Raw genomic sequence first — 57,671 nt, 5'->3', positions numbered from 1 at the left:
GCCTAGCTCATCTCACCGGGCGGTACGGCGAAGTCATGAGAGTTTGCACCGACCGGATCACATCGGTTTTCAGCGATCCGCTGCCGGTATTGCCAAACTCGATAGTCAATCGCCCCGGTCAGACTTGGCCTTTCTCCGGCTTGATCGAGACTCATGACGGCTGGATTGCTGTGGGTCGTGAACGTTACGCCCGTGCGCGAGGAGCGACGGTGACCATGAGTGAAATGCCCCCTCTGAAACCTTGGTCAGGTCTACAGATTTCTGATCCAGTGGACGGGGTAGTTTTTGTCCAATCAGCCTGTTGTTCGAGTTCCGATTCTTCTGTTCGGTACAGTGTTTTGGCGATCTCAGTCGAACCGTGAAGCGAACAAGGATGTCCCCATCCCACCCTTATCGGACGGATAGCGTCTCCGCTAAGGAGGCCGTTGCCTCCAGTCTGATACAAACTGCCGACACCGGCAAACTTGAGCGAACGTAATTATATTGCATTTCCCTGTCATGGGGTTCAGCGTTTGTGGATGAGGTATCAAGGCATCGCATGGTCGGCGGTCAGGGTCCTGTTCGGGCTATACTTCTTGCTGGCCACAGTGATGGTGATGGTGAAATTCGGTGGCAACCATCCGCCGGAAAGTGTCGCGGCGGCGGCACATTTCACACTGGCGCTTGATGCAACGGGGTTCATGACGCCGCTGCTTATCGCCAGTTTCCTGGTGGCGGGTGTGGCGGTCCTGTTTGACCGGACCGCGCCTGTCGGATTGATCATCCTTGGCCCCTCTGTGCTGGTGATTGCCTGCTTCCACTGGTTTTTGACGGGCAAGTATGTGTGGGGCACGATCTGGCCGGTCTGGTATCTGGTTCTGGTCTGGCACTATCGGCATGTGTTTGCCCGCCTGTGGGCGCGCCAGCCGTCCTGACGCTTTCGCTATGGAGCAGTTCGGTCCATACCCGCCCCATGACCGACGCCCTTAAGCCCAAACGCATCAAGATCATCAAACCGCCGTTGACGATGGAGCTCGAAGACCATCTGGCAGCGATGTGGAAGGGCTATGTGTGCGGGGTGGACGAAGCCGGACGCGGGCCATGGGCGGGGCCGGTGACGGCTGCTGCAGTAATCTTGAACCCCGACGACATTCCGGCGGGGCTGAATGACAGTAAGGCCCTTACCGAAAAACGGCGCGAGGCGCTGATGCCGGTCATCAAGGAGAAGGCTCTGGCCTGGGGCATCGGTCACGCCTCGGTCGAGGAAATCGACACAATCAACATCCTGCGCGCGACAGAGCTGGCCATGCAGCGGGCGGTGGCGGCGCTGGCGATACAGCCGGTCGGGGCGCTGATTGACGGCAACTACAAGTTCAAACTGCCCTGCCGTGTCGATACGGCGGTGGGCGGTGACGGACTGTCGCTGTCGGTGGCGGCGGCGTCTATTCTGGCCAAGACCACGCGCGATCATCTGCTGGTCGAACTGGACGGACAGTATCCGCATTATGGCTTTGCCCGCCACAAGGGCTATGGCTCGGCGGCACACCGTGCGGCGCTGGCCGAACACGGGCCGTGCCAGCATCACAGATCAAGCTATGCGCCGATCCGCGCCTTGCTGGCGAATGCGGGCTAGGTAACGAAAAAGGCACCCAGAAGCAGGCACAGGGTCCCGACCGCGACGGCACAGATGAAATAGGCGCTGCGCACCTTGTCGTCTTGCGGTTTGACAACACCGCGCTCTATGACGTCGTTTTCGGCGTCGTCTTCTTCGAAAATGTCCTGAAACGCGTACAGGGACTGGCGGGTTCTGTCGGCGCGGCACAGTTGCCGCCATTCGCTCGAATAGCGCGGAGACCGGCCTAGCCGCTCGGTCATATGATACGCTTTGCTGGCTCGTCGTGCGCGTGCTTCGCTGACCGGGCCAATATGGGATACTGGGAGTGTCATGCGGCTGTAACGATCACACGACAGACCCGTTCCAAACGGTAACGCTATCAATACTTAAGTCAAAATAGCGTGGCTGTAATATTTTACACAATACCCGAAATATCTACTGGCTTTGCTGTCGCCACAAACAGGCGCTCGACATTGCGAAGTCGGCCAACGGCACCGACTTTCTCGCCCTTCAGATTATGAATACCGATGCGCGCACCGACATAGCGCGGCCTCGGTATTTCGATGACCTGAACATGGCCGTGCCCGTCCAGCAGTTTTTCCATGTCATCGCGATCCAGATAGCCTTCGTCATTGAAGCTGACGACCAGATTGGGGGCCGACAGATTGTCGATGACCGATTTGAGAGCGGCCCTGATCCTTGGCTTGGAGTTGAAGTCGCTCTTGCGCTCGCGCACATCCACGCGCTTGCGGGCCACGCCATAGGTTTCCGGCTTGTCCCACAGGACCAGACTTTCCCAGCAGTGATAGTTGGCCAGATAGGAGTGCTGGTTATAGGGCGGGTCCAGATAGACCAGATCGGCCTCGATACGCGGCGCGATCTCCACGGCATCGGCGCGGGTGGCGATGCATGGCCCACCGGCCACCGCGGGCAGGATATCGGGCAGACGAAGTTGCAACGGCTTTAGGGCGCGCGGGGCCCACTGCTTCATATAGGCCATCTGTAGCCCCGCCGTGGAATCCACACGGTCGGCAGCCTCCATCAGCGCCACCAGCACCACCGCCTTCAGTTCCGGCTCGAGGTCCATGCGCTCGATATGCTCGCGCATGGCGTCGATACGGGCACCGTTATCAGGATGGAAGAAGCGGGCCTCTTCGCAGAACATGCGCGTGAACCAGCCCGCCTCGGGCTTTATTTCACGCAGTTCCGCCAGAATGGTCTCGGCCTTGTCGGCCCAGCGTCCGCGGTCGGCCTGCACATAGGCCGTCGCCAGCGTATGGGCATAGGCGTTGTGGTCATTGGACCAGACCTGAAAGCCCTGCTTTTTCAGCGAATGGCCGACACGGGACGATCCTGAAAACAGGTCACAGACGCGCCCGCCGTCAGGCAGGATGCGTTGCACCACGCTTCCGACCTGCCCCAGCAGCGCCCGTTTGGACCCGATATATTTAATCATGCACCGCACCGACTCATGGCGCTATCGTAGCGCGTAACCGATGGCACAGGTCAATTGGGCATTCGCCCTTTAATCCTGCCCTTCAATCCGCGCTTTAACCCGCTCTGGCCAAACGCAGCAGATTGGCCGCGCCCGGTGCGCCAAACGGCGTGCCGGCAAGGATCAGGATACGCTGGCCGGACTTGGCAAAACCGTTCTGCATTGCAGCTTCGACGGCATCGTCGGTCAGGCCTTCCAGCGATTCAGGCTGACGCCCCAGACGCGGCTCCAGACCCCAGACCAGCGCCAGACGACGCGCCGTATCCACATTGGGTGTCAGGGCCAGAACCGGCTGTAGCGGGCGCTCGCGCGACATGCGCCGCGCCGTGCTGCCGGTGGTGGTGTAAACCACCATACAGGCGGTCGAGGCGGCATCCGACGCCTTGCGAGCCGCCGCCACGAGGGCGTCCACATCCTCGATCTCCATGCCTGCATGTTCGGCATCCATCAGACCCGCCCACATCGGATCGCGCTCGACGCGTTCCATGATGCGCCCCATGATCTGCACGCTTTCCAGCGGATAGTCCCCTGCCGCCGTTTCGGCCGACAGCATCAGGGCATCGGCCCCTTCATAGACGGCATTGGCCACGTCGGACGCCTCGGCCCGCGTCGGGGCCGGTGCGGTGGTCATGGATTCCAGCATCTGGGTGGCAACAATGGCGGGCACGCCGCGCTGGCGGGCGGCACGCAGGATTTGCTTTTGCGCCACCGGCACATCCTCGGGATGCATTTCCACACCCAGATCACCGCGCGCCACCATCACGCCGTCGCAATAGTCGAGGATGGCCTCCAGCGATTGCAGGGCCTGCGGCTTTTCGATCTTGGCCAGACAGGCCGCGCGACCATCGACGATGCGGCGCAGTTCGGCCATGTCCTCGGGCTTTTGCACGAAGCTGAGCGCCACCCAGTCCACACCCAGACGCAGGGCAAAGTTCAGGTCGTCGCGATCCTTGGGGGTCAGGGCCGAGACAGGGATGATGCAGTCGGGAACCGCTACGCCCTTGCGGTTCGACAGGCCGCTGCCGCTGATGACCTCGACATCGGCATAGTCCGGCGTGGCGTCCAGCACCTTGAGACGCACGCGGCCATCATCGATCAGCAGGCTCATACCGGGGCGAAGAGCGGCAAAGATTTCGGGATGCGGCATCTGGACCCGCGTGGCGTCACCGGCATCCGGCAACAGGTCAAAGCGCATCTTGTGACCGGCAGAAACGGCAATCGCGCCTTCGGCAAAGGCCCCCAGACGCAGTTTTGGTCCCTGAAGGTCGGCTAGAACACCCAAGGGACGACCTACGGCCTGTTCGGCATTGCGTACCGCCGTCAGGGCCTGTGCATGGTCTTCGTGGCTGCCGTGGCTGAAGTTGAGACGGAATACATCCACGCCTGCCTCCGCCAAGGCCAGCACCTGTTCGGGGGAGCGGCTGGCTGGCCCCAGGGTGGCAACGATGCGGGTGTGGCGGGCACGGTTCATGCAGATGTTTCCTCGGAGACTTTAAAACCACTCTAGCGGTGGTGTTGTTACCTTTGTGCCAACGAAAAGCCGCAGGCGCTATGGCACCTGCGGCTTACGAAACAAGAGTTTATTACGGGTCTATTCGCCAGACTATTCCACCGTGCAGGGCGCGCTCTCGCCCAGACCCAGATCCATGCAGCGGCCATCCAGTTTCGGCGTCTCGACACCGATGATGTTGGCGATGGTCGGGGCGATGTCGATGGTGCGCACCGGCATGAAGCGTTCCTGACCTTCGGCATCCGGCGTCCAGAAGATGATCGGCACGCGGCGGTCATAATCCCACGGCTGGCCATGGCTGGACAGGTTGGAGCCCAGACGGCCACCCGTGGCCTTGCCGGGGGCCAGAACAATCATCAGGTCTGCCGACACGTCCTTGACCGCCGACAGGCGCAAGCGCTCGGGAACGGTCAGGTTTTCAGGGTAAAGGCTGTCCGGCACAGGCTGGGACAGGATGTCGTCGATAAAGCCGACATAGTACAGGTCGCCCTTGCCGTTCAGCATCTCGACGGCGGCCTTGGCAATCTGGGTGCGCATCGGCTCGGCCATGGTGCGCTTTTGGGCGTCGGTAATACGCATACCCGAGGCACCACGGTTCAGCGGATCAAAGTCCAGACCGAACTGTTCGCGCAGCGCGATATTGGCCGCCGGAACGGCCGACAGGTCCGCACGCCCCGCAAACGGGAAGCCGCGCGCGGCGGTGCGCTCATTGGTGTCCGAGCCGCCGTGGTCGGCGGTCAGGGACAGGATTACGCCGCCTTCGACATCGTCCAGTTCGGCAAGGAAGGCACCCAGCGCAGTGTCCAGACGCATGATCTGTTCACACTGTTCGCGACCTTGTGTGCCGAAGGTGTGGCCGATGATGTCGGTGCCCGACAGGGACACGCCCAGCATATCCACCTTGTCGCCCTGCCCCAGACGCTGGGACTGCAACAGATAGGTGGCGGCGCGCAGGGTTTCCTCGTCATATTTCGGCGAGGCCGAGAACGAGACGCGGTAAGGCGGGATGGACGAGACAAAACGGCCATCCACCACATCGACATCGGCCGAAATGGCGTTGCATACCGCATAGGCACCGGTCCACAGACCGTCTTTCTCGACCTCGGGATAGGCGGTATTGAACGCGGCCACCGGTGCCAGACGCTCGGCCGCCGTTTCACCCGGACGCACATAGGTGGTCAGGCCAAAACCGTCGGTGAACCAGAAGGCGCGGCCATGGTGACCCGCCAGATTCATCGCGCCGCGATCCTTGCCCGAAACGGCGAACACGCGGCTGTCAGGGCTTTTGGCAATCAGCCAGTCACCGACCGTATCCACCTTCAACAGTTCGGTGCCGACATTGCCGTTATCGGTGATCTTGCCATGGGCCAGCGTATTGACCTCGGACGCCATGCAATAGCGGCCCTCGCCGGTCGCGCCGTTATAGCTATAGTTCACGCCGATGCCGGTATGGGTCGGGTGCATGCCCGTCAGAACCGTCGAGTGACCGGGGCAGGTTTCGGTGACGCCGTGGGTCTGGAAGCCGTTGGCGTGAACCAGACCTTCGTCCAGCAGGCGTTTAAAGCCGCCGGTAAAATGGCTGCGATACTGGTTGAACAGGTTGGCGCTGAGTTGGTCCACGACCACCGTCACGACCAGATGCGGGCCGCCGTTTGCGCCCTCTTCGACCTCTTGGGCCAGAGCCGGAGACACCGAAGCCAGGGCCAGAGCCGCAGAGGCTGTACCCACCAGAAGACGTTTAAACAGCATAACCCACCGTATCCGCTAAAACGGGAAAACTAATATGCTCGGGCTTATCTGCGCCCGATGACAGAAACACAACAACCGGCGATAGCGAGGCAATCTGCCTCGCCATGACAGGCTGTCGTTTTAAAGAGTGGTGCGAGCGGCGGGGGTCGAACCCGCAAGACCTAAGTCGGCAGATTTTAAGTCTGCTGCGTCTACCAGTTTCGCCACGCTCGCAGCGCTGCTCAGGAACCGATTCAGTTCGACTGGGCAGGCGCAGTGTTTGCCGCAGCTATGGCCCTAAAGTCCACCTCTGAATCAGCAATCAGTTTTACCAGCGCCACCCATGCCGCCACATTCTGGCGCATCTGGACCGGATCGATCTTGTCGAACGTGTCATCGGCGGTGTGGTGCAGGTCGAAATAGCGGGTCGCATCCTGACTGAGACCGAACACCGGAACGCCGTTGCGGGCCAGAGGCGCGATATCCACGCCACCGAAACGTTCTTCGCCACCGGCACCAATGCCTAGTGGTGCCAGAACGGCCAGAGCCTTTTGGGCGAACGCGCTGTTCTGTGTGCCGGGCGGCAGGCCCAGATCATAGATGTTGTCGGCGCCCAGATCGCTTTCACCGGCGATGATGTGCTTTTCGATTTCGCTGCCGATATTGCGGACATAGGCACCGCCGCCATTGCCGTGATTGGTCGGCTGGGCGACTTCTTCGGCACCGTACAGGACCACACGGATGGTACGGGCGGGACGACCGGCATCGGCGATGATTTTAGCAGTCGCCAGCGTGATACCGCCACCGGCGGCATCGTCGATGGCACCGGTGCCCAGATCCCAGCTATCCATATGCGAGCCCAAGACGATCACTTCGTCGGGACGGGTTGCACCACGGATTTCGCCAATGACGTTCTGGCTGTGCGTCTCATAGGTGCTGGCCGTCGAGAACAGCTTCATGCGGATCGGCTGGCCGGTGGCGACCAGACGGGCCACCTGATCGGCATCAGGGGCCGACAGAGCAAAGGACGGCAGCGGCACGACGCCGTCATGATAGCCGGTGGTGCCGGTGTGCGGCATACGGTGGTGGTCGGAGCCCGCCGAGCGCATGACAAAGGCCACGGCTCCGCGATCCTTGGCGGCCTTGGGGCCTTGCGAGCGGACGCGCGACAGCGGGCCATAGCCCGAGCCGTCGCGGGTGCGCGGCATCTGGCCGGCATCGACCACAGCGATCTTGCCGTTCAGCGAACCCGCAGGCGCGGCATTCAGGGCATCAAGGCTCGTGAAATGGACGATCTCGGCCTCGATCCCTTCGGCGGGGGTGGCAATCGAGTGACCAAGGGCGGCGGCGGACAGTTTTTGGGCACCTGTGCCGACAATCTCGACGCTTTCGCTGCCACGGTTCCAGCCGACCAGCGGGAAGGTCTCGACGCGGACATTTTCGAAGCCGTGGGCGCGCATCCAGTCGGCGGCCCATGCGGCAGCGGCGTGATCGGTATCCGCACCCGCCGGACGCGGCCCGAACAAGGTCGTCACGTCGCGGGTATAGTCATAGGCGATTGTGTCAGAGAGGGCTTGGTCTCGCAGGGCCTCTGCGGCGGCGATGGTCGCTGCGTCCTGTGCCAGTGCCGGAGTGGTGAAAAGGCCAAGCGCGAATACGCCCGCCAACAGACCCGATTTATACGACATGGCTTCCCCCTGCGGTCGCTGAAAGCAGGGAACCTAGCGGGCCGAGGGTGCGACAGGAAGTCACAATTCCTCAGCCCGCCAAGAGTTTTTCGTGCGAATTACTCGCCCTTGAGGAAAGGCTCGACTTCGCCTTGCAGCTTGATGGTCAGGGCCTTGCCACGACGGTCAACGCGGTTGCCGATCGCCAGACGCACCCAGCCTTCGGAAACGCAGTATTCCTCGACATTGGTCTTTTCTTCGCCCTTGAAGCGAATGCCGATGCCTTTCATCAGCAGTTCGGCATTGTGGTACGGGCTGTCGGGATCAACCGACAGGCGGTCGGGCATGACGTCGGACATAACGGGCATCCTTGGGGAAGCTTGGAAAAAATGATGGCGCTGAATAGCCGCTGTCGAGGCTTATGCCAACAGATCAGGCCGCCGGTGCGGGGGCAGCCGCAGCAGGGGTAGCAGGGGCCGCAGCAGGCGTGGCCGGACGGACAGGCTCACCCGCCGCTGCCGAGGCCCGTTCGACCAGCGGCTTGGTTTCAAAACGCTTGGCCATTTTCTCGGTCAGTTCGCGGGCGGCGGCAGGCGGCATCTGGGCCATGATGGCGGCCAGTGTGCGCGGGCGCATGGCCTGTGCCACCGGCAGGCGCACGGAATCGTTCAAAGACACAAACACGGCTGCGGCCTCGCGCGGGCGCATGGCCGAATAAACGGCGACCAGACGGTCGTTCTCGGCTTTTTCCTGCTCGTCCACCTGCCCCATCAGGCCGCTGATCTCGCCCTTGAGGGCTTCCAGCGCCTTGAGCTTGGCGTCCAGTTTTTGTTCGGCCGCCACCATCAGCGGCAGGGTGGTGGCGAAATCGGCGTCACGCGCATCCAGCGCTTCGCGGCGCTTGGACAGGGACTGGATGATCCGCAGTTCGGCTGGCGAGATACCGGCCTGCTGGGCCAGCTGTTCCGGTGTCAGAGCGCAGACAGCGGGCGGGGCTGAGGTTGTGGCGGCAGTTTCGGTGGCGCTGTCGGCCGCCGCCGGTGCGCCTTCCTGTGCCCATGCTGCCGCGCCACTGAACAGGTCCGGTGCCACACCCGCCGCGCGCACGGCGACGACACCGCCAATGGCGATGGCAATCAGGGGCAGAAGGCGGGGCAGCTTGCTCATGGCAATGACCGAAACAGAGGACGAAGAAAGTGACGCTTACTCGCTTGAGCTTAGCACCTCAAGCAACCCGACAATCCGTGTCGGACGAAGGCTATCAAGCCTCCCCCAAAAACAACCTAGCACCGCATGCTGACCGCTGGAGAAGAAATCCCCTCAAGTAGCCTGTCACCGCGTGACAGGCGTTAGGGGTACCCTCTCAAGCCATTCGGCTTGAGAGGGTTAAATTTATACCGCAAACAAATCCTCGTCGAGACTACGACGGGCAAGGTTGAGGGACTGTTGAGCAGCTTGGTTAGCGGCCAGGGCCTGCAACATGCCGGTCAGGCCGCTTTCCTTGGGCGCTGCGGCTTTCGGAGCGGGCGGCGGCACGGCGGCACTGGCGGTTTCGATACGCTGCATCAGACCGGCCATGCGGCGCGCGCGCTCGTTCTCGTCATTGATCAGGGCCATGGTCGAGACCAGTTCAAGCGGCTCTTCTTCGGCCGCCGGACGGGCCACAGCGGCGGCCGCAGCCTTTTGGGCTTCAACCTTGGGGGCGCGGATAATCAGCGCTTCGAGTTCCTGCTTGACCTGACGCGCCTTGAGAATGCGGTCATGCAGCAGATCGGTTTCGGCTCCAGAAGCCCGCAATGTCGCCAGCGCCTGTTCGGCACGACCGGCTGCATTGTTCAGTTCCTTGACCGCACCGGCAAAGGCCAGTTGGCCTTCACGCAAGGCTTTCAGCTTGCGCTCCAGTTTCACACCATAAGCGATGGCCGCGATCAGCAGCACCATCAGCGTGCCGTCCAGAATTACACCCGTCACCAGTTCTGCCTCCCGGCGATGCGCATGGCCGCCTCAGTTGAAATCGGTGCTTCGACGCGCACCGCAACGTGTTGTCCGCGACGGCCCATCTTGCCGACCGTCAGATTGACTGTACCCGCCTTGACCGTGACATCGGATTCCGGCGTGGCGTTCAGCATCAGGGTGTCGCCGACCTTGAGATCCAATACCTTGGACAGCGCGATCTGCTGCTCATCCAGAACGCAGCGCACCTCTGTGTCGGTGGTCCAAAGCTCGGTGGCCAGGTGGCCTTCCCAGATATTGTCGCGCCCGAACTTCTCGCCCATGAACTGCTGCAGCAGCATTTTGCGGATCGGTTCGAGGGTCGAGTAAGGCAGCAAAAGCTCGACGCGACCGCCACGGTCTTCCATGTCGATGCGCAGCTTGACCAGAATGGCCGCATTGGCCGGGCGTGCAATCGCGGCAAAGCGCGGATTGGTTTCCAGACGGTCCAGATTGAAATGTACCGGCGTCAGCGGCTCGAAGGCCTGACGCGCATCGTTGAGGATCACCTCGACCATGCGCTGCACCAGTGCGCGCTCGATGGTCGTATAGGGGCGTCCCTCGATCCGCAGCGCCGCCGTGCCACGACGGCCCCCCAGCAGAACGTCCACGATCGAATAGATCAGGTTACTGTCGACCGTCAGCAGACCGTAATTATCCAGCTCCTCGGCACGGAACACCGCAAGGATGGCGGGCAGCGGGATAGAGTTCAGATAGTCGCCGAAGCGGATCGATGAAATGGTGTCCAGCGAGACTTCGACGTTATCGGATGTGAAGTTGCGCAGGCTGGTCGTCATCAAGCGCACAAGGCGGTCAAAGACGATTTCCAGCATCGGCAGGCGTTCATAGGACACCAGCGCCGAGTTGATGATCGCACGGATGCCGCTGCGCTCGTCGCCCGAGCCGTCATCCATGTCGAAGCCCAGCAGGCTGTCGATCTCGTCCTGGTTGAGGACGCGTTCGGACATTCCGGCATCGCTGCCGAACGGGTCTTCATCCACTGTGCCGAACGTATCGCTCATGGCTATTGCACCAGCATTTCTTCGATCAGGACCGCATCCACCTTGCCCGGTGCCGCCACCAGATTGATGCGGCGCAGCAGCTCGGCCCGTAACTGGTACGAACCGGCGGAGCCTGCCAGATCATCGGGGCGCAGTTCACGCAGGAAGCTTTGCAGCATGTCGTTCAGGCGCGGCGCCTCGGCCTGCAGGCGCGAGGCCACAGCTGCGTCCTTCACCTCCAGCGTCAGCTTGAGCTTGAGATAGGTCGTGCGCCCTTCCGGTGACTGGATGTTCACGATCAGGTCGGGCAGCGTGTAGAAGGTCACACCGTCAGGACCGGCGGCGATCGTGCCCGCCACATCACCTGCGGGGGCTTCGCCTTCCTTGCCGTGGGCGTCTGCTTTTTTGTCGTCTTTTTTGGCCGCGTGCGCGTCTGCCGGTTGTTCGGCTTCGGGGCTTTTGGGCTTCATCAGCATAAAGGCCGCGCCGCCACCGATGGCAGCCACCAGCACAGCGGCACCAATAATGATGACCAGCATGGGCGGCTTCTTTTTCGCCGGAGCTTCGGACGCGTCGACGTCCTGCGCGGTCTCGCCTTCGACCACGGCCGGAACGGCGTTCTCGTCCTTCTTCTTGCCCAGCTTCAGTTTCAGCATGCGGAACGACCCCAACCTACAGCACAGCTGTGTGGGGCCATTTTGGTTAACAAGCCATTAACCATGAGGCAAATCCTGCCGGGCGGTTTTGGCTCCAAAAACCTAAAACACTGAAATCATTGAGTTTGGTCATTTGGCACGACTGTTGCGAATACGAAAGGCGAAGGAGCCCATGCTTTGGAAAACGCCGCCTATATCGGATTGTCCCGCCAGATGACGCTGCGCCGCGAACTCGACATCGTGGCCAACAACATCGCCAATTCCGACACGACCGGTTTCAAGGTCGAGCAGATGCTGGTCGGCACCGAGATCGGTCAGCGGGCCCGCAACCACGCCGTGCGCCCCTCGGCCAGCTTCGTGCTGGACAAGGGTGTCGGTCGCGATTTCGGTCAGGCCGCTCTGAAGCAGACGGGCCGCGATCTGGATTTCGGTATCGAGGGCGAAGGCACGTTCTTCACCATCACCACCGCCAATGGCCCCGCCTATACCCGCGACGGCTCGTTCACCATGGACGCCGAAGGCCGCATGACCACGCAGGACGGCCTGCCCGTCCAGACGGATGCGGGCGAGCTGATCGTCAATCCGGAACTTGGCCCGATCACGGTCGCACAGGACGGCACCATCACGCAGGAAGGCGAGATTGTCGGCCGCCTGAGCGTGGTGCGTTTCGGGGACCTGTCGGTGTTGGAAAAGGGCGGTGACAACCTCTACCGCAACATCTCCAACCTGCAGCCCATCGAGGCCGCAGACGCCCGCGTGCGTCAGGGCATGCTGGAAGGCTCCAACGTTAACACCCTGATCGAGATCACCAATCTGGTCGAGATCAACCGCGCTTATGAAAGCGTGACCCGTATGATCGAAAACACCAACGACCTCAGCCGCCGCGCCGTCGAGCGACTGGGCAAGGTTTCCTAAGGAAGGTCTGAGCAATGCGCGCACTTCGTACCGCCGCCTCGGGCATGGCCGCCCAGCAGTTGAACGTCGAGGTCATCTCGAACAACATCGCCAACATGAATACCGTTGGCTACAAGCGCCAACGCGCCGAGTTTCAGGACCTTCTGTACCAGAATGTCGAGCGTATGGGCGCACAGTCCTCGACGCAGGGCACGGTCGTTCCCACCGGCGTCCAGATCGGTATGGGCGTAAAAGCCGGTGCGGTTTATCGCATCACGGCCCAAGGCTCGCCCACCCAGAGCGGCAACGATTACGACATCGCCATCAACGGCAAGGGCTATTTCCAGATCACCCTGCCGTCCGGTGAAACCGCCTATACCCGCGCGGGCAACTTCTCGGTCAATGCCGAGGGCCAGCTGGTGTCCAAGGACGGCTATCTGGTCGAGCCTGCCATCACCATTCCCGAGAATACGGTCGATATCGCCATCTCGCGTTCGGGTCAGGTGCAGGTGGCATTGGATGGCGAACCGGAACCGCAGATCGTCGGCCAGCTGGAAATCGCCAGCTTCATGAACGAAGCGGGCCTCGAAGCCATCGGCGACAACCTGTTGCTGGAAACCGCAGCATCGGGCGCACCCAATGTCGGCATCCCCGACGAGGTCGGTTTCGGCCACCTGTTGCACCGCTATACCGAGGCCTCGAACGTGGATTCCGTATCGGAAATCACCTCGCTGATCGTGGCCCAGCGGGCCTACGAGATGAACTCCAAGGTCATCACCACCGCCGATGAAATGCTGTCGGTCTCGGCCCAGCTGAAGAACTAGGTAAAGGCGCGCAACCATGAAACGCCTATTGAAAACGGTCACGATCCTGATGGGGGCCAGCGCCCTTGCCGTCTCGGCCTTTGCCATGGACGCGCAGGCCCAGACCCGTGCCGTCAATCTGATCCCCTCGCCCACCGATGCGGACGGCCAGATCACGCTTGGCGATCTGTTCGAGGGTGCCGGTACCGCCGCCAATATCGTGGTCGGTCGCCGTTCCGGACCCAGCGCCGTTCTGGATGCCGCACAGGTGCAGATTGCCGCCCGCCGCGCCGGACTGGACTGGGCCAATACCGCAGGTATCCGCCGCATTATCGTGCGCGAGGGTGCCCCCTTAGCTGTACAGTCGGCAATGGCGTCCGCGCCTGCCCGCGCCGGTGCCATGGTCGAGGCCCTGACCTTTACCCGCAGCCTGTCTGCGGGCGAGGTCGTTCAGCCCGAAGACGTGATGTGGACACAGGTTCAGGCGCATCTGGCCCCTGTATCCGGCCCACAGGATGCCGCCGAGATTATCGGTCTGTCGGCCCGTCGCCCCTTGCGCGCCGGTCAGGCGGTCAATGCCCGCGATCTGGCCTCCCCGCAGGTGATTGCCCGCAACGACATGGTCGAGGTCCTTTATCAGGACAACGGCATTGAGCTGACCATCACCGGCCGCGCCCAGCGCAACGCCACCATGGGCGATACGGTCAGCATCCTGAACCTGCAATCCAACCGCACCATCGAGGCCGTGGCCGTGGCCCCCGGCCGCGCCATTGCCGGACCGGCCGCCCGTATGATGCGGTCGCCGTCCACACGTTCCAACCAGTACGCCGCTCGCTGAGCCAGAAAGACGTGATGACCATGCGCAAGATTCTGATCCTCGCCGCCGCCTGCCTGCCTCTCGCTGCCTGCTCGACCGCTTTAGAGGCTGTCAAAGGCCCCGAACTGGCCCCGATGGTCTATCCGTCGGCACTGGTTCCTGCCCAGCAGGCCTATCTGCCGGAACCCACCCCCGCCAGCGCCAACAGCCTGTGGCGCACAGGGGCGCGCTCCTTCTTTGGTGACCAGCGCGCGCGTCGTGTCGGCGACATCCTGACCGTCAATATCGACATCAATGACCGCGCCCAGACCCAGAACACCACCAATCGCCAGCGCACCAACAGCGCCTCTGGCGGGGTCAGCAACTTCTTCGGCTTCGAAAGCAGCCTTGGCAAACTGTTTCCCGGTGGCTTTGATCCAGCCAATATGATCGGCACCGAGGGCGAGGTTTCGGCCAATGGGTCGGGCAGTGTGAACCGTTCCGAGCGCGTCAATCTGACGGTGGCGGCCATCATCACCGCCGTCATGCCCAATGGAAACCTTGTCATTCAGGGCCGACAGGAGGTTCGCACCAACCGCGAGGTGCGCGAACTGACCGTCGCAGGCATCGTCCGCCCCGAGGATATTTCCAGCGCCAATACCATTGCCCACACCCAGATCGCCGAGGCGCGCATCTCGTATGCTGGCCGGGGCGATATCAGCCGCATGCAGTCCACGCCTGCGGCCCAGTCACTGGTGGAGCGTTTCAGCCCGTTCTGATCGGCTGCGCGCCCTCCGGCGCGGCAAAAATCGGCATCTGTGGCGGCAAGCCAGGTCAAACTTGCCGCCCTTTGTCGTGCCTGAAAGATACCGGCATTTTTTGCCGCACCCGCGTTTCACCCCCGCCCTTGAGCGGCCATAGTTGCCAAACAGGCCGCTGATGCGTCAGGATCAGCCTCTTGCACAGTCAAACGGAGCGAGCATGACGCACGACCGGAGACGACAAACGGGACACCGACAGCGCAAACCTGTCACCGTCCTGAATATGATGGCGGGCCCATTGATGCCGGGCCTGTTGATATTGGGCCTCGCCTCTGCGGCACATGCCCAGAACCCCCCTTCCCCCGCACGACAGGATGCCAGACCCGCGACCGTTACAGTCGGCGCGCCATGGGTCTGGACCCTGTATGCCGATGGCGAGCCTGTCGTGCTGGCGCAGGAAATCCCCGACACGCCACAGTTAAAAACCACGCTGGAATGCGAACCCCGCAGCGGGCAGGTGCGCTTGTCGCTGTATGATGCGGCTGATCTGGGCAATGGTCCGGTGATCTTGCGTTCTGGCCCGCACACGGCCACGGGCGAAATGCAGACCGTGCGTTTGCGCCTGTCCACATCCCTGCCCGCCGACCATCCGGTATTCATGGCCTTTGTGAACAATGGCGAGATGAAATTCTCGCGCGAGGAACAGGTCAAGACCGTTAGCGTCGGGCCACAGCACCTGCCTCTGCTGCGCCGTTTTGCCCGCGCCTGTGCCGGATAGAGATGCGGGCATGACAACCCGCCATAACCCTTTTCAAATGAGTATTTTCATTATGATGCGCCAGATTTTTGCTGTTCCTCGCCTGCCTGCCCATCGCCTACCCGCATTGGGGGCCTGTGCCGGTCTGGTCCTGCTAGCCGCCTGTGCCAGCCTGCCATCGACCACGGCCCCGAACATGGCCCTGCCCGCAGCCGCCCCTGCCCCGCAGGATGACTATGACTGGCATTTCGAACGCCAGCCGCAGACGGTGCAACTGGCCTATGGCGTGGCCAATTCGGACGACATCCCGTTTGGTCTCAGCTGCCGCCCCGGATCGGGCCAAATCCAGATGACGACCCCCAGCCTCGACGCCAAGCTCAAGACCATTACCCTTGGCACCAGCGAGGCCAGCCAGACCTATGGGGCCCGTCAGGAAGCAGCGGAAATGTTCGACGGCTATCTGCTGCACGCCCAGACCACGCCCAGCGATCCTGTGCTGCTCAGTTTTGCCAAGCTGGGATGGCTGGTCATTGCCCATGAAGGCAGCTGGGCCGGCCTGTCGCCCCAAACCGCCACCAAGACGCAAGGGCAAGACTTCCTGGCCGCCTGTCGCTAAGACAGGGCCACAGCCCAGCCAGACCCTCGGACAGTTATGTTTTTAAAGCGTATTTTCGGCGCGTTACAGCCGACCTACCTCATCCGCGCCTATGTGATCAGCGCAGCCTTCATGGCGTTTATGGTCTGGTTCGTCAGCTATATGGCCAAGGGCCAGCCGTTGACGGGGGACAAGATTGCGACCCTGCTGGTGTTTGGGATCGGGGCGTTGCTGTTCCCGTTTTCCAAGCTGGTCTGGGACGAGATCAAGCGCGTGATGATGGGCGGTAATGTGTTCTACCTGCCCATCATCTTTGTGCTGCCGCTCAAGCTGGTCGTGAACTATGCGCTGTGGTGCTTCTCGATCTTCATCGCGCCTTTGGGCATCGCCTATCTGTGGCTGCGTTCGCGCCAAAGCGCCTAGAGGCCTAGCTCCAGACGGGCCTTTTTCGTCAGGCCCGCCGCCACCAGTTCGTGCGAGCGGGCGATCAGGTCCGATAGTTCCTGATCGTCCCAGCCCGCCACCGCCTCGCTATAGGCCCACCCCCCGCGCGGCAGGTAGGGCGCACGGCGCATGACGCCCAGTTCCGTTAGCGCCTCATAGGCCACTTCGGACAGCTTGATGGACAGGCCGCCATCGTCGCCAAGTATAGCGAATATCTTGCCGCCGACCTTGAAGGTCTGGCTGTCGGGACCAAAGGGACGCTCAACGCTCACCCCTTTTAGCGACAGACAAAAGGTTTCGACCTGTCCGTGTTGCATTAGGCCTGCACCTGAACGCCGAGGCCGATCGGGCAAACCACGCCGGTGCCGCCAATGCCGCAATAACCGGCAGGGTTCTTGGCCAGATAGCCCTGATGATAGTCCTCGGCATAATAATAGGCGGGCGCTTCCAGAATCTCGGTGGTGATCTCGCCACGGCCCGATTCATTCAGTGCCGCCTGATAGGCCGCCTTGGACGCCAGCGCAGCGTCACGCTGGGCCTCGTCGGCATAATAGATAGCCGAGCGGTACTGGGTGCCGATATCATTGCCCTGACGCATGCCCTGCGTCGGGTCATGGTTTTCCCAGAACACCTTCAACAGTTCGCCATAGGTGATCTTGGCGGGATCAAACACCACCTGCACCACCTCGTTATGGCCGGTGCGGCCCGAGCAGACCTCTTCATAGGTCGGGTTGGGCGTGAACCCGCCCGCATAACCGGCCGAAGTCACCCACACGCCCGGCAACTGCCAGAACACGCGCTCCACACCCCAAAAACAGCCCATGCCAAAGATGGCCGATTCGAATCCCTGCGGATGCGGACCTTTCAGGGCATTTGCGAGCACAAAATGCGTTTCATCCGTCTGCAAAGGCGTGTCGCGCCCCGGCAAAGCCGTCTCTGCGGTCACTAGCTCGTCGGTCTTTTTGGTCAACATCGATAAATTCTCGCAAAAACGGGACTAAATTCAACATAAACCCATATAGGAACACATACATCCCTTGCCGAGAGGCTCATGCTGTTCTATCAGCCACGCCTCCGCCGGATAGACCATCCAGCGGGCGCACGACAAGCTCGTGGAACGGACAGGTGGCGGAGTGGTCGATCGCGCACGCTTGGAAAGCGTGTGTACGTGAAAGCGTACCGAGGGTTCGAATCCCTCTCTGTCCGCCACACTTCCATTATAAATGATTGAATTTGTTTGATTATTTATCAAACATTTCAGTGAGTACCCTTTTCAGTACCCACTTTGCCTGTCGCGCCATTCAATGGCCCGCGCCTATTTCAGCCCGCTTTATCGGCCCCTTGCCCGCCTGATAGCCCATAACGCCGCCTCGCCTCGCGGCCTATATTGTTCGTCGTTCCACACCGCTTGCCAACGACGCGCCCTCCGAATTCTTCGCGCTTAACACCATGCGTTGCTCGCGCGATTTTATCCGCGCCCTTCAAAACATAATCCAGAACACCATCCAGATTGATCTGGTACACTGCACTACCGTTAGAAGCCGCTAACAAATGGCGAGCGATACTCAGCGTTTCACGCACCCCTTTAAGCCTTGCCGCGCCACACGCCTTTAACGTGCGGGAAAATTCAGAGCGCAGCGCAGGGAAATCAGCAGGGCCATGCCAAAGAATATGCAAATGCTCTCCTTTGCCGTCTCCATTCTCGCGCGCCCAAATACAGGCAAACTCGCTACCTGACCGCCTGACCGCCTCACCCATGCCCTTCAGCAGCAGCGAGGTCGCCACCATAGGCTCACTGACACCTGCCGCGCCCCAGTGAATAGTGGTGAAGCGGTTAAAGGGCATACCCACGGCAACCGCGAAATGCGTCGCCTCTATCAACCCTGCAACTTGGCTTTCTGACAGCCCGTCAGTGATACGATTTGCCCTGTTTCTACCTCCCCCTCTGCCGGAAGGAGCGTATAAGCCCGCACCTATATATATGCGCGGCGAATTATCGCTCATGGCCGCAAATCCCCATTTCCAAGGGAATTCAAAGGGCTATTCGGTATTTCAGACTCAAAACGCCCTCCCAAAAACCCGAATTTCCCGCAGGTTTCAAAGCGGGATGCTTTGGGACGGTGGTGGATTGTGAACATTGATAAGTTAGACCCCAAGCCCTCAAAGGCACTAACGACTGACGGGACAGGCATCACAGCCATTTGCATCGCGCGTTAACAGCCCTCTTCATTGCTTTCAGAAACACGGACAGACAGCCCGTAAACGCAATGCGGAGGCCCCAGTCTGCCCAGAGCCTCCGCACCACTTACAACCGACTTGCGCCGCCCTAGCCCGCCTTGCCGTCTAGCAAGCCCATAGAGGCCGCCTGAAGCGCCATCTGGGTCGCGGCCTTAGCCAAGTCAGGAAGAGCCTCTACAGGCAAGGTAACGCCCTTGCGGGGCAATCCATGCGCCAGAGAAGCACCACCACCGCCCAACTGCCGTATATCGACACTGAACGCCTGCCCGTTGGCCGAAAGGGTCAAACGACACTCACCCGCATCAGCCAAGGGCACCACATAGGCACTTAGGGGAAACCCTTCACGCGCGCACGCGCGCTTTGTCGCATCATCACTCGCGCGCGCGATGGCAAGCTTGCCTCCCTGCCGCATAGTTTCGGGTGCAGTACGCGCGCGCGCGCGCGGCGGCAATTTAGGAGGCAGGCTCATTTCGCCCCCTCCTTTATCACCACTACCGGACTCACAAGGATGTAACGCCCCACAAGGGCATCACCCGCGCGCTCGAACTGGGTCAGGATTTGTATGCCCAAGTCTCGCAACTGTTTGATGTAAGCCGATGTGCGCCGCGCCCAGCCCAAAGGCGAAGCCTCGCCAGACGTGAAGCCCGCAGGCCCTTTCTGGATTAGCAGGGCCAGTGTTTGAGCCGCGCGCCCTTTAATCACCACGTCAAACCCGCCAAGGCGAATTATCAAAAATGGCTTTACTGGGTGTGCCAGCATGTTAGGGGAAGGATGCTTGCCACCAAGGAAAGCAATCAATTGGGCCTCATTCACCGTTGCAGCGGTGGTGAGGCCCTTCTCGTTTTCGGGTCCGTTTTGAGGCTTCATCTTCAAGCCTCCGTCGAACGCTGCTCTTGCGTCAGCAAGTACGTTTCCAAAGTTTCACGACGCAGAAGGCGACGGCCACCCACTAAAAGCGATGCTACTTCGCCGCTCTTGATAAGGGCATAAAGCTTAGAGCGAGATATTCCTGCATACTTAGCAGCATCATCCACGCGCAAAGCCGCAGGCTTAAGCACAGGGCTGCCCATACAGTTGTTTTCGTACGTTGGGTTCGTATTCAAGGTTAAGCTTTCATTGGCTCATTGAAGATGTGCATCCACGTTCTTCTGGACACCCCCGTACAATATAGCCTTGACCATTATGTAAAAGCCCTCTCGCGATGCGGATTTGCACTTATTTTGGTTGCAAAACGCAAGCATTTGAAAAGCAGAGAGTTCTTCATACGTTCTGCTTGTATAATAGATTTATGGCAGCGTTTACAAATGCTTGACCATAAGCTTAGCTATACCTCTTTTGGGCAAGATTGACCCCTCGAATCGTCCAGAACGCCCAACAAATCATCTCAACCGCACCACAACAGATTCGGCTTTCTCAGGCTCGCAGTACCTGCCCCACGCTTCCATCATCGCCCGACGTTTCTCTAGCGCGTCACCGCGTCGATAGGCCCTTTCAGTTTCATCTCCGACCACATGAGCCAAAGCCGCCTCCGCCAACTCACGCGGGAATGATGAAACCTCGCCTGCCCAGTCCCTGAAGCTTGAACGGAAGCCATGCGGGGTTATCTCGCCCGCCGCATAGCCCATACGCTTCAGCAGGGCGCTAAAGGCCGCATCCGACAAAGCCTTTCCAGATTGCACCCCCGGAAACACCACCGCCCCCGCCTCGCCTGTCGATAGGGGAGCCGCTTGTTTCAATATCTGCACGGCCCTGTCAGTCAGCGGCACACGGTGGTCACGCCCTGCCTTCATACGAACAGCCGGAACCGTCCAAACCTTCGCCTCTAGGTCAATCTCGCCCCATGTAGCGCCACGCACCTCGCCAGAGCGGGCAGCGGTCAGAATGGTGAATTCCAAGGCCATAGCCGCCACCGCATCGCGTGTCCGCAAGTCTGCGATGAAGTCAGGCACCTTTTCAAAGGTCATGGCCGCATGGTGCCCCCGCGTTAGCTTCTGGCGCTTGGGTAACAGATGATCCAAATGACCACGCCAGCGAGCCGGATTCTCGCCTGTACGGTATCCCTTGGCCTTGGCCGCATCCAAAACCCGCTCAATACGGCCACGAACGCGCGAAGCTGTTTCCGGCTTCTCCAGCCAAATAGGCTTTAGCACCCTTAAAACGTCCGCCGTCTGGACCTCACTCACAAGGACAGGCCGCAGCTTGGCCGCATCCCGCTCTAGCGTCGCTTGCCATTGAGCCGCGTGCTTTTCGTTACGCCATTGCGGAGCCATATCAGCGACTACCCTGTCAGCCATCTCCCCAAATGAAGGAACGGCATTTTGCGCGCGCCTTTCAGAGATAGGGTTTTTGCCGTCCGCCAATAGGGCGCGGGCTTCAGCCGCCCTTTGTCGTGCCTTTGCCAACGGCACATTCAGGACCGCCCCCAAGCCCATATCCGTCGAGCGCCCGCGCAAAGTAAACCGGAACACCCATTTGCGCCCGCCATCCTTCGCAATGACCAGATACAGCCCGCCGCCGTCGCTATAGCGCCCTACTGCCTTCAGCGTCGCCACCTCGCGGGCAGACAGCTTGTTAATCGCACGCGCCATATTCGGTCCCTTAAAGGCAAGAGCCGAAAGCATGGCCCGCCTTTCAGTACCTACTTCAGTACCTACTTTGAGCCAAGATTACAGGGGACGATTTAGGACACGCTGGTACGGATAAATTGAAATTTGCTTTAAAATCAATGCCATTAAAGCACAGAGCCAGACACTCTAGGACAGGGGTACGGCAGCCTCTCTGTCCGCCACGAGCCTGTTCGTCCCAGATCATAGCTGTTCCCTGAAAACCCCGCAGCCCTTATGCTAGACAGGATTTTCGTGTGCGTGTTTTCACCCGCATTCGGGTGTGGTCGCGCCACAAAAGGTGGGTGAAAAGGAGGAAGGCAGCCCCCCCCTAATGCTTTGCTCCACCTGCATTCACGACGCGATCATGGCCTCGCTGCACTCTGCATCAGCAAGTGCCGTTCCTAATCCTCAAGCCTAGTGTGGAGCCCCCGACGGCTGTTCTTTGGGAACAGGTCGGTATGTCGTCGGGGGCAACCGGTTGAGAGGATCAGGCGTTTTCGCCGAAGGGGTCGTCGAGGCTGTGGGAGGGTTCGGTGAACCAGACGGGACCGGTTTCGCTCATGTAGAAATGGTCTTCCAGACGCACGCCGAACTGGCCGGGAATGACCAGCATAGGTTCGTTCGAGAAGCACATACCGGCCTGTAGCGGCGTGGTGTCGCCGCGCACCAGATTGGGGGCTTCGTGGATGTCCAGACCGACACCGTGGCCGGTGCGGTGCGGCAGGCCCGGCAGGATATAGTCGGGGCCATAGCCCAGACCGGTCAGATAATCGCGGGCGGCGGCATCGACGCTCTGGCACTCGGCACCGATACGGGCCGCGTCAAAGGCCAGAGCCTGTGCTTTTTTCTCGTGTTCCCACACGCGGCGGAACTCGTCGCTGGGTTTTCCGAACACAAAGGTACGGGTGATGTCGGAGTGATAGCCGTCGATAAGGGTGCCGGTATCGATCAGCACCACATCGTCAACTTTCAGCGCACGATCGCCCTCGCCGCCATGCGGCAGGCAGGTGTCGTCGCCAAACGAGACGAGGCAGAACCAAGAGCCGCCCTCGCCGCCCAGTTTGCGATGTTCGGCATCGACGAAGCGTTTGACCTCGGAGGTCAGTACGCCTTCCTGCAACCAGTGGCGGGTGCGGCGCAGCACTTCCAGCGTGATCGCCTTGGCGCGAACCAGAAGGGCAATCTCGGTGTCCGATTTGATGCTGCGCTGGGCCACGATCAACGGGCCGCCGTCTTCCAGACGCGCATGGCCCAGAGCCCGCGACAGGCCCAGCCAGATAAAGGCCGCCGACTGGTCATCAACCGCCAGACGCGCATCGGCAGCGAGCGCGCCCGCGACCAGCGCATAGGGGCTGTCTTCTTCTTCCCAAGTCAGGATGTCACCCGCGACGGCATAGTCATTGCCTGTCACCGCGGTGATCTTGTCCAGCTCGAAACGGGGGCAAACATATTGCACACGCCCGTCCGCATGGACCAGAGCCCCGGTCAGACGCTCGGAAGGGTGCCAGTCCAGCCCCGTATAGTAACGCAGCGAATTGGTCGGCCCCAGCAGCATGGCCGCCAGCCCTTCGGCCTTCAGACGGTTCGCCAGTGTGCGAATGCGGGCGTGGCGTTCTGCGACAGAAACGGGTGCGGCGGCGGGGGCTGAAAAGGTCATGTCACTACGTATTATTGTACCGGAATTCTATCTGCGCTTGTTTCACCCTTCGGGGTGGCTCGCAAGTCCGGCCATAGTAGCAGAGCACCTGTTCAGGCCCTTGGATCTCAGCGTTTGTTCACGCGCTCATGGTGCCAGATATGGCCTTCGAGCAAGGATGCGGCCATGGCGTAATCTGCCGCCACGAGGCATTCGTATATGCGGTGGTGGTCGTTGTTAAAGGCGGGCTTCCAGCTGTCCTTGTCGCTGTTTTGCAAGACGTTGCGCGAGAAGGCGATATTCAGGTCGCGCACCACCTCGACCAGACGCGGCATCAGCGACAGCTCGGCCAGCGCCACATGGAAGGCGCGGTTGGATGCTTCCCACGACACCAGATCCGTCGCGGCCTCGCCCGCCAACAGTGCCTCGCGAACCTTGCCCAACTGGCGTGCGGTCAGCTTGCCCGAAAGGGTTCGCAGCCCCATCACTTCCAGAGCGCCGCGCATACGGGCAATCTCCCTGTCGTCACCGCTGGAGATCGGAGCCACACGCACGCCGCGCCTTGGTTCGCTGACCACCAGCTTGCGGGTTTCCAGACGCAGGAAGGCCTCGCGTATCGGCACATGACTCGTATTGAACTCGTGCGCGTATAGTTCCTGACGCAGGCGGGTGCCCGGCTTCAAATCCCCGATAATGATCCGTTGGGCCAATGTGTCGGCGACACGTTCGGCCAATGTGGGTTCTCGCATTATCGATAATCCGGGGCATTTCGATTTAACACTCCCTGCCCCATGCTTCAGAGCCGCCCGACTGTCAAAGTTCTTTCGCCCATTATCGATAATATGCGTGCGAAAAACCCGCCCCAAAGCACCTGAATATCTATGTCAGGTCTTGGCGGATGCTTTGGGAATAGGGCGCATCCGGCGCAAGGCTGCGGGCCTTTTCGGTCACGTGGGCCTTAGCCTTGATGTCGGGCAGCGGACGGTCATTTTTGATGACGCCGAGGTCGTACAGATAATCCTGCGTGTGGCCTGACAGCAGGATGCGCCAGTCCATCGGCAGACGCTTTTCCACCGTTCGGGCCAGCCGCCAGATGACGGTCGTACAGTTGGTGGTGATGGTCTGGTAAAAGCGTGGCTTGACCGCCAGCTCATTGCCGAGCCCGACATAGGACAGGAACAGCGCCTTCTTCTGTTCAGGCGTCATGGTCAGCGGGAAGATCGAGACATCCTCGCCGCGCGCATGGGTGCGCAGCTTGACTATATCCTCTTCGGTGGCCCCGATCAGAACCAGTTCGAACTGTTTGAAGAAGCCGCCAATCTCCGAAAATTTCTCGTGCTTTTCACGGCGGATTTCGGCCGAGAACACCACATACTGGCCGTCGGCAAAGCCGAAGCTGACCATGGTGTGGGCGATATGCGGGCTGGCCCAGACGGTGCTGATGAAGTCCACGGTTTGGAGCTGGTCCAGATTGACCGTCTGGTCGATCCAGCGCGGATCGCCGTCGTCACGGGTGTGCCAGCGGAAGTCGCGCACATTGGACAGATGGACGGTCGAGCCTTGAATATCGGCCACCACACCGCGCGAAAGCTCCGGTGCCCAGTCGCGGTTTTGTAAGGGGCGAACCTGCGCCCAGCCCAGCGCGACGAGCGCGACTATGATGGCCAGCACAGCCCATGCTCGCCCGCGCCCCATGAAGGACACCCAGACCTGAAGCGCCAGCATCACCAGCGGTATGGCATAGACCCACACGCCGAACGGACGCAGTTGGTAATGCACCGCCAGCGCCGTCCATGCCACCAACGGCAGAGCCACAAGCAGGCTGCCCCACGCCCATTTGGTGCCCGCCGCGCGCGCCTTAACAGTCGATGATGTCAAGACATCCCCCTTGGTCCTGAACCTGACTTACGACGAGAACGGCCTGATGCGCCAGAAGTCATGAGTTTGGGCCATAGATCACCTTCGGTGCCGCTGCCCCCCCGATCTGCGCCGCTATGCGGCTTGTCGGAGGATGACGAAAGAGGGCAATCCGGCTGAGGTCCACACTCCATATGATTTCAGCCAAAGAAAAAGGCCGAACCCTTTCAGGTCCGGCCCTTTCCGTCGCGGGGATTTTAAAGCGCGATCAGGCGACGACACTGTTGGCGGCGCTGATAACAGCGCGGGCAGAGGCGGTGGCGACATCGCTATCCATACCGGCCCCGAAGACGGTGCGGCCGTCTCTGGTCTTGCACTGCACATAGGCGGCGGCGCGGGCGTCGGTGCCGGCTCCGATGGCGTGTTCCTGATAGTCGATGATTTCGAAATCGGGCGCACCGGCCTCGCGGATACCGTCCAGCAATGCCGAGATCAGACCGTTACCGCGCCCCGAAATCGGCGTCACCTTGTGGCCGATCTTGACGTCGCCGGTAAAGACGCGCTGGCCATCGCTCTTGGCGCGGCCCTGCTCCATGAAGGACATCAGTTCAAAATACTGCGGACCGTCCAGACGATAGGCTTTCTGGAAGGTGTCCCAGATATCGGCGCTGGTCAGTTCGCGGCTGACCTCATCGGCTTTTTTCTGAACGGCACGACTGAAATCGGCCTGCATGGCCTTGGGCAGCTTCAAACCCTTGTCCTGTTGCAGCACCCACGCCATGCCGCCCTTGCCGGACTGGGAGTTCACGCGGATGACCGCTTCGTAGCTGGCCCCGATATCGGCCGGATCGATCGGCAGATAGGGCACGTTCCAGAACGGGTCGTTGCGTTTTTCCTGCGCCTCGAAGCCCTTTTTGATCGCATCCTGGTGCGAGCCTGAGAAGGCCGTAAAGACCAGCTCACCCGCATAGGGATGGCGCGGATGGACGGGGATCTGGTTGCAGTACTCCACCGTCTTGACGATCTCCTCCATGTTGGAGAAGTCCAGCTCCGGCGAGATGCCTTGGGTGTACATATTCAGGGCCAGCGTCACCAGATCGACATTACCGGTGCGCTCGCCATTGCCGAAGATACAGCCCTCGATACGGTCGGCACCGGCCATCAGACCCAGCTCTGCCGCCGCGACACCCGTGCCACGGTCATTATGCGGGTGCAGCGAGATGATCGCCGCCTCACGACGTGACAGGTTGCGGATCATCCATTCGATCTGATCGGCATAGATGTTGGGGGTCGAGCATTCGACCGTGGCCGGCAGGTTGAAGATAATCGGCTTTTCAACCGTCGGCTCCAGAATATCCTGAACCGCCTCGCAGACCTCGAGGCTGAAATCCAGTTCTGCGGTCGAGAAGGTTTCAGGCGAATATTCAAAGCGCCAGTCCGTGTCGGGGCGCTTTTCGGCCTCTTCACGCAGGATTTTCGCGCCCTCGATGGCCAGTGCCTTGATGCCGGCGCGGTCCATGTTGAACACGACCTCGCGCCATGCAGGGGATACCGCATTATACAGATGGACCGTGGCGGTTCGCGCACCCTCCAAGGCCTCGAATGACTTCTGGATCAGGTCGCGGCGTGACTGGGTCAGCACCTGCACCATCACATCGTCGGGGATGCGATCCTGACGCACCAGACCCGAGATGAAGTCGAACTCGGTCGCGCCCGCAGACGGGAAACCGACCTCGATCTCCTTCACGCCGATCTTCACCAGCATATCGAAGAAGCGCTGCTTCTTGTCGGCGTCCATGGGGTCGGCCAGAGCCTGATTGCCGTCACGCAGGTCCGTGGACAGCCAGCGCGGTGCCTTGGTGATAGTTCTGGACGGCCACTGACGGTTTGGCAGGTCGATTTGAGGGAAGGCACGGTATTTTACCGAGGGGTCGCGCAGCATGGGGTGCGCCTCTCTTGATCAAGCATATTCAATGGGAGATGTGCGGCGAAGACACGTCGCCACCGAGGCAGCCGTTAACCCCGGCGGCCGCCGATAAGTCGCCCTAGGGCGATACGCACATATGCAAGTTTCTCAACCATTGCCGTCCAACTAGGACAGACCGTCGCAAAAATCTACCCCAAATACCAAATACGGCTTCGCTAAATGGGCATATTTATTCGTTCTCTACCGCCAGTTGACAGATCGCAACTGCCACAGCGCCAGGGCCAGCAATAAGGGCAGGCCCAGTTCGCCTGTTTCCTCGACCGCTTTGCTAATCGCCATCAGGTCATTTTGCAGCGCCACACCCATCTTTCTGAGCTGACGTGGCAGGCCATCCATTTCCTTGAGAAAGATGCCAAACCCGCCCACAGCCAGCAGGGTGATCGACGCCGCCGATTGCTGGAGCGAGCGCGAACGCCATGCCGAGCGGATCGCCATCACCAGCAGCGTCAGCAGGATCGCAACCGCAAGTCCGGCCAGCAGTTTTTCGGTCAACGGCACATCCGGACTGACATAGAGCCGCGTTTTGAACAGGCCATAGGTGGTGAAGGTCTTATGGGCATCAAGCTCGCGCAGGCCCATCAGCAAGGCCGCCAGCGCGATCAATCCGGCCGCGACCTCTCCGCGTGCCCGCACGACCAGCGCCACGACAAGCACACCCGCATACAAAAGCACGGTGAGCGTCTCGATCACGCCCCCTTCGCGCGTCAGGGCCAGAGCCTGCTCGCCCAAGACAAGACTGAAGGCGAGCGCCACCAGCAGACACCCAACGATCAAAGCCAGAGCCGGAAGTGCACGGGACATCAGGCCCGACAGCCCCTTTTGCGTTACAGGCGCGGACATAATTGCTCCGCGCTCCACACCACGGCTCAGGGGCGGCCACTCTTCTACAGACATCAAAACTTCTTCTGCACTCGGCACAGTTACAACTATGCCACGAGCCTTAGACCGATAAGCCTTACCTTGGCTATTGATTGAATCGTTCTGCCTGTTGCGATCCGCCCAGCCCGACGCCTTTAGGCTTGCGTCTCGCTCCACATGTCCAGATCGGTTTCCTGTCCGATCAGGGCCAGACCGGAAGCGATGGATTCGAACTCGCTGCCGCTTTCGATACGTTCCTCGCCAAAGCGGTCCACAAACATGCGGCGCACCGCAGGTACAAAGGATGTGCCGCCGGTCAGGAACACACGGTCAATACCGTCAGGTGCCATCCCTGCCCGCTCCAGCGCAAGGTCCACTGCGCCTTCGATCTGGGCCAGTTCGGGGGCGATCCAGCCCTCGAAGGTGTCACGGCTGACGTTATGGCGGATATCGACGTCGCCCTGTGCGAACACGAACTGGGTCTCGTCCTGTGAAGACAGGGCGATCTTGAGGGCCGAGACGGACTGGTAAAGGGCATAGCCGTAGTTCTCGTCCAGAACCTCGACCAGACGTTCCATCTTTTCCGGCTCGTCGGCATTACGCACCAGACCGCGAATATCCTTCATGTCGCGCGAGGCCCGCAGCAGGGCCAGTTGCTCCCATTTGGCAAAGGCAGTGAAGTAACGCTGCGGCACCGGCAGGGTCTTGCCCATGGCCGTATAGGTCGTGCCCTTGCCCAGTTCCGGCGACACCAGATTGTCGATGATGCGATAGTCGAACGCATCGCCCGCAATGCCGACACCGGCGCGGCCCAGTGGCGTCGAGCGCAGGCCCTCGGGGGTCGGCTCGAAACGGATGATGGAAAAGTCGCTGGTACCGCCGCCAAAGTCGGCCACCAGAACGGTCGCGGCCTTTTCCAGCGAGCGGGCAAAATAGAAGGCCGCCCCGACCGGCTCATAGGCATAGCGGATATCGCCAAAGCCCAGCTGCGTGAAGGCCGCCTGATAGCGTTCCAGCGCCAGAGGCTCGTTCGGATTACCGCCCGCAAAGGTGACGGGGCGACCGACGATCACGCGCGGCGGCAGAGTGGCCAGCCCCTCGCCTGCATGCTGGCGCACCTGCTGCATAAACACAGCCAGCAGGTCCTCGAACCTGTAGCGGCGACCGTCGATGACGGTTTCGCTAAAGGCGGCACTGGCGGCGAAATTCTTGAACGACTGGATGAAGCGCGTATCCAGCGGGTCTTCCAGATAGGTTTCGACCGCCCACGGTCCGGCCGAGATGATGCGCTCCGGTGCCGATCCGTCAGCGGCGGGGATCATCTGGAAACCCAGTGCCGAGCGGAAGCCCGACAGCTCTGCGGCGGGGCCTTGTAGCGTCACCACCTGCGCGTCCTGACCCGGCAGGCTGAGCGCCAGCACCGTATTGGTGGTGCCAAAGTCGATACCTAAGGTGGCGATGGGGGCGGCAGCAGAAGAAACAGTCACGCGGCGGACTTTCAGGTCAGGCATTGATCGGGGGGCGCTCCCCCTAGCGCAAATCACGCCGCGATGCGCCCTTTTTCCACATCGGCACGCCAAAAGTCACACGCGAAAAAGGCCGCCCCTTGCGGAGCGGCCTTTCACGTTTTCAGCGGTCAGTCTTTCGACCTACTGCTTGTAGACATTGCCTGCGCGCATGACGAATTTGACGTCACGCAGGGTGGCCACGTCCTGCAACGGATCACCGTCAACGGCGATGATGTCGGCATTATAGCCCGCCGTGATACGGCCGATCTCGTCTTGCAGACCAAAGTGGTCGGCTGCGTTGATGGTGGCGGTACGGATGGCTTCGATCGGGGTCAGACCGGCTTGGACCAGCAGCACGAACTCGCGGGCATTGTCGCCGTGCGGGCCAACGCCGTTGTCGGTGCCAAATGCGATCTTCACACCGGCGGCGTGGGCACGGCGCGCCATGTCCAGCATCAGCGGACCGGCTTCCAGCGACTTCTTGCGCTGGTTGGCGGTGAAGAAGGTGCCCGGACGCTGGGCTTCGCGGGCTACAAAGTCACCGGCCAGCAAGGTCGGGACCAGATAGCCGCCATTGGCCTTCAGCATGCGGATGCCTTCATTGTCGAGGAAGGTGCCGTGCTCGATCGAGTCACCACCGGCGCGCAGGAAGCTGTTGATACCGTCCGTGCCGTGGGCATGGGCGGTGACGCGACGGCCCATGAAGTGGGCGGTCTCGACAATGGCTTCCAGCTCACCTTGCGAGAACTGCTGGTTCAGGCCCGCACCGGTATCGGACAGAACGCCGCCGGTCGCCGTGATCTTGATGACATCAGCGCCCGAACGCACGCGCTCGCGCACAGCACGGCGGCAGTCATCCGGACCCGAGCAGACGCCCGTGGTACGCATCAGCGGCACCATGGATTCCGGCACGCCATTGGCATCGCCGTGGCCGCCATGCGGGGTCACTGTACCGGCCGAGGCCAGAATGCGCGGGCCGACAATACGGCCTTGGGCCACGGCATTACGCAGGCCGACAACCGCGTCGGCATTACCGCCCAGATCGGCCACCGTGGTGAAACCGGCCTCCAGCGTGATCTTGGCATATTGTGCGCCGCGCAGGGCCGCGTCGGCAGAGGTGCTGGTAAAGCGGGTGGCGCGATCGCCATCACCTTGCTGGCCACCCAGATGGACGTGGCTGTCGATAAAGCCCGGCAGGACGAACTTGTCCGACAGGTCCACCACATTGCCTTCGCCCACGAAACCGTCGCGGATTTCCTTGACCTTGCCATCCTCGATCACAAGGGTCTGGCGCTCGGTTACGCGGCCGGTGGCCGGATCGGCCAGCACGCGGCCCGCATGGATATAGGACACGTTCTGAGCCGCAGCACCGCTGGCCGAAGCCATCAGCACAGCCGCCAGACCAACGGCCCAGCTATTCTTCAGGTTCAGTTTCATACTTCCTCCTCCGCGGTGCGAATGGCACCGCCCCCTAAACGGATACTCTAGACTTTCACGGCGGACTTAAAGCCGCCGGAACACTGAAAACAGGCCGGAAACGCTCTGTCTCCGGCCTGAAACGGATCAGAACTTCTTGGTCACCGCCAGCGAATAATAGCGGCCCAAGGTGTCATAGTTCTGCGCATCATAGGTGCCGCGAATATCGCCAACCTGAGGCGGAGCCTCGTTGAACAGGTTGGTCACGGTAAAGCGTACAGACGTTTCCCACGGCAGATCGACACGGGCATTCAGGTCAAAGACATCATACGCATCCACACCGCGCGTCGTACTGTTGGGCGACGTGACGCGGGCAGAGTTCATCATCTCCGACATGTGTCTCCAGCGCAGGCCGACATTCCAGCTGTCACGCGAATAGGTGACGCTGGTGGACGCCTTCCATTCGGGGTGGGCCTGACCGGCATTGGCCTCGATGGCCGTGCCCCATGTACCGGCATAGTCAAAGGTCGGCGCACCCGGCAGGGCCTGGATTTCGAAGCTGTCCAGATAGCTGATGGCCGTACCGATGCTGATGCTGCCCGCCTCGGCCAGACCGACATCCGCCAGATGCACACGCCAGTCCAGTTGCACATCGATACCGGTCACATTGAACTGGCCCAGATTCAGCAGCGGCTGGCTGGGATTGACCATGTAGCCGTCATTGGTATTGCGATCCTGCAACGAGCAATAATAGTTGTTCGGATCGAAGTTCGGGTTGTTGCCGCCGTCATTGAAGCAATAACGGATGCCGTTTCCGACGCCCAGCGTACCGACGGCATCGGCCACCTTGATCTGGTACCAGTCAATCGACGCCGAGATATTGCTCAGCCACGGCGAGTGGAACGACGGCTGAAGGACCGTACCGAACGAATAGGTGTCGGCGGTTTCCTCTTCCAGATCGGGGTTGCCGCCGGTCAGGGCAAACACCTGTGCGGCACCGAACTGATAGCTGTCGATCAAGGCCGCAGGCACACCCAGTGCGACGCACAGATCGGCGACCTTCTGGCCATTAGGGCCCTGACGGAAGCTGGAGCGGACATCGCAGGGATCGCCATTGGTATTGGCGGCCGAGGGGTTGCCGATATCCACGGTCGCCGCCGAGATGGGCGAGTACAGTTCACCGACGCTGGGCGCACGCACGGCACGGTTATAGCCGCCGCGAACACGGACAATGTCGTTGATCTGCCAGTTCAGGTCGGCCTTGTAGGCGTGAACGCCGCCGACAGAACTGTAGTCCGAGAAACGATAGCCCAGATCCATTTCCAGCGACTGGATGAAGGGCAGATCCTTCAGCAGCGGTATGAGAAATTCGGCAAACACCTCGGTACTGTCGACATTGCCCGACGACGCACGCAACTCGCTATAGCCGAGGATGTCGCTGGTGCCGTCCGGCTGGTCCAGTGCGGAATCCGGGCGGAAGTCGAAATGGTTGTAGCGATAGCCGACACCGGCCGCGAAGCGCACCTCGCCTGCCGGAAGCTCGAACAGACCGCCCTGAACCGAGGCCTCGGCCATGCGCTGGGTCAGCTCGTTGGTATTGGTCGTGCCGCGCACCATATAGTTCACGCATTCGGCAGACGGATCATGATTACCGAACGGGTTGAAACCGCCCGCACAGAACTCCGAGCCACCGGTCGGGCTATAGAGCAGACGCGAGATCGCCGAGCGGCTTACGCCACCGGACTGTTTGTTCTCGAAGTCAGCCGAGGACACGCTGGCATAGGCTTCCCACGTCCAGTCCTTATAGCCGACCTGTCCGGTCAGACCGCCGATGAACTGCGAGACGTTATAGGCATAGGATTGCAGGCGCTCCCCCGCAAAATCCAGGTCCTTCCACAGCGCGAAATCAGCCGTAGGATTCGGGCGCGAGGCCAGAATATGGGCGAACTCGTTGCTGATATAGGGGTTGGTCACCGGTGCCGACAACGCATAGGCCAGACCGGCCAGTGTCGGGTTGAAGGTGCCCTCGGACTCATAGCTGGTCAGCGAGCCTTGCAGATAGAAGTCGATGGTCGGGGTCAGTTGATAATCGACGCGCGAGAACAGCGAATAGCGCTCGTTCTCGTTCTGGATCCGGCCCTTGTTCCAGCCCCACAGCATGTTGGTGCCAGCGGCATTCAGGAAGTGGTTGTCGGTTTCCGGATCCTTGAAGTTCATGACCGGCGATGCGCCGCCCAGATTGAACAGGCTGTCGTCACCGGTGTTGAAGCCGATCTGGCCGTTATAAAACCCGCCTGCACCCAGAACGGGGTTCAGGCCATACTCGCCGACAAACACGTCATTGATGGCATCCAGCGTCGGGCGGTTGCTGCCAAACCATGCCGCGCCTTGCGAGATAATCGCCGTATTGGATTGACGGTTGCGGGTGAAATAGTAGTCGCGCTTGTTCTGGTAGGCGACGTCGCGCATCGAATAGTCGAGCGAGATTACGGCACGGCCACGGTCATCGGCAAAGCGGTCGCCCGCCGTGACCGAAACACGGAAGCTTTCGCCGTCGCCATAGTCGCTTATGCCGTATTGCGAGGCGACGGTGACACCTTGAATGTCGCGCTTGAGGATGAAGTTCACCACGCCTGCGGTCGCATCCGAACCATAGGCTGTCGAGGCACCGCCGGTGATGACCTCGACATTGCCGATCAGGGCTTCGGGGATGATGTTCAGGTCCACCGAGCCGTCAGGGTTCGACGGTTGCAGACGCTTGCCGTCCAGCAGCAACAGGGTGCGCTTGGAGCCAAGGCCGCGAAGGCTGGCATAGGCCTGTCCGCCGTTCAGCGAGGTTGAGGACGAACCGGCCGTGCTCTGCCCCTGCGCACCGGAGAATTGCGGCATCTGGGTCAGGGCTTTTTCGACCGTGACCTGGCCGGTGTTCTCGATCGTTTCCGACGAAACCGAGGTCAGCGGGCTGTTCGAGGAATAGTCGCGGCGGGCAATGCGCGAGCCGGTCACGACAATGTCGCTGACCTGCGCCACCTGATCTTCGCCGCTGCTCTCGAGCGGGGCTTCCTGTGCAAAGGCAGCACCCGCCGATAGTGCCGCATAGGCACAGGCCCCTGCCAGCAAGACACGACGGGCCTTGCGACCGGTATGAATTTGTTCCCCGAGGCGCATTCGCGTCTCTCCCCTAAGTCCTACTGACAACAAAAATCCCCCGACGCAGAATCTGTGGAATTTCCACGCCATGATGAAAAATACTTATTCAGAGAACAACGAATGGCAAATGGAATCTGAAAAATGATTTCCTGAAAATTGTCGTTTTGATAAATTTATACTTCCTATTCCCGTATTTAGTTTCATTAGAAACATATTATTTCAATATCTCGCAAAAGTTGTTCTGCGAAGATTATTCCCAAAACGGTCCAAAAATGGCGAGTTCTGGACGAAATATCCAATGGCGACACCCGCCTTTGCGCGTAAATTCGGCAATCGGGTTTTGCCTCGCCCTAGTCCCGTATCGCGCTAGGCCCTTGCGAAGGCGCAGATCAGGGCAGATGATCCGATCCTCTCCCCGAACCTTTTTTCAAAGCGTCCGATGACCGAAATCCCTTCACCGCAAGACCCGTCGTCACCCTCCGCACCGGCGCGCGTGGAGGGTCTGGTTGACCTGCTGACGGTAGAAACTCTGGACACCGACCTTTATCGCGGCATGCCGCTGCCGGGGGGACGGGGCCGCGTCTATGGCGGTCAGGTGGTGGCACAGGCGCTGCAAGCGGCGCAGATGACGGTAGAGGGCCGCCCCTGCCACTCGCTGCACTGCTATTTCATGCGCCCCGGCGAAGAGGGAAAGCCGATCATCTTCCGTGTGGCACGCGACCATGACGGGCGCACCTTTGCCACCCGTCGCGTGATCGCCTCGCAAAGCGGCGAGCCGATCCTGAACATGCTGCTGTCCTTCCAGGTTCCCGAAGACGGCTTCGAACATCAGGACACCATGCCGGTGGTCACCCCGCCCGAAGAACTGGTCAGCGATGCCGACCTGTGGCGGGCCAATGCCGACAAGATCCCTGCGGCCCTGCGCGAATATCTGTTGCGCCCCCGCCCGCTGGAATTCCGCCACGTCTATGCGCGCAACCCGCTGGCTCCGTTCGCCACCGAACCGCGCCATGCATCATGGTTCCGTACAGTTGCGCCGATTGGCGATGACCAGACCCTGCACCGTGCCGTGCTGGCCTATGCCTCGGATATGACGCTGCTCAGCACCTGCGGTCTACCCCACGCCATCAGCTATTTCGACAAACAGTTCCAGATTGCCAGCCTCGACCACGCCATCTGGTTCCACGAAAGCTTCCGTGCCGATGACTGGCTGCTCTATGTCACCGACAGCCCTTCGGCGTCGGGCGGGCGCGGTTTCAATCGCGGGCAGATCTTCAGCCGTGACGGAAAACTGGTTGCCAGCGTGGCGCAGGAAGGCCTGATCCGCAAACGCAGCCTCTAGGGTCAATCGACGCTTCTTCGATAAAGAAGACACAACATGGGGCTCGGCGGCCATCATGGCCGATATTTCACATCCACGCCACGATATAGCCTTGTTCGCATCCGCACATGTCCGCTAGACGGGCCAATGCTGTCTTCCAGCAGACCATTCCGCGCCCTAGCGTCTATTTTTGACTTACATTTTTTCATTTAAATACAGTAACTTATTTATTATTTAATCAATCAATCAGTTTTTTTGACATATCAACGTCAAATCATTTGACAAAAAAACTGACATAACCTCAATCTCCCCTCCAATAACAAGAACACTCGAGGAGGGATCAATGAGGTACTCGAATTGGCTGAAATGCGGGGTCGTTATGGCCACCGTATTGGCGACCCCGGCAATGGCATCCACCGATGCCGTGCAGGACAATACCCAAGAACAGACCGCTGCGGTTGCAGACATCGTCGTCACCGCCCAGCGCCGCGAGCAGCGGCTGCAGGAAGTGCCGCTCGCGGTCAGCGCCTTCAGCATGGAATCCCTTCAGGACAGCAAGGTCGAAAGCCTTGTCAGCCTCGACGGTAAAATCCCCAACGTGGTGCTGGCTCCGGTCGGTGCCTACCCGTTCGCCAGCGCCTTCTACATCCGTGGTCTGGGCTTTGCCGACGTTGAATCCAGCTTCGAGCCGTCGGTCGGCGTAGAGCTGGACGGCGTTTATCTGTCGCGCAACGTCGGCGCGGTTCAGGACTTCTTCGATGTCGGCGGCGTCACCATCCTGCGCGGCCCGCAAGGCACGCTATATGGCCGCAACACCATCGGCGGTGTCGTCAGCGTCCAGTCGCGTCGCCCGTCCTTCGATTTTGGTGCCCGTGGCCAGCTGACCTTCGGCTCGAACGGCCGTCAGGAACTGCGCGCCGGTGTTGAAGGCGCGCTGATCGACGACACGCTGGCAGGCAAGTTCTCGCTGCTGGCCAAGTCCTATGACGGCTATGTCAAGAATTTCGACGGTCGCGACATGGGTGCGCAGGACGTAACGTCCATGCGCGGTGCCCTGTTGTGGACGCCGACAGCTAATTTCGATGCCACCCTGATCGTGGACTACACCAAGGACGAGGGCACCGGCCCCGGCACCGAGAATGCCAGCCTGCCCGGCATGGTCCTGCCCGGCTTTGGCCAGCCTGCCGATGCTGATGGCAAGCCCTACCTGACCCACATTGGCGACGACGTTTTCTCCAATCTGGAAGCCTACGGCCTGGCGCTGAATGCGAACTGGGATCTGGGTGCGGTCAAGCTGACCTCCATCACCGGCTATCGCAAGACCGACACCAATGTCCTGAGCGATTTCGACTCGACGCCGATCAAGTTCATGACGGTCCATCGCGACGAAACCCACGAGCAGTTCAGCCAGGAACTGCGCCTGTCGTCCAATAGCGAAGGCCCGCTGACCTATGTGGTCGGTGCCTATTACATGACGCAGGAGTATGAAATCGGCACCGGCCAGTTTGGTCTGGTGTTCGGGGGTCCGGACGCAGGTGATGTGATCCACACCACCCAGAAGGCCGATTCCTGGGCTCTGTTCGGTCAAGCCGATTACGAGATCATCCCGAACCTGACGCTGACGGCCGGTGGCCGCTACAGCAAGGAAGAGAAGACCTTCACCACCCAGCCGCTGTTCTATCCGAACTCGAAGACCTTTGACGCCAGCTTCGACGATTTCTCGCCGAAATTCGGCATCAGCTACAAGTGGTCCGACACCCTGATGACCTATGCCCAGTATTCGCGCGGCTTCCGTGCGGGCGGGTTCAACGGTCGTGCCGGCTCGTTCGAAGCGGTTGGTCCGTATGATTCCGAGACTGTGGATTCGTTCGAAATCGGTGTGAAGAGCGACCTGTTCAACCGCCGCCTGCGCTTGAACGCCTCGGCCTTCACCAGCGAATACAAGGACATGCAACAAAGTGTCCAGCAGCTGATCCCGGGCACCAATATCAACCAGACCCTGGTGGCCAATGTCGGCAGCGCGTCGATCACCGGCTTTGAAGCCGAAGCGACCGCCCTGCTCACCGACGCCCTCACCCTGACGGCAACGGTAGGCTATCTGGACGCCGCCTTCGACGACTTCACCGCCGATCTGGGTGATGGTCTGGGCCTGATCGACCGCAGCAACCTGCCGATGACCTATGCCCCCGAGTGGAGCAACAGCGTCACCTTGAACTACAAGAAGATGTACGACTTCGGTCAGGTTACGGCGCAAGCCAGCGCCCGCTATGCGAGCGACATGTACACCAGCTTCAATGCTCTGAACGCCGTGTCCGACTTTGCCGTGCGCAAGGCCAACACCATTGTTGACGGCAGCATTGCACTGGAACTGCCCGATGGCCGCTGGCGTGTCAGCCTGTGGGGCAAAAACCTGACGGACGAGGTGATCATCAACAACACCTTCGGCGTCGGGCCGCTGCTGGCAGCCCGTGTGTACCAGCCTCCGCGCGAAGTCGGCGTGGACCTGAGCTTCACCTTCTAAACGGATCCGGACCGGTCCTTTGCAGGGCCGGTCCTTTTCGTTCGGCCAGACCTAAAATCGAGCATACTATGACGACCTCCGCAGAACTTATCGGACGCGCCCGCGACCTCCTGCCCGCCATTCAGGCCCGTGCAGCAGAGACCGAAACTCTTCGCCGCCCGCACGACGACAATATGCGCGACCTGATCGATGCAGGTCTGATCCAGATGCTGGTTCCCAAGCGCTGGGGTGGTGCTGAGTCCGATCTGAAGACCATGTACGAGGTCGTCGATACCATCGCCCAGGGCTGTATCTCGACGGCGTGGATTGCGGCCTTCTATATCGGCCACAACCTCTATGCCGCCAAACTGCACCCCACGGCACAGGACGAACTGTTCGGCGCGCGGGGCTTTGTCATGATGCCTGCCGCCACCGCGCCGACCATGAAGGCCGAACCCGTCGAAGGCGGCTGGAAGATTTCGGGCCGCGCACCGTGGGGTTCGGGCATTATGCATGCCGACTGGGTCATGGTTTCGGGGATGACCCCTGAAAAGAAACCGCGCAGCTTCATCATGCCCGTCTCGTCAGTCACGGTTGACGATGTGTGGCATTTCACCGGCATGGCCGGTACCGGCTCCAATGACATCATCGTCGATGATGTCTTTGTTCCGCACCACATGTCGCTGGACGGCGTGGACCTGCGCAACGGTCGCACCGAAGGCTCGGTCATCCACGCGAACCCGATCTATAGTGTGCCACTGGTGCCGATGGCTTTTGCGACCATTGTGCCGGTTCTGACAGGCGGCCTGAAAGGCGCGCTGAAGTCGTTCGAGAACATTGTTGACCGCCGCGTCCGCAACTTCTCGGGCACCGTCGTCAAGGACCAGCAGCACACCCACATCGTGCTGGGCGAAATGCAGACCGGCACGCAGGCGATCGACATTCTGGGCCGCGCCCATATCGCCCGCACCGAGGCCCTGATCCAGACCGGCTTCGAGATGAGCGACCGGATCGCCCTCAAAGGCTCGGCAGGCTATCTGGCCAATGCCGGTCGTCAGGTCATCCAGAACATGATGGCCAATGCGGGATCGTCGAACTACCACCACGACCAGCCCTTGCAGCGGTACTGGCGCGACTTGTCCACCGTGACATCGCATGCCTTCTGGGACTGGGACATTTCGCGTGAACAGGTGGGCCGCCACCATTTCGGCCTCGCCCCCAACCACCCCATCGTCTGATTTTCCGAGTAGGGCGCTGTGTGATCCACAGCGCCCTGTCCTGGCTCTCTAAACGTCTTTGGCTTTCCCTCAGGAGCATCCTTGATGCCACTCGAAACAGTCACCACCGGCCTGCAATTTCCTGAAGGTCCAATCGCCATGGCCGATGGTTCGGTCATTCTGGTCGAAATCCGTCGCAAGACCCTGAGCCGCGTGGCCCCCGACGGTACGGTCACAGTTATCGCCGAACTGGGCGGTGGCCCGAACGGGGCGGCCATCGGGCCCGATGGCCGCGTCTATGTCTGCAATAATGGCGGGCTGGGCTGGATCGATCTGGAGGGCGGCATCATGGTCCCGCACGGCGCGGCGGCCGACTATGCCGGTGGCTGTATTCAGGCTGTCGATCTGCAAACCGGCACCGTCGAAGTCATCTATACCGAATGCGACGGTCGTCCCTTAAGCGCCCCCAACGACATCGTGTTCGATCGTCAGGGCGGGTTCTGGTTCACCGATCTGGGCAAGGAAAACGACACCACCCGCGACTATGGTGCGCTGTATTACGCCAAGATCGATGGCAGCTTTATCTCGCGCCAGCGCGACCGCCTGTCATGGCCAAACGGCTGTGGCCTGTCGCCCGACGAGAGCGTCCTTTATGTCGCCGAGACTTGGACGGGTCGCCTGTGGGCCTATGACATCAGCGAACCGGGCGTTCTGAAGGCACCGGAAGTCTCCTATATGCCCGGCCGCCTGATCCTGACCCTGCCCGGCTATCAGCCGTTCGACAGTCTGGCGGTTCAGGCCACTGGCGATGTCTGCGTGGCCACCGGCGTCAATGGCCGCATCACCATCATCTCGCCGGGCGGTGCCCAGCAGGAAGTGCCTATTCCGGACTTCATCACCACCAATATCTGTTTTGGCGGTGCCGATATGAAGGATGCATGGGTGACGGCCTCCTCGACCGGCATCCTCTACAAGACGCGCTGGGACACAGCGGGTCTGAAGCTGGCGTTCAACGGATAGGACCATGACAGCAACCGCTTCCGAAGCCGCTATCCTCGCCCTCGCCGACCGTTTCATCGCGGCGATCCAGAAGGGTGACACCGACACGGTCAAGGCCTGCTACCACCCCGATGCGCGCATCTGGCTGAACACACTCGGTCAGGCGGTGGACCGCGACGCCAATATCGAGGTTCTGACCGGCTTTATCGGCCGCACCTCGTCACGCGATTATCAGGACCGCAAGGTGCGTGTGACCGCCGACGGCTATGTGCAGCAGCATGTTTTGCATGCCGTGCATGTAAACGGCCCGCTGCTGGTTTTGCCCGCCGTACTGGTCTGCACCGTCAAGGACGGGCAGATCATTCGTCTGGAAGAATATTTCGATTCTGCCCCTCTTCAGATCTGGCGCGAACAAGCCGTGACCAGCGCCTGATGCGTGGCCCCCTAGTGACCTTTTTCTACACAGGAGACCGCGGATGACCGCTGCCTCGCATACCCCCGAACAAAAGACCGGCACCTCGTCGCGCTATGCGATCTATGTCGTTCTGGTTCTGATGCTGGCCTATATGCTGTCCTTTATGGACCGCGTTTTGATCAGCCTGATGATCGACCCGATCCGTGCCGATCTGGGCCTTGGCGACACACAGGTCGGCCTTCTGGTCGGCTTTGGTTTCGTCTTGCTCTATTCGATAATGGGCATCCCGTTCGGTTCGATGGCCGATAGCGGCAACCGTCGCAACCTGATCGTCTTCGGGGTGCTGGGCTGGAGCGCGGCCACCGCCGTCAGCGGCTTTGCCGCCGGTTTCATGACCCTGTTGGCCGCCCGCGCCATGGTCGGTATCGGCGAGGCGACCTTGTCGCCTGCGGCCTATTCCACCATTGCCGACCGCTTCGAGAAAAAACGGATGGGCTTTGCCGTCAGCCTCTACAATATGGGCGTGTCGCTGGGTGGCGGCGTGGCCATGCTGTTCGGCGGTATGCTGGTGGGCTGGGCGATGAAGACCTCGGTGCCGCTACCCTGGGGTGATCTGACCGGCTGGCGTCTGGCCTTTGTGGCTGTGGGTCTGCTGGGTATTCCTCTGGCGATCCTGATGGTGCTGACCGTACGCGAGGCCCCGCGCCGTCGCGGCAATGTCAAAGCGCCGCCGCTCAGCGCCGTATTCGAGCTGGCCAAGAGCCACAAGCTGGCCTTTGGCGGCGTCATCTTCGGTTATTCGGTTCTGGTGATTGCCGCCTATGGTGCCATGCTGTGGGCACCGGCACACTTTGCCCGCGCCCATGCCATGCCGCCCGCACAACTGGGTCTGGCCTTCGGCATCATTATCGGTGTGTTCGGCACCATCGGTCTGGCGATCGGCGGCGTGCTGTCCGACCGCTCGGCCAAGAAGGGCCACGCCGATGCGCCGGTTCGTATCGTGCTGGCCTCGGCCATTATCCAGCTGCCTCTGCTGCTGGGGGCCTATCTGGTTTCCGATCTGACGATTGCGCTGGTTCTGGTTGCCGCTGGCATGGCGACGGTTTCGACCATCGGCGGCCTGCAAGCCGGTACGCTGCAAATCCTGACGCCCGCCTCGATGCGTGGCCGCATGACTGCCATCTATCTGCTGGTCGCCAATATGGCCGGTATGGGGCTTGGCCCGCTGATCACCGGCTATATCAGCGAGCATTTCTTTGAAGGCCCGACCAGCCTTGGCAAGGCGCTGGCGGTTGTCACAGCAGCTTCGCTGGTGATCGGCGTGGGTGTGATCCTTGTGTCCCGCAAGGCCATCATCGCCGCCGTTCTAGACAATGACCGCAAGGAAGCCGAAGCCGCTGCTCTGGCCCAAGGCTAGCATCTAGCCCTCGCAGTAAAAACCCCCGCCGGAGATATCCGGCGGGGGTTTTCTTTTGGGCCTCAGCTTGCGGCCTGTTCCCAGTATTTGTCGCGGATCAGCCGCTTGTACAGCTTGCCCGTATCGTGACGCGGTAACTCCGCCATGAAGTCATACTGGCGCGGCACCTTGATCCCCGACAGGGCTGTGCGCGCCCATGCTTGAAGCTCGGCGGCGAAATCATCATTGGCATCGGCCCAGTTGGCAGGCTGGATCACCGCCACCACCCGCTCGCCCATTTCGGGGCATGGCGCACCGATGACGGCCACGTCCGCCACCTTGGGGTGGCCGATCAGGTGGTTCTCGATCTCCTGCGGATAGATGTTCACCCCGCCTGAAATGATCATGAAGCTCTTGCGGTCGGTCAGGAACAGATAGCCGTCCTCGTCCAGACGCCCCACATCGCCCAGCGTGGTCCAGCCCTTAGCGTGATAGGCTCCCGCCGTCTTTTCAGGGGCGTTGTGATATTCGAATGGGTGATCGCCCTCGAAATAGATATTGCCGACCTCGCCAGCGGGCAACTCATTGCCGTCATCATCGCAGATATGCACGACACAGAAGTTCGCCTTGCCCACCGAGCCCGGCTTTTTCAGCCATTCGTGCGAATTGATAATGGTCATGCCATTACCCTCGGTGCCTGCATAATATTCGATCAGGACCGGACCGAACCAGTCGATCATCGCCTGTTTGACCGGCACAGGGCACGGGGCCGAGGCATGGATGGCCAGCTTCAGGCTGGACACATCATATTGGGCCCGCACATCGTCCGGCAATTTCAGCATACGGATAAAATGGGTCGGCACCCACTGGCTGTGGGTCACACGATAGCGGTCAATGGCCGCCAGCGCCGCCTCGGCATCGTATTTTTCCATCACTACAACCGTGCCGCCCAGATGCTGGATTGCCATCGACCAGCGCAACGGCGCGGCGTGATACAGCGGGGCCGGACACAGATAGACGCTGTCCTCATTAACGTCGAAACGGGTCTTGGCCACCACGGTTGTCATCGGCATGGCAGTGATGTCGCCATTGGCGGGCAGTTCGGGACGGATGCCCTTGGGGCGGCCTGTCGTTCCCGACGAATATAGCATCTCGCCACCGGCAATCTCGTCGGCGATGCGCTCAGACGGCATGGCCTGTGTCGCTTCTTCCCACGAACGGAACCCCGCGACAGGGCCACCGATGGTGAACAGTGCAAGGCCCGAAAGACGGGCTGGCAGGCTGGCAGTATTTTCCAGTTCTGCTCCGGCCACGATCACCTTCGCGCCACTGTCGCGGGCGATATAGTCGACCTCTTCCAGTGTCAGACGCGAAGACAGGGCCACAAAATACAGGCCCGAACGCTGGGCCGCCCATGCCACCGAGAAGTAGGCTGGAATATTGGGCAGATAGGCCGCCACTGCATCGCCTGGCTTTAAGCCCAAAGAGCGGAACAACTGTGCGGCGCGGTTGCTGTCGGCCTCCATCTGGCCAAAGCTCAGACGCTCGCCGCTGGCTGCCATAATGACCGCAGGTTTATCGGGCGTAAGACGGGCATAATGGCTGGGATGCATGAACAGGCTCTACTTCTAGCAAACGGTGAACAGATCGACCGCGCAAGGAAGAGGCCCAACAAGATCAACCGGTCGGTGCCGTAGCCCGAGAACCGGTGATCCGCCCCTCCCCGAGCGCCCGTATGATATCCGCGCTTGTCAGGCGGATTGTCTCCGGCAAGGTTGATCCCCACTCATGCGACAAAGCTATTTTGTCAATTAATTTGCCAATATCAACAGTTGAATGCGGTTTGGCATTGACGGACCCGCTTAAAATTATTGTAAGATAAATTGACATTCTGGAGTGTTTGATTTGACCAGCACCACGCCGACATCCACGCCAAAAGGCGCACTCGACGGTATCCGCGTCGTTGAAATGGGCCAGCTGATTGCCGGTCCCTTCTGCGGTCAGCTGCTCGGTGACATGGGTGCCGAGGTGGCCAAGCTGGAATCGCCGGATGTTGGCGATCCTATGCGCCACTGGGGTCAGGGCGAAATCCCGACATGGTGGCGCGTGATTGCCCGCAACAAATACTCCGTCGCCGTCGATCTGCGTTCCGAGGACGGTCAGCAGACCGCCCGCGACCTGATCGCCAAGGCCGACATCCTGATCGAGAACTTCCGTCCCGGTACGCTGGAGAAATGGAACCTCAGCCCTGCCGATCTGATGGCCGCCAATCCGGGCCTGATCATTGTGCGCGTCTCGGGCTACGGCCAGACCGGCCCCTATGCGTCGCGGGCAGGCTTTGGCGGTATCGGCGAGGCTATGGGCGGCTGGCGCGCCATTGTCGGCGAACCGGATCGTGCGCCATCGCGCATGGGCGTTTCCATCGGTGATACGCTGGCGGCCACCTATGGCTGCATGGGTGCACTGGCGGCACTGGAAGCGCGCCACAAGACCGGACGTGGCCAGATCGTTGACAGCACCCTTTATGAAAGCGTGCTTCAGGTCATGGAAAGTCTGGTGCCGGAATATGCCATTAACGGCCACAAGCGCACCCGCACCGGCTCGGTCCTGCCCAAGATTGCCCCGTCCAATGTCTATCCCTGTGCGGATGGCGAATATCTGATCGGTGCCAATCAGGACGCCGTTTTTGCACGTCTGGCACAGGCTATGGGTCAGCCGGAACTGGCGACCGATACCCGCTACGCCACCCATCTGGCGCGCGGCGATCACCAGACCGAACTGGACGAGATTGTCGGCAACTGGACCTCCACCCTAAAGGTGCAGGAACTGGAAGACCTGATGGTGGAATATGCCGTGCCTGCGGGCCGCGTTTTCGATGCCGAAGACATGATGAACGACCCGCATTTTGCAGCGCGTGAAGCCATCGTGCGCGTGCCCGATGCGGTGCTGGGCGAAGTGCCGATGCAGAATACTTTCCCGCGCCTGTCCGACACGCCCGGCTCGATCCGCCGCCCTGCCCCGCTGAAAGTGGGCCAGGACACGGATGAAATCCTCCAGCGCTGGCTGTCGGCTTAACTGTTTCTCCCGAAACGCCCTGTCTCAAGGCGGTTCCCCCTGCCCCGCCGGACCCCATCCGGCGGGGCTTTTTTTCGTATTTTCAGAGCGTTGGTTCTACGCAAATCAAAATAAAACCTTGTGTTGACAGAACGGCTATCGACCGGAATATTGTCAATAGATTTGACGTTATTCCGATAGTGAATCGGCCGGAGTTTCCACCTTATGCGTATTACCCAAGGCCTTGTTCGCGCCGTCGTCTCCGCGCCCGACCGGATGGCCACCATCGACGGTGACCGCAAGCGCACATGGCGCGAGGTCGGCGACCGCGTGGCCCGTTTTGCCGGCGGTCTGCAAACGCGGGCGGGTATGCAGACGGGCGACCGCATTGGTGTTCTGGCCCACAATTGCGACCTGTATTTCGAAGCCTATTTCGCCATCCTGTGGGGCGGTGGCGTCCTGACACTGATGAACACGCGTCTCGCCACGGCCGAACTGGCCTTCCAGCTTAGGGATGCCGGTGTCGAAACCCTGCTGTTTGGCGAAGAGTTCACCGCCGTTGCCGAGCAGCTTCTGGCCGAAGGGGCCGTCAAACGCCTGATCGCCATGGACGCCGATGCCGCCGACAGCCGCATGTCGCAAGAAGGCCTGATCGCCACGTCGGAACCAGCCATCGAGCATCTGGCGCAAAACAGCGATCTGGCGGGCATCTTCTATACCGGCGGCACCACCGGACTGCCCAAGGGCGTGATGCTCAGCCACGGCAATATGCACGCCATTGCGTCCAACCTTTTGATGACCATTCCGTTCGATGAAACCGGCGTCAATTTCCACGCCGCGCCGATGTTCCATCTGGCCGATATCGGTATCCTGTTTGCCACCATGTGTGGCGCAACCCACGTCTTCCGCCGCAGCTTCACCGCCGAGAGCATGCTGGAAGCGATTGCCGAACACGGCGTGACCCACTGCTTCAGCGTGCCCGCCGTCATCGACCGCATGGCCAAGTACGAGAAGCTGGGCGAACTGGACCTGTCACGCCTGCAGATGCTGGGCTATGGCGGCTCTTCACTGCCTGCCGCGACCCTGTCACTGGCACGCGCTAAATTCCCCGGCATCAAATTCATTCAGGGCTTTGGCCAGACCGAGATGGCCTCTGTCACCGCCCTGACCCCGCAAGATCACGAATGCGACGACAACCACCCGCGCCTGCGCTCTTGCGGCAAGATGGCTCCCGGCTTTGAAATCCGCATCGTCGACGAGGATGGCGTCGAAGTCCCGCGCGGCCAGATCGGCGAGATCGTCGGTCGCGGCGACAATGTGATGATGGGCTACTGGAACCGTCCCGAAGAAACCGCCGACGTCATGCGTAATGGCTGGCTGCACACCCGCGATGCAGGTTGGATGGACGAAGAAGGCTATGTCTATATCACCGACCGCCTGAAGGACATGATCGTCTCGGGTGCCGAGAACATCTATTCCATCGAGGTCGAGAACGCCCTGTCGTGGCACCCTGCCATCGAGGAAAGCGCCGTCATCGGCGTGCCGGATGCGGTGTGGGGCGAGCGCGTGCACGCCGTTATCGTCTCCAAGGACGGCGCGGCCCAGCCCAGCTTTGAAGAACTGTCGGCCTTCTGCCGCGAACGTATTGCAGGATACAAAACACCCAAGAGCATCAGCTTCAGCGAAACGCGCCTGCCACGCAGTGCGGCGGGCAAGATCCAGAAGGTGCCCGTGCGCGAGGCCCTGCTGGCGCAGTTGGCCAGCGAAAGCACAAAGGGCTAAAACCCTGCGGATACAAGAAAGGCGGGAAGAGCAATCTTCCCGCCTTTTGCTTGTCCGGTGTTAAGCCGCGCTACACGTCATCGGGCGCGCGCGGTGCCGGTGCGGGGGTTCGGGCAAAGCGCGGCGCGGGCGCAGGCTGGACCACGCCGTTCAGCTCGATAAAGGCGTTACGCTGGACATTGTGCGGGTGCTGCGGGGCCTCGGTAAACGACAGAACCGGCGCAAAGCAGGCATCTGTACCTTCCAACAGGGCGCACCATTCGGCGCGTGTTTTCGAGCGGAAAATATCGGTCAGGATCGTGCGGCGCTTGGCGATGCCCTCCACGCCGTCCTGATCCTCGAACAGCGGATCACCCTTCAGACCGGTGACTTCCAGAAGCTTGTTGTAGAACGGCTTTTCGATAGAACCGATGGCCACATGCAGACCATCGGAAGTCTCGTAGGTGTCGTAATAGGGCGCGCCGGTATCGAGATAGTTGACCCCGCGTTCGTCCTTCCACAGACCCTGGCCTCTAAACCCCCAGATCATCCCCATCAGCAGCGATGCGCCATCGACCATGGCACAGTCGATCACCTGCCCCTGTCCCGCGCGCTGGGCTGATAGGATGCCGGCCAGCATACCAAAGGCCATCATCATGCCGCCGCCGCCGAAATCACCGACCATATTGATCGGCGGAGTGGGCTTTTCACCTTCGCGACCAAAGGCGTTCAGGGCACCGGTAATGGCAATATAGTTGATGTCGTGACCGGCCGCCTTGGCCAGCGGGCCTTCCTGCCCCCATCCCGTCATACGGCCGTAAACCAGACGCGGATTATCACCCAGCAACACGTCCGGTCCCAGACCCAGACGCTCCATCACACCGGGGCGGTAGCCTTCGATCAGGCCATCCGAAGTAGCGATCAGTTCGCGGGCCAGTTGGCGGCCCTCCTCGGTTTTCAGGTCCAGTTCCACGCGGCGGCGCGAGCGGGTCAGCACATCGGCGGGATCGGGCTTGGTGCCTTTGCGGGCAATGCGGATCACCTCGGCCCCGTGATCGGCCAGCATCATCCCTGCGAACGGCCCCGGCCCGATGCCTTCCATCTCGATGATCCGAAGACCCTCGAGGGCTCCACCTGAAACCGCGTGCGACATGGCTCTTTCCCCGTTCCCTGAAACTACAGGAACGGTGATCGGACGCGCACTCTATATTGTCAAGAAATTTGACCTAAACAGGCTTTGACTGACGCCCGAGGAAGTTACGCAGACCCGCTTGCAGAGCTTCGAAATCCTTGACGCCCATGGCGCTTCGCAACTCGTCTTCCATACTGCGCAGCACCTTTTTGGCGTCGCCGCGAATGGCTTCGGATTCAGGGGTAAAGCGCACAATGCGCGCCCGTCGGTCATCGGGGTCAACCACCACCTCGATCAGCTTGCCCCGCTCCAGTTCGGTGAGGAACTGGCTCATGGCCTGACGCGAGACACCGAGGTTGTCGGCCATACGCGAAGCGCGGCTTTCGCCATTGGCGATATTGGCCAAAATCAGCGATTGCGACCGTCCTAAACGGCCCCAGCCCAAGGCCTCCAGACGACTCTGTAACTGCTCGTCGAACCAGTAAAGGGTCCGCACTAGGTCAAGCATAAGAAGCTGATTATCCATCCCCCCTTATAGGACCAGCCTTGGCGTATCGGGAATCCTTTAAAGCGACGATGACAGAGTTTTTTAGTCAAGTAACTTGACATATAGCGGCATTGCCTGAAATCCTGTCTCCAGTTGAGGGAGGATTGACTATGACGGGTGAAAAGCTGGCGGATCGCCGCATTCCAAAGGGTGACGATTTTCTGCCGCCTGCAGAGGTTGCCGCGCTGACCCCGCAGGAACTCCTTAACCGGATCAAGGCCTTGCAGCCGCTGATCGCGTCGCAGTCCGCTGAGGCCGAACGTCTTCGCCGCCCGACGGACGAGGTGTGGAACGCCCTGCGCGCCAGTGGCTATTTCTACATGTATGTGCCGCGTATTTTCGGGGGTCTGGAGTTCGATCCGGACACCTATATCGACACCACACTGACCATCTGCGAGGCCTGCCCGTCGGTCGGCTGGACCGCCAGTTTTGCGGCCGAGCACAACTGGCTGCTGGCCCAGTATCCGGAAGCCACCCAGAAGGAAGTCTGGGGCCAGAGCCCCTATATCATCACCCCCAGCGTCGCCGCCCCTCCGGGCAAGGCCGTGCGCGTGGACGGCGGCTATAAGATCACCGGCCGCTGGAAGTTCGGCACTGTCGTTATGCATGCCGACTGGGTGATGCTGAACGCCATGGAAGACATGGGCGAAGGCAAGCCGCCGATGGTGCGTATGATGCTGACGCGCGCCGAAAATGTCGACGTCATCGACACCTGGCACATGAGCGGCATGGCGGCCACCGGCTCCAACGACATCGTCGCCACCGACCTGTTCATTCCCGAAGCCTATGCGTTTGATCTGATCCCCGTGCGGACCGGTCGCGGCAATGGCGGCAAGGTGCACAAGAACCCGCTGTATAGCGCGCCGATGCTGCCGCAACTGTGCGTGACCGCCGCCCTGCCGTCGCTCGGGGCCGCCAAGGCCGCCGTCAAACTGGCCAAGGACCGTCTGAGCCTGCACACCAAGATGGGCGGCCAGTCCTCGCAGGTCGAAAAGCCCGCCGCCCAGATGCGTCTGGCCCGCGCCGATCTGATGGTGCGTTCGGCAGAGCTGCTGATCCGCGACAGCGCCCGCGAGAACCTGACCCTCAACGCTCTAAGCGACGAGGAACAACTGGCCGAGCGTATCCGTATCCGCGCCCAGATCGCCTATGCGGTGCAACAGTGCCGCGATGCCGTGCGCACCTGCTGCGAAGCCTCCGGCTCGGGCATCTACCACCTCGACAACCCGCTTCAGCGTCTGGCCCGCGATGTCGAGGTGATGGCCAGCCACATCGTCTATGACATGGACGTCTCCACCGAACTTCATGGCCGTTCCATGGTGGGCCTCGCCCCCAACTCGGCCCTGACCTGAAATCCCCGAAACGCGACGACGAGTAGCGTACCAGTAAGCGTAGTTTTTGATCCCCAACTTCAGGAGGCTCGCAAGGGCCTCCTTTTTTGTGCCTGAAGCAGAGGTGCGCCAACGCGAAAACTGCATTCACATGAGGGGCTAACGAGGCCTTCTTTAGCGCCGTCATTCTCCGACAAGCCGCATCGCGGCGCAGATCGGGGAACCCAGGGCACCGAAGGTAATCTGATGAACCAGACACGCAGCAGCGGTGGTCGCGCTAACGCGCGCCGCTGGGTCCCCCGGTCAAGCCGGGGGATGACGAGATAGGTTACGCACCACAAAAAAGGGAAGGCAGATGAACCGCCTTCCCTTCAATGTTGCGGTGCGATGCCGCGATCAGTCGATCTGCTGGCCGTCGTCGATTTTGATGACCGCGCCGGTCGTGTAGGCGGCGGCATCCGAGGTCAGGAAGCTGATGGTCGGGTTCAAGGCCTCGATGGGCATCAGGCGTTTGCGCGGCAGTTTGGACACCATCTTCTGGCCGCCCTCAGAGGTGAACCATTCCTCGTTGATGTCGGTCAGCATATAGCCGGGGCAGACCGTATTAACGCTGATACGCGGGCGCACCCATTCATTGGCAAAGGCACGGCCCAGCATCACGGCACCGGCCTTGGAGGCGCAATAGGCCACCAGACCCGTCAGCGCATGAAGACCGCCCATCGAGGCCAGAATGACCACGCGACCACGATCAGGGGCCTCGCTTTTCAGCAGGCGCCGACCACCTTCGCGCACGGTCAGGAACACGCCGCGCGTATTCACCGCTTGAATCTGGTCATACTCTTCGATCGGCAGGTCGGTGGCCCAGCCATCGGCGTTCACACCGGCATTGGCGATGATGGTATCGACGGTGCCAAAACGCGCTTCGGCGGCATCATAACCAGCAATGACCGAGGCTTCCTCGGTCACATCCATCGACACGGCCATGGCCTCGGTGCCCAGAGCTTCACGCTCTTTGACCAGATCGGCCAGACGGTCGGCGCGTCGCGCAGCCACAACCACCTTGGCCCCGCCGCGTGCCAATACGCGGGCAAACTCGGCACCAATCCCCGACGAGGCACCAGTAATCAGGGCCACGCGGCCTTCGTGGGTCTTGATCGTCGACATCAGCGTTTCTCCCTTGCGGACAGCCAGGCGCGCGTCATGGCGCTGGTTCTTGTCCTGTCCAGTTTTTCATTGAGCCAGACCGCTGCCTCGCACAGCGTTCCGATATTCACAGCCATCTTGTCGCCCAGTGCATAGGCCACGTCCTCGGACGCCACATTGCCTGCCGCGCCCGGTGCGAACGGGCACCCGCCCGTGCCGCCAATCGAGGCATCGACCGTGACGGCACCTGCCGCTACAGCGGCGATGGCATTGGCGACACCCGTGCCGCGCGTATCGTGAAAATGCACCCGCACCGGCAGCGGCTTCACCGCCTCAGCGACACGAGTCACCAGCGCCGTTACCTCGTCTGGACGGGCCACGCCGATGGTATCGGCCAGCGCAATCTCCAGCGGATTAAAGGCCGCCAGTTGGCGCGCCATATCCACCACCAGATCGGGATCAACCGGACCCGATAACGGGCATCCGAATGCCACAGAAATCGTCACCTGCGCGTCGCGGCCCTGCTCGCGGGCGAGGTCGATCACGCGGCCCGCCATGGCGAGGCTTTCGGTGACATCCATGCCCTGATTGGCCTTGCCGAACGTGTCGCTGGCGGCGACCACAATGCCCAGTTCGTCCACCGTGGTCTGCAAAGCCCGCCCTGCCCCGCGCTCGTTGAGCACGAGGCCAATCGTGCGCACACCATCGGTCTTGCCGAGGGCTTCGATAACGGCCTCGGCATCAGCCATCTGCGGCACCAGTTTCGGATTGACGAAGCTGGCGACCTCCAGACGTTTGGCCCCTGCGGCAATGGCGCGGCGGATCAGTTCGACCTTGTCGGCGGTCGACAGGATGGTCTTTTCGTTTTGCAGACCGTCGCGGGCGGAAACCTCGACAAGCTCGATCATTGCTCTGCTCCGCTCAGGCTATGGCGATAGCGCGGCTGATCGACAGCCAGCATGTCCAGCGCCGTCTGTTTCAGATGCTCGAAAACCTTGGGATCGGACGCATTGACGACCCCGTTGCGGATCGCACTGGCCAGCGCTTCATTGAGGCTGTCATAGTCGCCCGTCTCGCCCAGAATGGCGCTCATACGGGCGATGGCGCCGGCCTCGCACGCAGGCCACAACGCCAGTTCACGCTCGACAATACCCATGGCATTGGCGGCAACCTTGCGGTGAAAACCGTCCGCCGGTGTCGGCTCACCCGACAGCCAGCCGCTGACCGCCTTGACCAGTTCTTCTTTCGTTGGACCGCGCATCAGTTGTCCCCCTCCATCAGCGCCAGAAGATCGACCTCGCACTCGCTGAGGCGGCGTCCGATCACGGCCCGCTCGACCGAGGCGGAGGCTCCGGTGGCAAAGGTCTGGTACATCATCATGGTGATGACGGCCCATTTGAAGGTGCCGACCACTTCCCAGAAACGGACGCGCTCGACGCTCACCGGCTTGCCGCCAGCAGCCCCGTAACCGGCCAGCAGATCTGCAAGATCGGCAAAGCCGCCGACCCGTTTATCGGTCACGCCAAAGCGCCACGAGTTCACGCACAGCCAGCCGAAATCTTCGGCCGGATCGCCCAGATGCGCCAACTCCCAGTCCAGCACAGCGGCAAGGCCTGTATCGGCCTCGACCATCAGATTGCCATTGCGGAAATCGCCATGAACCAAACGGGGCTCTACGGCTTCAGGTAGGTTGGATTGCATCCATTGCAGCGCCGCCTCCATCACAGGGCGCGGGGCGCTGCTCTTGCGATAGATGTCGGCATAACGGTCGATCACCGTCTGTGCGTCCTGTATTTCAAGGTCCGCCACGGCATCTCGCGGCACGGCGTGGATACGGGCCAATGTCTCGCCGCACTGACGCCCAAGAACCTCGCGTGCCGGTGCAAAGGCCGGACCTGCGGCAATACGGCGACCCAGCGTTTCGCCCGCAATGCGCGTGACGATATAGGCCTCGCCCAGACCGTCATCGGGTCCGCAGTCGCGCACCAGTTCGGCCACAGGTGCCCCTGCGGCCTGTGCCGCCGACAAAATACGAGCCTCGATGGGTAGGGGCAGCGAGGTTTCAAACACCTCGGCCTCTTCGCCCGCGCCGCGACGGCGCAGGATCAGCGCGCGCGCCCCGTCAGGCGTCTGCACATCAAAAGCCCATGTTTCCAGACTGGCCCCGCCGGTCAGGCGTTTCAGCCCGCCAATACCACGACCGCCCTCGGCCAGTTGCGGCGCGAGGGCTTCCAGCCGCTGCGCCACATGCCCTGCTGCATCTTTCGATGTTTCTGATCCGCTCATGACCTATGGATGACCGCAGCAAACAAGGTTTGTCAAATAGATTGACGTTTATCGCATTCGCGGGAAAGGATGCGGCAAACATCATTCTGCAGGATTTCCACCATGAGCGCCCATTCCGGTCCTTCGCCCTACACCACCGAAGACCTCGACATGTTCCGTGACGGGCTGGTCAAATTCCTCGAGGCCGAATGCGCGCCAGAGACCATAGAGCGCTGGAACCACAACAAGATTGTCGACCGCGACATGTGGACCAAGGGCGGCGAGTTCGGCCTGCTGGGCCTTGGCGTTCCCGAGGAATATGGCGGCATGGGCGCGGACTTCCGCCACGAACGCATCCTGATCGAAGAGTTCGGCGCGCGCGGCATGGAGGGCTGGGGCGTGCCGCTGCACAACTCGATTGTCGCCCCCTATCTGATCGCGTTCGGCACCGAAGAGCAAAAGCAAAACTGGCTGCCCAAGGTCGTCACCGGCGAGATCGTGCTGGGCATTGCCATGACCGAACCGGGCACCGGTTCGGACCTGCAAGGCATCCACACCCGTGCGCGTCTGGAAGGCGACGAATGGGTGCTGAACGGCCAGAAGACCTTTATCTCGAATGGCCAGACAGCGGACCTGATCCTTGTCGTATGCCGCACCTCAGATAATGGCTCGCGCGGGATTTCGCTGATTGCCGTCGAAGCCGACCGTGCCGGTTTCACCCGTGGCCGCAACCTCGACAAGATGGGCCGCGCCGCACAGGACACCTCGGAACTGTTCTTTGAAGATGTGCGCGTACCGGCGGGTAATCTGGTCGGCGGCGTCGAGGGCAAGGGATTTGGCCAACTGATGCAGATGCTGCCGCAAGAACGCCTCGGCATTGCGGCCATGGGACTGGCCATTCTGGAACGCGCCCTGAAACTGACCGTGGAATATACTCGCGAGCGTCATGCCTTTGGCAAGCCGCTGATGGAGTTCCAGAACACCCAGTTCACGCTGGCCGACATCAAGGCCAAGGCCGTGATCGCCCGCAGCTTTATCGACACCTGCACCGAGAAGCTGATCCGTGGCGAACTGGATGCCGCCACCGCCTCGATTGCAAAACTGTGGATTACCGAAACCGAGCTTGAAGGCGTCAACAAATGCCTGCAGCTTTTCGGAGGTTATGGTTATATGAACGAGTATCCGATCGCACAGCTCTATAAGGATGCGCGTATCGACACCATTCACGGTGGAACGTCCGAGGTCATGAAGATTCTCATTTCCCGTACGCTCTAAAGCGGCTTACAGCGGGTAAGGCCTCAATGGCCTTGCCCGTGTGATCTCTCCACCCGGGTGACACCCTGCCTACATCGCTATTCAGCCCGGAGCTTCTGCGTGAAAATGCAATCCTACTATCTCATCGTCCCGCTCATGGCTGGCTTTGAATGGTTCGACGAAGGTTTGCAAAACAGCTTGCGCGAAGCGGGCTGGCCGCATCTGACACGCCCTGAATCCATGGTGATGATGCATGTGCAGATGAATATCGTGCGCCCTGCCGATATCGCCCGCAGCCTGCGCCTGACCCGTCAGGCCGTGCATTCCACCATCCAGACCATGGTCAAGCGCGGCATTTTCGAAATGGCCGATGATCCCGAAGATGGCCGCATCCGCATTGTCCAACTGACCGCCATGGGCGACGCCATGCGCCGCGATGCCCGAACCATTGTCGAGCGCCTGACGGAATCGCTTGTCCCGCGCATCGGCGAAGAAGGCGTGGCTGCCCTTCGCAAAGCTCTGGATGCGGACTGGGGCACTCCGCCGCTGATCCAACTGGATCAAAAAGGTCAGGGCCCCGAAGAATTCCAACGCTCTGCGAACAAAAATCTGTAAAGTTACTTGACGAAGCCGCTCGGTTGTATTGTCTAGTTTCTTGACTAAATGGCTCACCAGAAGCCTCGGTCAGGGAGGATCATACAGCCGGTGCACGCGTGCGTGACCGCACCCTCCCTCTTGCCAACGACCCTGCTTCTCGCAGGCATCACACGGGGAGGTGTGTATGCGTTACCGCTATATGGCGCTGCTGGCTTCGAGCTCAGTTCTCATCAGTTCGGCCGCTCTCGCACAGGAAACCAATGTCGCGCAGGAAGCTGCGCCGACCAGCGTGGCCGACATCATGGTCACCGCCCGCAAACGCACCGAGCGCCTGCAGGATGTGCCGATCTCGGTCAATGTCACCAGCGGCGAAGACCTTGCCAGCGCCGATGTCCGCAACCTCGAAGCCCTGTCGGGCGCGGTGCCGAACCTGCACATCCAGGCCACCCCCGGCAATAACGCCATCTATATTCGCGGTATCGGCTCCTCGCCGGGCAATCTGGCCTTCGAGCAGTCGGTCGGCCTGTTTGTCGACGGCACCTATGCCGGTCGCGGCCGCCAGTTCGCCGCGCCGTTCCTTGATGTCGCCAGCGTAGAGGTTCTGCGCGGAGCCCAAGGCGCGCTGTTCGGCAAGAACACGGCGGCGGGTGCCATCAACATCACCTCCAACGGCCCGCGCTCGACACGCGAGTTCGCCACCACCGTCACCGGCACGATCGATGGCGATAACGGCTTCGAGGTCAGCCAGATCCTGTCCGGCCCGATCACCGACAAGTTTCTGGCCCGTGCTGCCCTGAAATATTCCGACAACGAAGGCTGGCTGGAAAACACCACCACCGGCGACGGCAATCCGGGCCGCGAGGACATGATCGGTCGCATCGTTCTGGACTATCTGGCCAGTGACACCCTGACCTTCCGGCTGAAACTGGAAGGGGCCAGTCAGGACCTGACCGGCCAGCCGATGAGTTCGGTCGGACCGGGCAGTTCCAAGGGCTTTACCCGTCAGGTCAGCCCCAATGTACCCGACTTTGACAATACCGACAGCTTCAACGGCGTGCTGACAATCAACAAGGATTTTGCCAACGGCATTACCCTGACCTCGATCACCGGCTATTCGTCCTTCGAATACGACAAGCGGATCGACAGCGACTTCACGGCTGCGGACCTGCTGCGCTCGACCTTCCAGGAAGAGTTCAGCCAGATTTCGCAAGAGGTGCGCCTGACCTCCTCGAACGACGGCCCGCTGACATGGATTGTCGGGGCCTATGCCCACACCAATGACATGGCCATGTATCAGGCCTCCAGCATCTCTATGGGCCCGCTGAACGGCACCAGCCGTCGCTGGTTCGATCAGGAGAACAACAGCTTCTCGCTGTATGGTCAGGGGACCTATACCTTTAACGACCAGTGGCGCGTCACGGCAGGCCTGCGCCAGACGTGGGAAGACAAGAGCGCCGAGCAGACCCGCGCCACCAACGGTGTCCTGCCACCGACATGGGTCAACACGCCTCTGTCCGGCCAGCGCGACGAGAGCCAGATGGATCCGTCCGTACAGGTCCAGTACACGCACAGCCGCGACGTGATGTTCTATGCCTCCTATGCCAAGGGCTCCAAGGCCGGCGGCTTTGTCGGCGCCCAGTCCACCGGCGGTCAGGATGCCTTCGAGTTCGAGGGCGAAACCTCGCAATCGTTAGAGCTTGGCACCAAGCTGACCCTGTTGGATGGTCAGGCGACGCTGAATATCGCCGCCTATACCTCCAAGTTCGAGGACCTGCAGGTATCGGGCTTCAACGCCGCCACTAACGCCTTCATCACCACCAATGCCGCCTCGGCCAAGAGCCAGGGCGTCGAGGTCGAGGGCAATTGGCGCGTCAACAGCTCGGTCTCGGTCTCCGGCTCGCTGGCCTATAATGATGCCACCTATGACAGCTATCCGACGGCACCGTGCATCTGGAAGAATGGCGTGCCGCCTGCGGCCAACTGCGTCGAGGATATTGGCGGCACCACCCTGCCGCGTGCGCCCAAATGGTCGGGTGCCTTCAACGTCAATATCGACCACCCGCTAGAGAACGGCCTGCGCGTTCTGGCCGACGCCACTGTGCGCGGTCGCAGCGGCACCTATCTAGAAGAAAACTACAGCCCGTCCTCCTATCAGGACAGCTTCAGCAAGGTTGATCTGCGCCTCGGTCTGGCCGCCGCAGACGACAGCTGGACGCTGGCTCTGATCGGTCGCAACCTGACCAATGAATGGACGGCGTCCCACTCGTTTGGAACGCCCTTCATTGCCGGATCACAAACCTATGTGGTGGATCCGGGCCGCGTTGTGTCTATCCAGTTGGGTCTGCGTTACTAAGCGACCACCGTTCCAAGGCCGCCCCTGCACCCCGCATGGGCGGCCTTTCGTTTCTGCACCCTTAGCTTGAGTTTCGAGGGGGATTACATGCCCAGTTTCGACCGTCGCCAGTTGATGACCGCCATGGCCGCCGCCGCTTCCGGTATGGCCCCGCCCATGCGCGCACAGGCGGCGTCCTCGCCTGTCCAAGCGTCCACCCAGACGCCCGTCAGCGATAAACCGCTCAACATCCTGTTCATCTGTACCGATCAGGAATTCGGCCTTCAGTCCTATCCGAAAGGTCTGCTGGAACACCTGCCCGGTCACCGCGCCCTGCTGGAGCGCTCGGTCGAGCTGCGCAACTATCACGTCCAGACCACGCCCTGCACGCCGTCGCGCTCTGTCATCTATACCGGCCAGCACACGCAAAAGACCCGCGTCTTCTCCAATGCCGAACA

General features: G+C 60.9%; 54 protein-coding genes and 2 tRNA genes (1 of these 56 running past the window's edge). 24 read left to right on the top strand and 32 right to left on the bottom strand.

What is annotated here, in order from left to right; genetic code table 11:
• From RSB01_RS01720 to RSB01_RS01710, 3 genes are all read left to right on the top strand, one after another.
• Window positions 1–362, top strand: partial view of a hypothetical protein gene (locus RSB01_RS01720; protein ID WP_332591614.1) — the 3' end only. The gene continues 685 nt to the left of window position 1, outside the view; 362 of the gene's 1,047 nt are visible here — the last part of the coding sequence; its start codon lies beyond the left edge, outside the window; the stop codon is at window positions 360–362.
• Between the two features lie 156 nt (window positions 363–518).
• The gene (locus RSB01_RS01715; protein WP_332625005.1) at window positions 519–914 is read left to right on the top strand and encodes a hypothetical protein; all 396 of its coding nucleotides are present in this window, start codon (window positions 519–521) and stop codon (window positions 912–914) included.
• 92 nt (window positions 915–1,006) lie between these two features.
• Window positions 1,007–1,612, top strand: coding sequence for a ribonuclease HII (locus tag RSB01_RS01710; protein WP_332591617.1), 606 nt, complete (start codon window positions 1,007–1,009; stop codon window positions 1,610–1,612).
• Here RSB01_RS01710 and RSB01_RS01705 read toward each other — a convergent pair.
• The 11 genes from RSB01_RS01705 to RSB01_RS01655 all read right to left on the bottom strand — a co-directional run bounded on the left by RSB01_RS01705 (window position 1,609) and on the right by RSB01_RS01655 (window position 11,643).
• Window positions 1,609–1,854: a hypothetical protein gene (locus RSB01_RS01705; RefSeq protein WP_332591616.1), complete on the bottom strand. Its 246-nt coding sequence runs from the start codon at window positions 1,852–1,854 to the stop codon at window positions 1,609–1,611. The genes RSB01_RS01710 and RSB01_RS01705 overlap by 4 nt on opposite strands.
• A 155-nt stretch (window positions 1,855–2,009) precedes the next feature.
• Window positions 2,010–3,050 carry a DNA adenine methylase gene (locus RSB01_RS01700; RefSeq protein WP_332591395.1) on the bottom strand — a complete coding sequence of 347 codons (1,041 nt, stop codon included), beginning with the start codon at window positions 3,048–3,050 and terminating at the stop codon, window positions 2,010–2,012.
• Between the two features lie 94 nt (window positions 3,051–3,144).
• Window positions 3,145–4,560, bottom strand: a complete 1,416-nt coding sequence (pyk, locus tag RSB01_RS01695; RefSeq protein ID WP_332591394.1) for a pyruvate kinase — start codon at window positions 4,558–4,560, stop codon at window positions 3,145–3,147.
• Window positions 4,561–4,692: 132 nt separating this feature from the next.
• Window positions 4,693–6,348, bottom strand: a complete 1,656-nt coding sequence (locus RSB01_RS01690; protein ID WP_332591393.1) for an alkaline phosphatase family protein — start codon at window positions 6,346–6,348, stop codon at window positions 4,693–4,695.
• A 128-nt stretch (window positions 6,349–6,476) separates the two neighbouring features.
• Window positions 6,477–6,561, bottom strand: a tRNA-Leu gene (locus RSB01_RS01685).
• A 20-nt stretch (window positions 6,562–6,581) separates the two neighbouring features.
• On the bottom strand, window positions 6,582–8,015 hold the full coding sequence (locus tag RSB01_RS01680) for a M28 family peptidase (protein WP_332625004.1): 1,434 nt from the start codon (window positions 8,013–8,015) through the stop codon (window positions 6,582–6,584).
• 98 nt (window positions 8,016–8,113) lie between these two features.
• Window positions 8,114–8,353: a DUF3297 family protein gene (locus RSB01_RS01675; protein ID WP_167173867.1), complete on the bottom strand. Its 240-nt coding sequence runs from the start codon at window positions 8,351–8,353 to the stop codon at window positions 8,114–8,116.
• A gap of 73 nt (window positions 8,354–8,426) precedes the next feature.
• Window positions 8,427–9,161: a hypothetical protein gene (locus tag RSB01_RS01670; RefSeq protein ID WP_332591391.1), complete on the bottom strand. Its 735-nt coding sequence runs from the start codon at window positions 9,159–9,161 to the stop codon at window positions 8,427–8,429.
• Window positions 9,162–9,386: 225 nt separating this feature from the next.
• On the bottom strand, window positions 9,387–9,965 hold the full coding sequence (locus RSB01_RS01665; RefSeq protein WP_332592099.1) for a DUF6468 domain-containing protein: 579 nt from the start codon (window positions 9,963–9,965) through the stop codon (window positions 9,387–9,389).
• Window positions 9,962–11,008: a flagellar motor switch protein FliM gene (gene fliM, locus RSB01_RS01660; RefSeq protein WP_332592100.1), complete on the bottom strand. Its 1,047-nt coding sequence runs from the start codon at window positions 11,006–11,008 to the stop codon at window positions 9,962–9,964. Before fliM ends, RSB01_RS01665 begins: the two co-directional genes overlap by 4 nt.
• 2 nt (window positions 11,009–11,010) lie before the next feature.
• On the bottom strand, window positions 11,011–11,643 hold the full coding sequence (locus RSB01_RS01655; RefSeq protein WP_332592101.1) for a flagellar basal body-associated FliL family protein: 633 nt from the start codon (window positions 11,641–11,643) through the stop codon (window positions 11,011–11,013).
• A 177-nt stretch (window positions 11,644–11,820) separates the two neighbouring features.
• Between RSB01_RS01655 and RSB01_RS01650 the strand changes: the two genes are divergently transcribed.
• The 7 genes from RSB01_RS01650 (at window position 11,821) to RSB01_RS01620 (ending at window position 16,672) form a co-directional block, all read left to right on the top strand.
• Entirely contained in the window at window positions 11,821–12,558 is a 738-nt protein-coding gene (locus RSB01_RS01650; protein WP_332625001.1) for a flagellar hook-basal body complex protein, read from the top strand.
• A gap of 14 nt (window positions 12,559–12,572) precedes the next feature.
• Window positions 12,573–13,361: a flagellar basal-body rod protein FlgG gene (gene flgG, locus RSB01_RS01645; RefSeq protein ID WP_332591764.1), complete on the top strand. Its 789-nt coding sequence runs from the start codon at window positions 12,573–12,575 to the stop codon at window positions 13,359–13,361.
• Window positions 13,362–13,377: 16 nt separating this feature from the next.
• A complete protein-coding gene (flgA, locus tag RSB01_RS01640) occupies window positions 13,378–14,178 on the top strand; it encodes a flagellar basal body P-ring formation chaperone FlgA (RefSeq protein ID WP_332591763.1) in 801 nt (266 codons plus the stop codon).
• A gap of 20 nt (window positions 14,179–14,198) precedes the next feature.
• Window positions 14,199–14,915 (top strand): flagellar basal body L-ring protein FlgH, encoded by a 717-nt coding sequence (gene flgH, locus RSB01_RS01635; RefSeq protein ID WP_332620406.1) that lies wholly within the window; start codon window positions 14,199–14,201, stop codon window positions 14,913–14,915.
• A gap of 283 nt (window positions 14,916–15,198) precedes the next feature.
• Window positions 15,199–15,675: a hypothetical protein gene (locus RSB01_RS01630; RefSeq protein ID WP_332591761.1), complete on the top strand. Its 477-nt coding sequence runs from the start codon at window positions 15,199–15,201 to the stop codon at window positions 15,673–15,675.
• A gap of 37 nt (window positions 15,676–15,712) precedes the next feature.
• Entirely contained in the window at window positions 15,713–16,270 is a 558-nt protein-coding gene (locus tag RSB01_RS01625; protein WP_332591760.1) for a hypothetical protein, read from the top strand.
• Between the two features lie 36 nt (window positions 16,271–16,306).
• A complete protein-coding gene (locus RSB01_RS01620) occupies window positions 16,307–16,672 on the top strand; it encodes a hypothetical protein (protein WP_332591759.1) in 366 nt (121 codons plus the stop codon).
• On the opposite strand, the gene RSB01_RS01615 is transcribed toward RSB01_RS01620, so the two are convergent.
• The gene (locus RSB01_RS01615; RefSeq protein WP_332591758.1) at window positions 16,669–17,010 is read right to left on the bottom strand and encodes an MmcQ/YjbR family DNA-binding protein; all 342 of its coding nucleotides are present in this window, start codon (window positions 17,008–17,010) and stop codon (window positions 16,669–16,671) included. The two genes, RSB01_RS01620 and RSB01_RS01615, sit on opposite strands and share 4 nt — an antisense overlap.
• Window positions 17,010–17,666, bottom strand: coding sequence for a peptide-methionine (S)-S-oxide reductase MsrA (msrA, locus tag RSB01_RS01610; RefSeq protein ID WP_332624999.1), 657 nt, complete (start codon window positions 17,664–17,666; stop codon window positions 17,010–17,012). The genes RSB01_RS01615 and msrA overlap by 1 nt, the downstream gene beginning before the upstream one ends.
• Before the next feature lie 146 nt (window positions 17,667–17,812).
• Between msrA and RSB01_RS01605 the strand changes: the two genes are divergently transcribed.
• Window positions 17,813–17,902, top strand: a tRNA-Ser gene (locus RSB01_RS01605).
• Window positions 17,903–18,013: 111 nt separating this feature from the next.
• Here RSB01_RS01605 and RSB01_RS01600 read toward each other — a convergent pair.
• The 12 genes from RSB01_RS01600 to RSB01_RS01545 all read right to left on the bottom strand — a co-directional run bounded on the left by RSB01_RS01600 (window position 18,014) and on the right by RSB01_RS01545 (window position 33,967).
• Entirely contained in the window at window positions 18,014–18,697 is a 684-nt protein-coding gene (locus tag RSB01_RS01600; protein WP_332619499.1) for a hypothetical protein, read from the bottom strand.
• 322 nt (window positions 18,698–19,019) lie between these two features.
• On the bottom strand, window positions 19,020–19,217 hold the full coding sequence (locus RSB01_RS01595; RefSeq protein ID WP_332619498.1) for a hypothetical protein: 198 nt from the start codon (window positions 19,215–19,217) through the stop codon (window positions 19,020–19,022).
• 179 nt (window positions 19,218–19,396) lie between these two features.
• A complete protein-coding gene (locus RSB01_RS01590) occupies window positions 19,397–19,798 on the bottom strand; it encodes a hypothetical protein (RefSeq protein WP_332619497.1) in 402 nt (133 codons plus the stop codon).
• A gap of 512 nt (window positions 19,799–20,310) precedes the next feature.
• Complete coding sequence (locus RSB01_RS01585; protein WP_332619496.1) at window positions 20,311–21,519, bottom strand: integrase arm-type DNA-binding domain-containing protein; 1,209 nt, start codon at window positions 21,517–21,519, stop codon at window positions 20,311–20,313.
• A 505-nt stretch (window positions 21,520–22,024) separates the two neighbouring features.
• Window positions 22,025–23,194 carry a Xaa-Pro peptidase family protein gene (locus tag RSB01_RS01580; RefSeq protein WP_332589959.1) on the bottom strand — a complete coding sequence of 390 codons (1,170 nt, stop codon included), beginning with the start codon at window positions 23,192–23,194 and terminating at the stop codon, window positions 22,025–22,027.
• 107 nt (window positions 23,195–23,301) lie between these two features.
• Window positions 23,302–23,922 carry a GntR family transcriptional regulator gene (locus tag RSB01_RS01575; protein WP_332589960.1) on the bottom strand — a complete coding sequence of 207 codons (621 nt, stop codon included), beginning with the start codon at window positions 23,920–23,922 and terminating at the stop codon, window positions 23,302–23,304.
• Window positions 23,923–24,052: 130 nt separating this feature from the next.
• Window positions 24,053–25,051, bottom strand: a complete 999-nt coding sequence (locus RSB01_RS01570) for a DUF4105 domain-containing protein (protein ID WP_332619494.1) — start codon at window positions 25,049–25,051, stop codon at window positions 24,053–24,055.
• Window positions 25,052–25,298: 247 nt separating this feature from the next.
• Complete coding sequence (gene leuA / locus RSB01_RS01565) at window positions 25,299–26,972, bottom strand: 2-isopropylmalate synthase (RefSeq protein ID WP_332589962.1); 1,674 nt, start codon at window positions 26,970–26,972, stop codon at window positions 25,299–25,301.
• Window positions 26,973–27,197: 225 nt separating this feature from the next.
• Window positions 27,198–27,857 (bottom strand): hypothetical protein, encoded by a 660-nt coding sequence (locus RSB01_RS01560; protein ID WP_332589963.1) that lies wholly within the window; start codon window positions 27,855–27,857, stop codon window positions 27,198–27,200.
• 173 nt (window positions 27,858–28,030) lie between these two features.
• Complete coding sequence (locus RSB01_RS01555) at window positions 28,031–29,386, bottom strand: Hsp70 family protein (RefSeq protein ID WP_332589964.1); 1,356 nt, start codon at window positions 29,384–29,386, stop codon at window positions 28,031–28,033.
• Between the two features lie 138 nt (window positions 29,387–29,524).
• Window positions 29,525–30,820: an amidohydrolase family protein gene (locus RSB01_RS01550; RefSeq protein ID WP_332589965.1), complete on the bottom strand. Its 1,296-nt coding sequence runs from the start codon at window positions 30,818–30,820 to the stop codon at window positions 29,525–29,527.
• A gap of 126 nt (window positions 30,821–30,946) precedes the next feature.
• The gene (locus tag RSB01_RS01545) at window positions 30,947–33,967 is read right to left on the bottom strand and encodes a TonB-dependent receptor (protein WP_332589966.1); all 3,021 of its coding nucleotides are present in this window, start codon (window positions 33,965–33,967) and stop codon (window positions 30,947–30,949) included.
• A 421-nt stretch (window positions 33,968–34,388) separates the two neighbouring features.
• Here RSB01_RS01545 and RSB01_RS01540 point away from each other — a divergent pair, with 421 nt between their 5' ends.
• The 6 genes from RSB01_RS01540 to RSB01_RS01515 all read left to right on the top strand — a co-directional run bounded on the left by RSB01_RS01540 (window position 34,389) and on the right by RSB01_RS01515 (window position 41,818).
• The gene (locus RSB01_RS01540) at window positions 34,389–35,291 is read left to right on the top strand and encodes an acyl-CoA thioesterase II (RefSeq protein ID WP_332589967.1); all 903 of its coding nucleotides are present in this window, start codon (window positions 34,389–34,391) and stop codon (window positions 35,289–35,291) included.
• Between the two features lie 322 nt (window positions 35,292–35,613).
• Window positions 35,614–37,791 carry a TonB-dependent receptor gene (locus tag RSB01_RS01535; RefSeq protein ID WP_332589968.1) on the top strand — a complete coding sequence of 726 codons (2,178 nt, stop codon included), beginning with the start codon at window positions 35,614–35,616 and terminating at the stop codon, window positions 37,789–37,791.
• A gap of 68 nt (window positions 37,792–37,859) precedes the next feature.
• Entirely contained in the window at window positions 37,860–39,008 is a 1,149-nt protein-coding gene (locus tag RSB01_RS01530; RefSeq protein ID WP_332589969.1) for an acyl-CoA dehydrogenase family protein, read from the top strand.
• An 84-nt stretch (window positions 39,009–39,092) separates the two neighbouring features.
• A complete protein-coding gene (locus RSB01_RS01525; RefSeq protein WP_332589970.1) occupies window positions 39,093–40,007 on the top strand; it encodes an SMP-30/gluconolactonase/LRE family protein in 915 nt (304 codons plus the stop codon).
• A gap of 4 nt (window positions 40,008–40,011) precedes the next feature.
• The gene (locus tag RSB01_RS01520) at window positions 40,012–40,419 is read left to right on the top strand and encodes a nuclear transport factor 2 family protein (RefSeq protein WP_332589971.1); all 408 of its coding nucleotides are present in this window, start codon (window positions 40,012–40,014) and stop codon (window positions 40,417–40,419) included.
• A 43-nt stretch (window positions 40,420–40,462) separates the two neighbouring features.
• Window positions 40,463–41,818, top strand: a complete 1,356-nt coding sequence (locus RSB01_RS01515) for an MFS transporter (protein ID WP_332589972.1) — start codon at window positions 40,463–40,465, stop codon at window positions 41,816–41,818.
• Window positions 41,819–41,880: 62 nt separating this feature from the next.
• Here the strand turns inward: RSB01_RS01515 and RSB01_RS01510 are convergent, their stop codons facing one another.
• Window positions 41,881–43,410: an acyl-CoA synthetase gene (locus tag RSB01_RS01510; protein WP_332589973.1), complete on the bottom strand. Its 1,530-nt coding sequence runs from the start codon at window positions 43,408–43,410 to the stop codon at window positions 41,881–41,883.
• Between the two features lie 292 nt (window positions 43,411–43,702).
• On the opposite strand from RSB01_RS01510, the gene RSB01_RS01505 reads away from it, so the two are divergent.
• Both RSB01_RS01505 and RSB01_RS01500 read left to right on the top strand, forming a co-directional pair.
• A complete protein-coding gene (locus tag RSB01_RS01505) occupies window positions 43,703–44,872 on the top strand; it encodes a CoA transferase (protein ID WP_332589974.1) in 1,170 nt (389 codons plus the stop codon).
• A 204-nt stretch (window positions 44,873–45,076) separates the two neighbouring features.
• Window positions 45,077–46,633, top strand: coding sequence for an AMP-binding protein (locus RSB01_RS01500; protein ID WP_332591717.1), 1,557 nt, complete (start codon window positions 45,077–45,079; stop codon window positions 46,631–46,633).
• 70 nt (window positions 46,634–46,703) lie between these two features.
• On the opposite strand, the gene RSB01_RS01495 is transcribed toward RSB01_RS01500, so the two are convergent.
• The gene (locus RSB01_RS01495; protein WP_332591716.1) at window positions 46,704–47,765 is read right to left on the bottom strand and encodes a CaiB/BaiF CoA-transferase family protein; all 1,062 of its coding nucleotides are present in this window, start codon (window positions 47,763–47,765) and stop codon (window positions 46,704–46,706) included.
• A gap of 73 nt (window positions 47,766–47,838) precedes the next feature.
• The gene (locus tag RSB01_RS01490) at window positions 47,839–48,252 is read right to left on the bottom strand and encodes a MarR family transcriptional regulator (protein WP_332591715.1); all 414 of its coding nucleotides are present in this window, start codon (window positions 48,250–48,252) and stop codon (window positions 47,839–47,841) included.
• 149 nt (window positions 48,253–48,401) lie between these two features.
• Between RSB01_RS01490 and RSB01_RS01485 the strand changes: the two genes are divergently transcribed.
• The gene (locus RSB01_RS01485) at window positions 48,402–49,643 is read left to right on the top strand and encodes an acyl-CoA dehydrogenase family protein (RefSeq protein ID WP_332591714.1); all 1,242 of its coding nucleotides are present in this window, start codon (window positions 48,402–48,404) and stop codon (window positions 49,641–49,643) included.
• 375 nt (window positions 49,644–50,018) lie between these two features.
• Here RSB01_RS01485 and RSB01_RS01480 read toward each other — a convergent pair whose 3' ends face one another.
• From RSB01_RS01480 to RSB01_RS01465, 4 genes are read right to left on the bottom strand one after another with little or no spacing between them, the layout of a single operon-like run.
• Entirely contained in the window at window positions 50,019–50,786 is a 768-nt protein-coding gene (locus tag RSB01_RS01480; protein ID WP_332619676.1) for an SDR family NAD(P)-dependent oxidoreductase, read from the bottom strand.
• The gene (locus RSB01_RS01475; protein ID WP_332592118.1) at window positions 50,786–51,673 is read right to left on the bottom strand and encodes a hydroxymethylglutaryl-CoA lyase; all 888 of its coding nucleotides are present in this window, start codon (window positions 51,671–51,673) and stop codon (window positions 50,786–50,788) included. The genes RSB01_RS01480 and RSB01_RS01475 overlap by 1 nt, the downstream gene beginning before the upstream one ends.
• Window positions 51,670–52,026 carry a DUF6285 domain-containing protein gene (locus RSB01_RS01470; RefSeq protein WP_332592119.1) on the bottom strand — a complete coding sequence of 119 codons (357 nt, stop codon included), beginning with the start codon at window positions 52,024–52,026 and terminating at the stop codon, window positions 51,670–51,672. Before RSB01_RS01470 ends, RSB01_RS01475 begins: the two co-directional genes overlap by 4 nt.
• A complete protein-coding gene (locus RSB01_RS01465) occupies window positions 52,026–53,012 on the bottom strand; it encodes a phosphotransferase family protein (RefSeq protein ID WP_332624997.1) in 987 nt (328 codons plus the stop codon). Before RSB01_RS01465 ends, RSB01_RS01470 begins: the two co-directional genes overlap by 1 nt.
• Window positions 53,013–53,153: 141 nt before the next feature.
• Here RSB01_RS01465 and RSB01_RS01460 point away from each other — a divergent pair, with 141 nt between their 5' ends.
• From RSB01_RS01460 to RSB01_RS01445, 4 genes are all read left to right on the top strand, one after another.
• A complete protein-coding gene (locus RSB01_RS01460) occupies window positions 53,154–54,305 on the top strand; it encodes an acyl-CoA dehydrogenase family protein (RefSeq protein WP_332590737.1) in 1,152 nt (383 codons plus the stop codon).
• Between the two features lie 105 nt (window positions 54,306–54,410).
• Entirely contained in the window at window positions 54,411–54,899 is a 489-nt protein-coding gene (locus tag RSB01_RS01455; RefSeq protein ID WP_332590738.1) for a MarR family winged helix-turn-helix transcriptional regulator, read from the top strand.
• 166 nt (window positions 54,900–55,065) lie between these two features.
• Window positions 55,066–57,234, top strand: coding sequence for a TonB-dependent receptor (locus RSB01_RS01450; protein ID WP_332590739.1), 2,169 nt, complete (start codon window positions 55,066–55,068; stop codon window positions 57,232–57,234).
• 87 nt (window positions 57,235–57,321) lie between these two features.
• Window positions 57,322–57,671: hypothetical protein (locus RSB01_RS01445; RefSeq protein WP_332624995.1), on the top strand; the 350-nt coding region annotated here is incomplete at its 3' end.

The sequence above is a fragment of the Brevundimonas sp. genome, assembly GCF_036659295.1.
Taxonomy (GTDB): Bacteria; Pseudomonadota; Alphaproteobacteria; order Caulobacterales; family Caulobacteraceae; genus Brevundimonas.
Note: the sequence above shows the minus strand (reverse complement) of the source record. Positions and strands in the feature narration are given on the sequence as shown.

Coding starts and splice junctions, on each gene's coding strand:
- RSB01_RS01715 (WP_332625005.1), top strand. CDS start 519: ATGAGGTATCAAGGCATCGCATGGTCGGCGGTCAGGGTCCTGTTCGGG.
- RSB01_RS01710 (WP_332591617.1), top strand. CDS start 1,007: ATGGAGCTCGAAGACCATCTGGCAGCGATGTGGAAGGGCTATGTGTGC.
- RSB01_RS01705 (WP_332591616.1), bottom strand. CDS start 1,854: ATGACCGAGCGGCTAGGCCGGTCTCCGCGCTATTCGAGCGAATGGCGG.
- RSB01_RS01700 (WP_332591395.1), bottom strand. CDS start 3,050: ATGATTAAATATATCGGGTCCAAACGGGCGCTGCTGGGGCAGGTCGGA.
- pyk (WP_332591394.1), bottom strand. CDS start 4,560: ATGAACCGTGCCCGCCACACCCGCATCGTTGCCACCCTGGGGCCAGCC.
- RSB01_RS01690 (WP_332591393.1), bottom strand. CDS start 6,348: ATGCTGTTTAAACGTCTTCTGGTGGGTACAGCCTCTGCGGCTCTGGCC.
- RSB01_RS01680 (WP_332625004.1), bottom strand. CDS start 8,015: ATGTCGTATAAATCGGGTCTGTTGGCGGGCGTATTCGCGCTTGGCCTT.
- RSB01_RS01675 (WP_167173867.1), bottom strand. CDS start 8,353: ATGTCCGACGTCATGCCCGACCGCCTGTCGGTTGATCCCGACAGCCCG.
- RSB01_RS01670 (WP_332591391.1), bottom strand. CDS start 9,161: ATGAGCAAGCTGCCCCGCCTTCTGCCCCTGATTGCCATCGCCATTGGC.
- fliM (WP_332592100.1), bottom strand. CDS start 11,008: ATGAGCGATACGTTCGGCACAGTGGATGAAGACCCGTTCGGCAGCGAT.
- RSB01_RS01655 (WP_332592101.1), bottom strand. CDS start 11,643: ATGCTGAAACTGAAGCTGGGCAAGAAGAAGGACGAGAACGCCGTTCCG.
- flgG (WP_332591764.1), top strand. CDS start 12,573: ATGCGCGCACTTCGTACCGCCGCCTCGGGCATGGCCGCCCAGCAGTTG.
- flgA (WP_332591763.1), top strand. CDS start 13,378: ATGAAACGCCTATTGAAAACGGTCACGATCCTGATGGGGGCCAGCGCC.
- flgH (WP_332620406.1), top strand. CDS start 14,199: ATGCGCAAGATTCTGATCCTCGCCGCCGCCTGCCTGCCTCTCGCTGCC.
- RSB01_RS01630 (WP_332591761.1), top strand. CDS start 15,199: ATGCCGGGCCTGTTGATATTGGGCCTCGCCTCTGCGGCACATGCCCAG.
- RSB01_RS01625 (WP_332591760.1), top strand. CDS start 15,713: ATGAGTATTTTCATTATGATGCGCCAGATTTTTGCTGTTCCTCGCCTG.
- RSB01_RS01620 (WP_332591759.1), top strand. CDS start 16,307: ATGTTTTTAAAGCGTATTTTCGGCGCGTTACAGCCGACCTACCTCATC.
- RSB01_RS01615 (WP_332591758.1), bottom strand. CDS start 17,010: ATGCAACACGGACAGGTCGAAACCTTTTGTCTGTCGCTAAAAGGGGTG.
- msrA (WP_332624999.1), bottom strand. CDS start 17,666: ATGTTGACCAAAAAGACCGACGAGCTAGTGACCGCAGAGACGGCTTTG.
- RSB01_RS01600 (WP_332619499.1), bottom strand. CDS start 18,697: ATGAGCGATAATTCGCCGCGCATATATATAGGTGCGGGCTTATACGCT.
- RSB01_RS01590 (WP_332619497.1), bottom strand. CDS start 19,798: ATGAAGCCTCAAAACGGACCCGAAAACGAGAAGGGCCTCACCACCGCT.
- RSB01_RS01585 (WP_332619496.1), bottom strand. CDS start 21,519: ATGGCGCGTGCGATTAACAAGCTGTCTGCCCGCGAGGTGGCGACGCTG.
- RSB01_RS01580 (WP_332589959.1), bottom strand. CDS start 23,194: ATGACCTTTTCAGCCCCCGCCGCCGCACCCGTTTCTGTCGCAGAACGC.
- RSB01_RS01575 (WP_332589960.1), bottom strand. CDS start 23,922: ATGCGAGAACCCACATTGGCCGAACGTGTCGCCGACACATTGGCCCAA.
- leuA (WP_332589962.1), bottom strand. CDS start 26,972: ATGCTGCGCGACCCCTCGGTAAAATACCGTGCCTTCCCTCAAATCGAC.
- RSB01_RS01560 (WP_332589963.1), bottom strand. CDS start 27,857: ATGTCCGCGCCTGTAACGCAAAAGGGGCTGTCGGGCCTGATGTCCCGT.
- RSB01_RS01555 (WP_332589964.1), bottom strand. CDS start 29,386: ATGCCTGACCTGAAAGTCCGCCGCGTGACTGTTTCTTCTGCTGCCGCC.
- RSB01_RS01550 (WP_332589965.1), bottom strand. CDS start 30,820: ATGAAACTGAACCTGAAGAATAGCTGGGCCGTTGGTCTGGCGGCTGTG.
- RSB01_RS01545 (WP_332589966.1), bottom strand. CDS start 33,967: ATGCGCCTCGGGGAACAAATTCATACCGGTCGCAAGGCCCGTCGTGTC.
- RSB01_RS01540 (WP_332589967.1), top strand. CDS start 34,389: ATGACCGAAATCCCTTCACCGCAAGACCCGTCGTCACCCTCCGCACCG.
- RSB01_RS01535 (WP_332589968.1), top strand. CDS start 35,614: ATGAGGTACTCGAATTGGCTGAAATGCGGGGTCGTTATGGCCACCGTA.
- RSB01_RS01530 (WP_332589969.1), top strand. CDS start 37,860: ATGACGACCTCCGCAGAACTTATCGGACGCGCCCGCGACCTCCTGCCC.
- RSB01_RS01525 (WP_332589970.1), top strand. CDS start 39,093: ATGCCACTCGAAACAGTCACCACCGGCCTGCAATTTCCTGAAGGTCCA.
- RSB01_RS01520 (WP_332589971.1), top strand. CDS start 40,012: ATGACAGCAACCGCTTCCGAAGCCGCTATCCTCGCCCTCGCCGACCGT.
- RSB01_RS01515 (WP_332589972.1), top strand. CDS start 40,463: ATGACCGCTGCCTCGCATACCCCCGAACAAAAGACCGGCACCTCGTCG.
- RSB01_RS01510 (WP_332589973.1), bottom strand. CDS start 43,410: ATGCATCCCAGCCATTATGCCCGTCTTACGCCCGATAAACCTGCGGTC.
- RSB01_RS01500 (WP_332591717.1), top strand. CDS start 45,077: ATGCGTATTACCCAAGGCCTTGTTCGCGCCGTCGTCTCCGCGCCCGAC.
- RSB01_RS01495 (WP_332591716.1), bottom strand. CDS start 47,765: ATGTCGCACGCGGTTTCAGGTGGAGCCCTCGAGGGTCTTCGGATCATC.
- RSB01_RS01490 (WP_332591715.1), bottom strand. CDS start 48,252: ATGCTTGACCTAGTGCGGACCCTTTACTGGTTCGACGAGCAGTTACAG.
- RSB01_RS01485 (WP_332591714.1), top strand. CDS start 48,402: ATGACGGGTGAAAAGCTGGCGGATCGCCGCATTCCAAAGGGTGACGAT.
- RSB01_RS01480 (WP_332619676.1), bottom strand. CDS start 50,786: ATGTCGACGATCAAGACCCACGAAGGCCGCGTGGCCCTGATTACTGGT.
- RSB01_RS01475 (WP_332592118.1), bottom strand. CDS start 51,673: ATGATCGAGCTTGTCGAGGTTTCCGCCCGCGACGGTCTGCAAAACGAA.
- RSB01_RS01470 (WP_332592119.1), bottom strand. CDS start 52,026: ATGCGCGGTCCAACGAAAGAAGAACTGGTCAAGGCGGTCAGCGGCTGG.
- RSB01_RS01460 (WP_332590737.1), top strand. CDS start 53,154: ATGAGCGCCCATTCCGGTCCTTCGCCCTACACCACCGAAGACCTCGAC.
- RSB01_RS01455 (WP_332590738.1), top strand. CDS start 54,411: ATGCAATCCTACTATCTCATCGTCCCGCTCATGGCTGGCTTTGAATGG.
- RSB01_RS01450 (WP_332590739.1), top strand. CDS start 55,066: ATGCGTTACCGCTATATGGCGCTGCTGGCTTCGAGCTCAGTTCTCATC.